The sequence below is a fragment of the Candidatus Polarisedimenticolia bacterium genome (assembly GCA_036001465.1).
Lineage (GTDB): Bacteria > Acidobacteriota > Polarisedimenticolia > Gp22-AA2 > Gp22-AA2 > Gp22-AA3.
This window is the reverse complement of the sequence record DASYUH010000006.1, coordinates 1-57671: the sequence shown is the minus strand read 5'-3', so window position 1 is coordinate 57671 and position 57671 is coordinate 1. Positions and strand designations below refer to the sequence as shown.

Genomic DNA, 57671 nt, shown 5'->3' with positions numbered 1-57671 from the left:
ACCCCCTTCAGGACCTCGTGGACTCCGTAGCTCCGCTGAACACCTTCCAGCCGAATCATGCGCCCAGTCTACAGGCTGGGGGTCGGCCGCAGCAACGCGGCCCGGCCCGGTCCCCCAGCAGGTTCCCAGGCGCGCGGCTCCTTCAGGGCAGGACCGGAGGGACGTAGGGGAGCGTCCGCGCGAACATCCAGCAGAGGAAGAAGACGATCGGGACGTGGAAGAGAAGCTGCAGGATGGAGAACCCCGCCAGGTCGCGGGCCCGCACGTTCAGGATCCCCATGAGCGGCAGCATCCAGAAGGGGTTGATCAGGTTCGGCAGGGCCTCCGCGGCGTTGTAGATCTGCACGGTCCAGCCCAGGTGCACCTGCCAGGTGTTCGCCGCCGCCATGACGTACGGCGCCTCGAGGATCCACTTCCCCCCTCCCGACGGCACGAAGATCCCCAGCACGGCGGAATAGGCTCCGACGACGAGCGGGAACGTGCCCTGGGACGTGAGACGGACGAACAGATCGGCCATCGCCGGCTGGATCGCCGTCTTCGAGATGATTCCGAAAATGCCGCCGTAGAACGGAAACTGGATCAGGACACCGGCGGTCGCCGGCACGGCGCGCGCCACGGCGGAGAGGAACGACGCCGGCCGACGGTGCAGGAGGAGGCCGAGCGCCAGGAAGGCGAAGTTGAAGTTGTTCAGATCGAGCGCCGCGACGAACCCTTTGTCCCGCAGCTGCAGGAGGAGGAAAGCCAGCATCACCAGGGCGATGGCCACACCCCAGACCGGGCTGCGCTCCATCCGCTCGGCCGGCGTGCGAGGGGCCGGGACCTCGATCGGGATCGGATCGAAGCGCACTCCCATCGCCGCGGCGGTCCTGGCGCGGGCCGCGACGGGGCAGGAGAGGTAGGCGATCGCCACGGACACGGCGATCAGGACGGCGGCGACGACCAGGCTCTGCCACAGGAAGACCGTCTCGGACAGGGGGATGACCCCGGTCACCGGCAGGAGCGCGGCCGGGATCGTGGACTTCGTCGCCTGCAGCAGCGCGGCCGACGACGAGAGCCCGAGGGCCCAAACGCTCCCGAGGCCCAGGTAGGCCGCCGCCCCGATGGCGCGGTAATCGATTCCCTCGATCCGGCGCGTCAGCTCGCGCACCAGGAGGCCGGTGAAGATCAGCGACAGGCCCCAGGACAGGAGCGACGATGCCATGGCGAAGAAGGCCACGAAGGCCACGGCCCCCCGCGGCGTTTTCGGCAGGAGGGCCAGGCGGCGGATCAGGCGCTCCAGCGGCGGTGACGAGGCCACGACGAAGCCGCCGATGATGACCAGCGCCATCTGCATGGTGAACGGGACCAGGGTCCAGAATCCGCCGCCGAACTCCTGGACCAGCCGCTGCGGCGTCTCTCCGAGGGCCCATCCGGCGAGAAGCACGAAGCCGACCGCGGCCAGCGCGAACACGAAGGCATCCGGGAAATATCGCTCACAGGCGTCGGCGATCAGCATGCCGGCGCGCGCCAGGGGCGTGTCGGACGGAAGGGTCGTGCGGGCGGAGTCCGTTCGGTTCAGGGGTTCACCTCGAGCCGGCGACCGAGGGGCGTGCCCGAGTATTCGGCCGGCGGATTGTAATACAATCGCGCCCATGGAAAGGCTGCAGGAGAGCCTGCTCGCCCTGGTGGTCGAGACTTCCACCAACCTGCCGCCGGACGTGCGCCGGGCGATGGCCCGGGCGCTCCAGACGGAAGACCCCGGGACCCGATCGTCCCAGGCCCTCCAGGTGATCGCCAGCAACATCGACATGGCGGCCGGCTGCGAGGGGCCGATCTGCCAGGACACCGGCTGGCCCACGTTCCTCGTCAAGACCCCGGTCGGGACCGACCAGATGCGCGTCCAGGACGCGATCAGGCAGGCGATCGCCGAGGCGACGAGGCGCGGCAAGCTCCGCCCGAACTCGGTCGACTCGCTCACCGGCAAGAACAGCGGCGACAATCTCGGCCCGGGGACGCCGACCGTCCATTTCAGCCAGTGGCCGGAATCCGGCGAGATCGAGGTGCGGCTTCTCCTCAAGGGGGGCGGGTGCGAGAACAAGAACATCCAGTACTCGGTGCCGACGGAGCTCCCGAATCTCGGCCGGGCCGATCGCGACCTCGACGGCGTGCGCAAATGCCTCCTGCACGCCGTCTGGCAGGCGCAGGGGCACGGCTGCAGCGTCGGTGCCCTGGGCGTCTGCATCGGCGGCGACCGGACCTCCGGCTACGAGCACGCCAAGATGCAGCTCTTCCGGACGCTGGACGACACCAATCCCGACCCCAGGCTGCGGGAGCTGGAGGACTACGTCCTGAGGACCTCGAACGCCCTCGGCATCGGCACCATGGGCTTCGGGGGGGGTGTGACGCTGATCGGCTGCAAGATCGGCGCGATCAATCGCCTGCCGGCGTCGTTCTTCGTCACCGTCGCCTACGACTGCTGGGCCTTCCGGCGGCTGGGCGTCGTTCTCGACGCCCGGAGCGGGGCCATCAAGCGCTGGCTCTATAGGGACGAGGCTCCGGTCGAGCCCATGACGAGCCGCGAGGGCTTTCCGCTAGGCGGAAAGGAGATTCCGCTGCGCCCGCCCCTCGCCGAGGCCGACGTGCGCCGGCTCAAGGTCGGGGACGTGGTCCTGATCAGCGGCGTGCTCCACACCGGGCGGGACGCCGTGCACCATCACCTGATGCGCCACGCGCCTCCTGTGGATTTGCGCGGCCAGATCCTCTACCACTGCGGCCCGGTCGTCCTCAAGGAAGGGGACGGCTGGCGCATGACCGCCGCCGGTCCCACCACCAGCAGCCGCGAAGAGCCGTACGAGGCCGACGTCATCGGCCGCTACGGTCTGCGCGCGGTGATGGGGAAGGGGGGCATGGGCGCGAAGACCCTCGCGGCGCTGAAGGAGCACGGCGCCGTCTATCTCAACGCGATCGGCGGCGCGGCGCAGTACTACGCCCGCTGCATCGAGGCGGTGGAGGGGGTCGACCTGCTCGAGTTCGGTCTCCCCGAGGCGATGTGGCACGTGCGCGTCAAGGATTTCCCGGCGATCGTCACCATGGATGCCGCCGGCCACTCGCTGCACGCCGACGTCCAGGCCGCCTCGGCCGAGGTCCTCAAGACCTTCGCCGCGCCGGTGTTCGCCTGACGGCAGGGAGCTTCAGGCGGTCCCCGGCGTGACTCGCCGCGACTCGATGAGGCGATCGAGCTCGCTCTTCAGGCGGACCAGCACTTCGTCGTAGCCGAACGTCCCGATGGTCTCCGCCTTGGCTTTCAGATTAACGTGCGTCGGGGCGCACCACAGCCCCAGGTCGGCGTCGTCCGTCTCGCCGGGGCCGTTCACCCGGCATCCCATGATCGCAATCGTGATGGCGTGGTCGCGGGCGTAGGCCGTGAACTCCCGCACTCTCTCGGCCAGGTCGACGAAGGCCTCGTTCTCCACCCGCGAGCAGGAAGGGCAGGAGATGATATTGAGGCTCTTCCCGAGGTTCTCGGGCACCGAGCGGAATCGGCCGTGGGCGATGTCGTCGAGAATCGTCCGGCCCGCGGCGATCTCCTCCCCCTTGCGGTCGTTCGGGACGGTGAGGGAGACGCGCAGCGTGTCGCCGATGCCGCGCGCGATGAGCTGCTCGAAGGCGATGCGCGTCTTGAGGATCCCCTCGGGAGGGAGGCCGGCCTCGGTGACGCCGAGGTGCAGGGGCACGTCCGGACGGGCGGCCGCGAAGCGCCGGTTGGCGTCGATCACCTTCATCGGGTCGGAGTCCTTGAGCGACACGCAGTAGCGCGTGAAGCCGAGCCCGTCGAGAAGCGCCGCGTGCTCGAGAGCCGACTCGACCATCTCCGCGACCGAGTCCTCGCCGAATCGCCCCGCCTTCTCCGGGTCGATCGAGCCGCAGTTCACGCCCACCCGGATGGCGCAGTCGTGCTTCTCGGCCACGCCGGCGAGAAACGCCACTTTGTCGCGCACCGGCCGGCGCTTCTCGTGATGGTACAGGTGCCCGGGGTTGTAGCGGATCTTGTCGACGTGCGGGGCGACCGCTTCGGCCAGGCGGTAGTTCTCCTGCAGGTCGACGGACAGGCTGGCGTTGGTGCGGGCCCGGATGGCGGGGAGAGCGGCGGCGTCCCGGGGGCTGTCGACCGCGATGCGGATGACGTCGGCGCCGGCGCGCTGCAGGTCCCGGATCTGTCCCACGGTCGCCTCGACGTCCCAGGTCTTGGTGGCGCACATGCTCTGGACGGCGATCGGGTGGCCACCGCCGATGGTCGTGCGTCCGATGCGCACGGCCCGCGTGGGATTTCGCGGCAGGACTCTGGTGTCGGACATCACGCGGCAATCATAGCAGGGGGGAGCGCGAGGTCACAACCGGCGGCCGACCCCCTTGGGCACCAGCCCCGCGCGCAGCTCGTCGAGCGCATAGAAGGTGTCGCGCCACACGACCCCGCCGCGGGACAGGATCCGGATCGCCGAGTTCCAGGCCGCGGCCAGGAGGATCAGGATGGCGGCCGGGTAGAGCGCCGAGAGCAGGAGCGGGCTCCCTCCCTGCCGTCGGGTGTGGACGCGCGATCCGCTCCAGACGACCAGGGCCTGCACGACCAGGGGTAGCCAGCCGGCGAGGAGGACCGTCGGCCGGGACGGCGAGGCCGCGGCGAGCAGGCTCCCGGCGATCGCGGTGGCGGCCGGGCCGAACGCCAGGGCCAGCCCCGGCACCGTGTGGGCGACCAGCTCGAGGAGGGAATAGTTGAATCCGGCGAAGAAGTTCTTCTCCAGGCCGCGCGCCACGTTCAGGGTCCCCTTGTGCCAGGGGCAGCGCACCAGCCCGACCGCGTCGAAGAACCGCTGGCGCGCACCGCTCTCCTTCAGGAGCCGGCCGAGCTTGAAATCGTCGGCCGGATCCATCTTCAAGCGCAGGTGCCCGTGGATCCTGTCGTAGGCCGCACGACGCACCAGGTTGAACGCCCCGATGCCCCCGCCGCCGCGCCGCCTGTCCCGATCCATTTCGTGCAGGCGCGAGGCGAGCAGGTACATCTGCGCGAAGACCAGGAGAAGGGCCGCCTGCAACGGGGAGACCGGGCGCTGATCCGGGACGAGCGCGACGTGATCGAGCCGGCGCTCCTGCGCGAGGGCGACGACCCGGGCCAGGAGGTCGTCCCGGGCCAGCTCGACGTCGCCGTCCATGAACAGGATCCAGTCCCCCCGGGCCCGCGCGGCCCCCAGGTGGCAGGCGTGGCACTTCCCGAGCCACCCGGGAGGCAGGTCGCGGTTGTGGATGACCTCCAGGTCCGCGCCGCCAACCGTCGCCTTCAGGGAATCGAGGATGGCGGCCGTCCCGTCGGAGGAGCGGTCGTCCACCACGACGATCTGGAGCCCCGGGTAGCGCTGCGCCAGGAGCCGCCTGACGGTCGACTCGATGCCGGCGGCCTCGTCCCGGGCGGTGACCACGATCGAAAGCGACGGCAGGGGAGACGGCGCGGGCCGGGGCGCCCCCGCATCGAGCGTGTCCAGGAGAGTGGGGAGATTGCGCGCCGCCCGGCGCAGGAGGATGCCGAAGCCGGTCCACGCCATGGAGAGAAGGGCGGATGAGATCGCGAGAGGCGCAACGCCCGGGGTCACGGGCGTAGGATACTTGACTCCGGTCGGGCGTTGGATTTAACTAGGGCCGGGGTGGTCCAGGATCTCACTCTACACAAGGGGGGCTCATGAAACGTCTGGCTCTTGTCATTGCCGTCGTCCTGTCGTCAGCCGTCGTTGCGATCGCGGGGACACCGGCGCAGCCGGCCGCGGCCCCCGCCGCCAACTGGAACATGAACGCCACGATCATCGAGGCGTGCTCCTGCCCGATGTTCTGCCAGTGCTATTTCAACAGTCATCCGGCCGGTCAGCACGGGGAGGCCGGCGGACACTTTTGCAGATTCAACAACGCCTTCAAGGTCAACAGGGGGTCCTACGGCGCCGTGAAGCTCGACGGGGCCAAGTTCTGGGTCGCCGGGGATCTGGGCGGCGATTTCTCCACCGGGATGATGGACTGGGCCGTCGTGACGTTCGACCGTGCGACCAGCAAGGAACAGCGGGACGCGATCGCCACGATCCTCGGAAGCGTCTATCCGGTGAAGTGGAATTCCCTGACCACCGCCGAGGGGGACATGTCCTGGACGGCCACGAAGGACGAGGCCCGCGCCCTGCTCGACGGCGGCAAGACCGCCGAAGTGTCGCTCAAGAGGTACCAGGGGAACACCAGCGACCCGATCGTCATCAAGAACCTGAAGTACTGGGGCGTGCCGCGTAACGACGGCTTCATCCTGATGCCGAACGTCGTGGAGGCCTACCGGGCGGGCGACAAGGCGTTCGAGTTCAAGGGCACCAATGGCTTCATGATCACGATCGACCAGAGCTCGAAGGACTCCGCGTCGGGAGCCAAGGCGGGCCGCTAGAAACTCGGGCCGGAAGGCGCCGGGGGGGGCCGCCCTCCGGCGCCGCCCCTCGCTCGTCAGGACGGTGAGGGCGCGGAATACGCCGCCGAGCGGGCGATGTCCTCCTGGCGGATTCTGTCGACATCGAACGATTCGAGGGCGGCGATCAGCTTGTCCATCGCCTGATCGAACGTCGGGATCGTCTTGCGCGCGCGGGTCAGAGGATTGCAGCGCGCCATGACGAAGTTCTTGACGAACGGGTGGCTGATCCCGCGCCGCTTCAACCGCTCGACGATCTTCTTGAGGTGGCCGTCCGCCTCCTCCACGCGGCCGGCCCGCTCCTGCCGGGTGGCGTAGGCCGGCTTCAGGCTCGACTTCAGGAAGCGGTCGACGCGCCTGAGGATCGGGGAAAAGGCGCCTCCGGCGAAACGGGGGAACTTCTCGTAAAGCAGCCCCAGGGTGATGAAGTAGGGCTCCTCGAACTGGAAGGCGTACTCTTCCTCGTCGCGCTTCACTCCCTGCCCGATCAGCCCCCGGTACATCCGGACCACCTCGAGCGATTTCTCCTTGAGGTTGTGCGCCTTCTCGGTGTTGAGGGCCAGGATCTGGAACGCAACCTCGGGCTCCGGGATGACGATGGCGGGGACGAACGCGGCCTTCAGTTTCTCCAGGACGTGGCGGCGATGGTTGCCGTTCGGCGTCCAGTACACGCCGTCGGTGCGGACGGCCACGACCGGGTCGACGAACCGATCGATCTTCCGGACGACGCGCAGCAGCCGCTCGGCGTGCGCTTTCGACAGGTCGCGCTGGTAGGGGGTCGGCTGCACCAGGGCGGCCGGCAGAAGGGCGAAGATCTGCCAGTGATCGCCGACCGGCTCGCGGTAGGCGGCGAGCGCGCTGCCGCCGTCCTTCTCGATCGACTCGGCGAGCCGCAGCACCTCGGGCGGCGGCTCCTTGTCCTCGGGATGGACGGTGAACCGCAGGGACGCCACGGGGCTAGTCGTCCTCGCCCTCGGCGGGGCAGATCGTCAGGTTGCTCTTGACCGCATGGACCCCCTTGACCCGCCTCGCCAGGTTGCGCGCCCGCTTGATCTGATCCTTCGAATCGACGCAGCCGTTCAGCGTGACCACGCACTCGTCGGTGTCCACGTTGATCTTGAACGCGCCGACGACGTCGTCCGCCATGATGCGCGCCTTGACGCCGGCGGTGATGAGCGCGTCGAGGCACTCGCCCGCCCGCGCCGGGGCCGGCGCGACCGGCACGCCGCACAGGACGATACCGGCGATCAGGAAGATGGACAGCCGGCCCGCCCGACTCGTGGGTTCAAGCATGGAAGGTTCCTCCCTCGCACAGCGTGATGTCCTGCATCCGGACCAGCGACACCTTACCGTGAAGCGACCCTGCAGGCAAGGAGAACGATGCCCTGTCCCCGGGAGGCGGGCCGCAGCGCGCCGCGGCTGCCCGGTCTGGCCCGGCGCCCGACGCGCTACAATCCCCCCCGGGAGGATGCCACGATGAGCCTGAGCGGGAGGCTGCGGGAGCGGGCGGCGGGCGTGTGGGAGCGCGAGTTCTCGCACCCGTTCGTCCAGGGGCTTGGCGACGGCACGCTCGACGAGGCGCGCTTCCGGGCGTGGCTGCGTCAGGACTACCTGTTCTTGATCGAGTACGGACGCGTGATCGCCCTGGCCGTGGCGCGCGCGGAAGATCTCGAGAGCATGGGACGCTTCGCCGACCTGCTGCAGTCGACCCTCAAGACCGAAATGGATCTGCACCGCCGCTATGCGGGGCAGTTCGGCGTCAGCGTCGATGACCTGGAGGCCGCGGTGCCGCTGCCCCAGACCCGCGCCTACACGGATTTTCTCGTGCGCACGGCCTACGAGGGACCCCTGGCGGCGATCGTCGCCGCCCTCCTGCCGTGCGCCTGGGGCTATGCCGAAATCGCCGCCCGCCTGGCGGCCCGCCTGGAGCCGCCGGCCGGCGACCGGTATCGGGAGTGGATCCGGACCTACTCCTCCCCGGAGTTCTCCGCCTACGCCGACTGGCTGCGCGGGCTCCTCGACCTCCTGTCCGAATCCCTCTCGGGGGCGGAGGAGCGGCGGCTGGAGGAGATCTTCATGACCGCCAGCGAACACGAGGTCCGTTTCTGGGACATGGCCTGGGCGGGCGACGAGGGCCAGGCCGGGTGAGCCGGCCACGCTACTGCTGCGCCCCCTGGGGATACTGGTAGAAGGCGTTGTTCGTGTAGATGATGTCGCAATTGAAATCGGTGGTCGCCCCGCCGGGATTGCTGCCCGCGACGCCGTCCGCGCCGTGGCTCGTGATCGTGTAGACCGTTCCCGCGGAGTTCGTGTCGACGTGCCACGGATTGTTCCAGCCGTCGTTGGGCGGGACCGAGCGCAGGTAGCGCGACAGGTAGCTGCTGAGGACGGCGGCGTTGGCGTCGCTCAGGCCCCGCGGGTAGAGATTGTTGTCCACGGCGTAGGTTTCCAGGGCGGAGCCGATCGCCCGCATGTCCGCCAGCGTGCGCCCCTGCTTGGCCTTGTTCATGGCGCTCCGGAGGTTCGGGATGGCGATTGCGGCGATCAGGCCGATGATCGCGACGACGATCAGAAGCTCGATGAGGGTGAAGCCGGCCTGCATCCGCCTGGCATTCCTCGGGTTCGACGTCCGTGATTCCGGCGACCGCATGCCGTGGCTCCCTCCAGAAAACGCGCTAGTCTAGCACGCGGCCCGGTGCCATCAGGGGCCGGTGTCTCGTCCCCAATACGGAACAATCGGTCCGACCGTCTAGGAACCGCTCAGGTCCCGACGCGGCCGAGGAGAGCCGCCGGGTCGGCGTTCCCCCCACTCAGCACCACCGCCGTCGGGACGTCGGAGGTGCGGGCGACGCCCGAGAGCAGCGCCGCAACGCCGACCGCGCCGCTCCACTCCACCAGCAGGTGCTCGGTCTTCAGGAGGAACAGCGCCGCCTCCCGGATCGCGTCGTCCGGCACGGTCACGACATCCGCCACGAGGGACCGGATGATCTCGAAGGTGAGGTCGCCCGGGCGGGACGGGATCAGCCCGTCGGCGATCGATCGGGCCGAGGGCAGGGTCTGAGGCGCACCGGCCTTGAGCGACGACGACATCTTGGCGGCCCCCTCGGGCTCGACGCCGATCACCCGGATGCCGGCCCTGTGATAGGCGCAGGCCAGCGCAACCCCGGAGACCAGACCGCCGCCTCCGACGGGCACCAGGAGCGTGCCGACGTCCGGCATCTGCTCGAGGATCTCGACCCCGCAGGAGGCCTGTCCGGCGATGATCCACGGGTGGTCGAAGGGAGGCACCATGGCGAGCCCGCGCTCCTTCTGCAGCGCCTCGGCGCGCTCCTTCCTCTCCAGCGACGTGGTGCCGGCCAGGTGCACCTCGGCTCCCAGGCCACGCACGCGCTCGAGCTTCAGTGCGGGAGCGGTCTTCGGCATGACGACGACCGCGGCCGTCCCGGATCGGCGTGCGGCATGCGCCACGGCGATGGCGTGGTTGCCCGACGAATAGGTGATCACGCCGCGCCCCCTCTCGTCCGGATGAAGGCGCGCGATGAAGTTGGTCGCTCCCCGCATCTTGAAGGCGCCGCCCACCTGGAGGTTCTCGCACTTGAGCGCCACCCTGCCGCCGGCGCGCTCGGAGAGGCTCTCCGAGACGAGCAGGGGAGTGACCCGCGCATTGCGGGCGACGCGCGGGCGCGCCTCCCGCAGATCGGCGGGGGCCAGCCCTTCCTTCTCGAACCCGGCATCGGTCGTCACGAGCCGCACGCTCCTTGCTTGAGAGGGCCCCTATCTTCTCCCAGTCCCGGCCGGCCGGACAAGGCCCGGGGCGGTTTGCGGGCGGCCCCGCCCCCGATCGCGCGGCCGTGTGCCCGAGCCATGCTATTACCCGGACACACTCCCAGGCGCAGGCCCTATAATGAGGTGCATCACGCCGCGGAATCGCGGGGAGGTGGTCCCGTGTTTGCGAAGGAAGGGCTGGAGGGGGTCGTCGCAGCGCGCACCGGGCTGAGCCTGATCGACGGCGAGAAGGGCCGTCTCAGCTACCGCGGATACTCGATCCACGACCTGGCCGAGCACTCCACCTTCACGGAGGTGGTGCACCTTCTGTGGTATGGCGAGCTGCCGACCAAGGGCCAGCTCGAGCAGACGCGCCAGGACCTTTCCTCCCAGCGGGCCCTGCACCCGGACGCGCAAGATTTGCTGAGGCGTTTCGCGCGCGACGCCTCCCCCATGGACATGATGCGGACCGTCGTGTCCGCCCTGGCGGTGCACGACCCGGACGTGCACGAGTCGACGCGCGAGGCGAACCTGCGCAAGGGAATCCGGCTGACGGCGCAGCTGCCCACGATCGTCACGGCGCACGAGAGGCTGCGCAAGGGCCAGGATCCCATTCCACCGGACCCCGGCCTGGGCCACGCCGCCAACTTCCTCTACATGCTCCACGGCAGGAAGCCGGACGACCTGGGCACGCGGGCGCTGGACGTGGCGATGATCCTGCAGATGGACCACGGGCTCAACGCCTCGACCTTCGCGGCCCGGGTCACGGCGGGGACGCTGGCCGACCTGCACGCCGCGGTCACGTCCGCCATCGGCACCCTGAAGGGGCCCCTGCATGGCGGAGCCAACCACGACGTGATGGTGATGCTCCGGACCATCGGCGAAGTGGACCGGGCGGCCGAGTACGTGCGCACGGAGCTCCTGCAGAAAAAGAAGATCCCCGGTTTCGGGCACCGGGTCTACAAGACCATCGATCCGCGCGCCATCCATCTGCGCTCGTTGTCGGAGAGGCTCGGCAAGGCGCGGGGACAGGAAAAATGGTCGCAGATGTCGGTGGTGATCGAGAAGACCTGCAAGGAGCTCAAGAACCTCAATCCGAACGTCGATTTCTACGCGGCTTCGGTGTACTACCTGCTCGGCTTCGAGATGGATCTGTTCACGCCGATCTTCGCGTGCAGCCGGGCCCCGGGCTGGATCGCACACGTCATCGAGCAGCACACCGACAACCGCCTGATCCGGCCGCTCGAGGAGTACATCGGTCCCCCGGAGCGGCCGTACGTGGCTCTCGACCGGCGGGTCTGATTCCGGTACCGCCGGCCGCGACGGGGACTTGTCCGGCGCCGGAATGATGTGAGAGGATCGATCGTTCCCTGGAGGATCCCAATCCATGCCGGCGCCGACGGACTACAAGAATCAGTTCCTCAAGAAGCCGCCCAAACGTCTGGCCGTCGTCGATCAGAACAGCTGCTCCGGGTGCGCCAACTCGCCGGCCTGCGTCGCGTTCTGCGAGACCGTCACGGTCAAGGACCAGGTGGTGGACGCCATCCGCTACGTCTCGTCCCCGGACGCTCCGAACAACCTGGCGATCATCGAGTACGACAAGTGCATCGGCTGCGCGCTGTGCGCCGAGGTCTGCCCCTGGGAAGCGATCACCATGTACAACTTCGAGGAGGCCTGGGACGCGGCTCCCCAGGTGACCTACGTGCCATACAGCCCCGAGCTGGACGTGAATCCCAAGTCGAAGGAGGCGAACGCAACAGCCGTCCCTGCCGGTTAGCGTCGGTCCCGCCGGGCACGCCCGAGAGACCCTGGGCGCCCCGGCCGTTCCTGGAGGAACGTCCCGATGGATGTCGTCGCACTGCTCCTCGCGGCCGGCGAATCCGAGCGCATGGGCGCCCCCAAGGCGCTCCTCGATTGGCATGGCCAGCCACTCCTGTCGCACCAGCTGCAGCAGATTCAGAAGAGCCGCCTGAGAGAGTGCGTCGTCGTCCTGGGGAAGGACGCGGCGCGCCTCGAGAGGCTGGTGAACTCGCCGATGCGTCCGGGATGGAAGGCGCGCTCGGTGTACAACCCCCGCTACCGCGACGGCAAGTGCGCGTCGATCGAAGCCGGACTGGCGGCGCTTCCGGCCCCTCCGGACGGGATCCTGATCGCGTCGGTCGACCAGCCGCTCGACGCGCGCCTGCTCAACGCGCTCCACCGGGCGGCCGAGGCGGAGTGGGATCGGTGCGAGGCGGCCGGCAGGCGCACGATCATCGTGCCGGCCTTCCACGGGAGGCCCGGGCACCCGGTCCTGTTCTCCGCGAACCTCTTCGGCGAGCTGCTGGGAATCTGCGAAGAGACCTCCGGTCTCAAGGCGGTCGTGCGGAGACATCCGGGCCGCGTCCTGCAGCTCCCCTGGGACGACGCGGGCGTCCTGCTGAACCTGAACTCACCCGTGGACCTCGGGGCGATCGATCCCCGGCGGCAGCTGAACTGAGACAGGCTCCAGGAAGGTACGACGACCGATGGCCCGACCGTCCGGGAAGTCGAACCTGAAAAAGAGAAAAAAAACCGCGGGCTCGTTCACGCGGCGCGCCTTCCTGAAGGGGATCGGCCTCGGCTCCGGGGCCCTCGGCGCCTCACTCCTCGCGGCCGGAGCGGCGCCCGCCGTGGCGCCCCCGGCACCGAGCCCCGGAACGACCCTCGGGCCGGGGGCCTTCCCGCTCACGCTGAATGTCAATGGCCAGTCGAAAACCGTGCGCGTCGAGCCGCGCGTGACGCTCCTCGACGTCCTCCGGGACCGGATCGACCTGACCGGGACGAAGAAAATCTGCGACCGCGGCGAATGCGGCGGCTGCACCGTCCTGCTCGACGGCCGGCCCGCGTTCGCCTGCATGATGCTGGCGGTCGACGCCCGCGGCCGCGCCATCACGACCATCGAGGGGATCGCGCCCCGGGGCGGACTGCACCCGGTGCAGCAGGCGTTCATCGACAAGGATGCGCTGCAGTGCGGCTTCTGCACGCCCGGCTTCGTGGTCGCATCCAAGGCGCTCCTCGACCGGAACCCGCGGCCGAGCCTGGATCAGGTGCGTGAGGCGCTCGGAGGGCACCTCTGTCGCTGTGGCACCTACCCGCGCATCTTCGAGGCGGTGCTTGCGGCCGCGGGGCACGTCCCCGCCTCGAAGAGCTGAGGGGGGAGGCGATGGCGGTCAAACGGACGATCCGCATCGGGCCGCCCGGCAGGCCGCAGGAGGTCGAGGTCCAGCTCCCCGAGACGGAGCCGCCGATCTGGGACGCGGGAACGAGCCTGGGGGTGGTGGGCCGGCCGGTGCCGCGCCTCGACGGCGAGGCCAAGGTCACGGGGCGGGCGCGCTACACCTACGACATCAGCCTCCCCGGCCTTCTGCACGGCAGGATTCTCAGAAGCCCCCACCCGCACGCGCGCATTGTGTCGATCGACGTGTCCAAGGCCGCGAAGGCGCCGGGCGTCAAGGCGGTGGTGACGTTCGAGGCGCCCGACTTCTTCGCGGCCCTGGGCGAGACCGACGAGTCGGGGAAACCGGTCGACTCCGGCGCCGCGAAGGGCGGCGCGCCGAAGACGCGGCAGGTCCTCTTCGCCGGCGAGGAGGTCGCCGCCGTGGCGGCGACCACGCCCGAGATCGCCGAAGATGCCACACGCCTCATCGAGGTCCGCTACGAGCCCCGGCCGTTCGTCGTCCATCTCGAGGAGGCGCGGAAGCCCGGGGCGCCGAAGGTCTATCCCACGGGGAACCTGCCGCCGGCCGCCGTCCGGGAGAAGGGGAACGTCGAGGCAGGCTTCCGGGAGGCCGATGTCGTGGTCGAGGGGACGTACACGACGCCGGTCGCGCTGCACAACGCGCTGGAGACGCACGGGGCCGTGGCCCGCTGGGAGGGGGGCAGGCTCACCGTCTGGGCCTCGACCCAGGGCGTGTTCGGGTTCCGGGACGACCTGGCGAAGTTCTTCAAAATCCCGCCCGCCGACGTGCGCGTCATCAGCGAGTACCTGGGGGGCGGTTTCGGCGCCAAGTTCGGCGCCGGGGTCGTCGGCGTGGTGGCGGCGCTCCTGGCGAAGAAGGCGATGGCGCCGGTGAAGCTCATGCTCGATCGTCAGGAGGAGAACCTGGCGACCGGCAACCGTCCCGACTCGGTGCAATGGATCAAGGTCGGCGCCAGGCGGGACGGGACCCTGACCGCCATCCATCTGAGGTCGTACGGCACCGGGGGGATCGCCGGCGGCGCCGGAGTGTCGGGCCCGGTGCGCATGGCGTACGCCTGCCCGAACGTGAAGACCGAAGAGCAGGACGTCATGACGAACGCCGGCTTCGCCATGCCGTTCCGGGCCCCCGGGTTCCCGCAGGGCTCCTTCGCCCTCGAGTCGGCCCTCGACGAGGTGGCGGACCGGATCGGCGTCGACCCGCTCGAGCTCCGCCGGAAGAACCACCGGGAGCAGCAGGGGAAGGCCCTGCTGCAGGAGTACGAGGTGGCGGCCAGGGAGATCGGCTGGTCGCGCCGCGCGCCGACGCCCGCCGTCCCGGAGAAGAGCGGCGTGCGCCGCGGCTTCGGAATGGGGACTGCCGTCTGGGGGATGTACGGCGGGCCGCCCGCCGACGTGACCGTCCGGATCGGATCGGACGGCAGGGTGGAATGCGTCTGCGGCACGCAGGACATCGGCACCGGAACGCGCACGGCCATGGCGATCGTCACCGCCGAGGTCCTCGGCCTGAAGCCCGCGGAGGTGAAGGTCGTCCTCGGGGACACCGCCACCGGCATGTACTCTCCGGCCTCGGGCGGCAGCGTGACCCTGACCTCGATCCTTCCGGCGGTGCGCTCGGCGGCCGAGGGGGCCAGGGAGAAGCTCCTGCAGGCGGCCGCGCCCGGCCTGGGCGCGAAGCCGGGCGATCTGGAGCTGAAGGACGGCCGGATAGCGACCCGGGACGGGGGAAAATCGGTTGGATTCGCGCAGGCGGCGGCGCGGCTGAAATCGGCGCTGGTGTCGGCTCAGGCGTCGCGCGTGGAGAACTACCCGGGCATGGGGGGAGAATCCTGGGGGGCCCAGTTCGCCGAGGTCGAGGTGGACACCCAGACCGGGCAGGTGCGCGTCCTGAAGATCGTCGCGGCGCACGACGCCGGGCGGACGATCAACCGCCTGACCGCCGAGAGCCAGGTCAACGGCGGGGTGATCATGGGGCTGTCGGGCGCCCTGCTCGAGGCGCGCGTCATGGACCCGAACACCGGCCACGTCATGAACGCCAACCTCGGCGACTACAAGATCGCCGGCACCCGGGAGATGCCGGAGATCGTGCCGATCATGGTGGACGCTTACGACATCGCCAACAACGTGGGCGTCAAGGGGCTGGGAGAGCCGCCGATCGTTCCGACCGCGGGGGCGATCGCCAACGCGGTCAGCAACGCCCTGGGGGTCCGGGTGCGCGACCTGCCGATCACCCCGGCCCGCGTCCTGACGCTCCTGGGAAGAGCCCCGAAGGCCTGAGAGAGGACGGAAAGGAAGCCCATGCGTCCGTTCGCCTACGTCGATCCCGCCTCGCTCGCCGCGGCGTCCGGAATCCTGGCCGACCGGAAGGCGCGCGCCATGCCGATCGCCGGCGGCGTCGACCTGCTCGGCGAGCTGAAGGACCATCTCGTCGAGCCCGAGACGCTCGTCAACCTCAAGGCGATCCGCGAGCTGGATTACGTCCGCTTCGATTCCGACGGCACGCTGCGCCTCGGGGCGCTGGCCACCCTGACGGAGGTCGGCGAGAACGAGCGCGTGCGGCGCGAATTCCCGGGCGTGGCCCAGGCCGCCCTGAGCGTCGGCTCGGTCGAGATCCGAAACGTCGGCACGGTCGGCGGCAACCTGTGCCAGAGGCCGCGCTGCTGGTACTACCGATCCGCCCTCCACACATGCCTGAAGAAGGGGGGGGACGTGTGCTTCACGATCCAGGGGGACAGCCGCTACCACGCGATCCTCGGGGGAGGGCCGTCGTTCATCGTGCACCCCTCCGACTTGGCGCCGGCGCTCATCGCCTGCGACGCGCGCATCATCGTGGTCGGCGTCGCCGGCAGGACCGAGGTGCCGCTCGAGAAGTTCTACGTCCTGCCGAGCGTGCGTCTGGATCACGAGACGATCCTCGCCCCGGGGGAGATCGTGACGGAGGTGGTGGTGCCCCCTCCACTGGCCGCCGCCTCCGGCGCGCGCGGCCTCTTTCTCAAGTTCAGGGAGAAGGAGTCGTTCGATTTCGCCCTGGTGAGCGTCGCGGCCACCCTCAAGATGGACGGCGCGACCTGCACCGCGGCCCGCATCGTCCTGGGGGGCGTGGCGCCGGTGCCGTGGCGATCCGCGGAGGCCGAGAAGGCCGTGACGGGGAAGCCGATCGACCTCCCCACGGCCGCGCAGGCGGCCGAGGCGGCGCTCGCCGGCGCCTCTCCCATGCCGCACAACGGCTACAAGGTGCCGCTGGCGAAGGCCCTCGTTCAGAGGGCGATCCTCGAGCTGTCGGGCCGCGGCCGCGAGCCCGGGCCGGCATGAGCCGGGCCCCGGAAGACAGGCTCCCCGCCGAGGGGCTGCCGGGGCTCTGCCGGCACCTGCGCACCAAGCGCTACTACTACGGCTCGACCGACGAGGTGCTCGAGGTCGCCGAGCTGTCGACGACCGCCCAGTTCTGGTGCCTGCGGACGATGCGCGTCGTCGGCCCCGACGAGGGGTACGTCACGGTCGTATCGTGCCGCGCCGGCCGATCCTGCTGCGAGCCCCCGGAGGCCTGACCCCCGATCACCAATCCGTATCCCGGGTCCGTGGCACGCTGATTTCGCTCGACGGAGCGGCGGCTCGCGGTATATTTCCGGGCTCCATCATATGTATACGCCGCGCCGCGAGCCGTTCCGGTGGTCCCTGTTCGCCCTCGTCCTGTCCCTTGGACTGACCCTCCCCGCGGGCGGCCAGCAGCCGTCCGCCCCCGGCATCCCGACCGGACGGGTCCTGGTGCGCTCCGGAGATCCCGCCCCCGCGTCCGCCCGGTTCGGGAGCGCGTACGACAGCATCGCCGTGGCGCCCGATGGCCTGGCGTTCATCGATCGGGGGCGTACCGCCCTCTTCCTCAAGGGACCACAGGGCGTCCGGACCCTCGCCTTCAGCGGACAGGAGGTGGCCGGAGGGGCGCGGCTGGCCGGTTTGTCGCGAGTGGCCGCCGGCGGCGACGGGACCCTGGCCTTCCTGGCGGGCCTGCCCGACTCCCGCCAGGGAATCTACCGGATCGGTCCGGACCGCTCGGCCCCCGAGGAAGTGGTCGTCACCGGAGCCACCCTCGACCTGGGAGAGGGGGAGCTGACCATCGCGTCCCTCTATGAGCCCGCGGTGGACGGCGAGGGGGCCGTGGTGGCGGGGCTGCAGCTCTTCGACGGATCGATGGCGGTGGTCCGATACGGTCGCTCGTCGGCGCCGGAGATCGTTCTGAAGACGGGGGACCCGATAGGAGAGGAGGTGTTCTGGTCGCTGCTGGCCGCACCGGCGGTCAATGCGACGGGCCGGATCGCGGTTTCCGCGGGCCTCGAATCGGGCGGCACGGCGGTGCTCGCCATCCCGCCGGGCGGGCAGCCGGCCGTCCTGTTCCTCCTTCCGGTTCCCCTCACCTCGCAATCGCCGTTCGTCGCCTTCGCCTCGCCCGCCGTCGGTGACGGCGGGCAGATCGCCTTCTTCTTCGTCGACCGCGGGCAGATGCGGCTCCGTCAATTCGAGAACGGCTTCGGATTCAACGTCGCGGGGCCGGGAACGCCGGCCCCGGGCGGAGGAACGTTTTCGGAAATCACCGACGTCCAGCCTGGCTTCGACGCGCTCGGCCGGGTGTTCTTCGGCGCCCTGCGCTCGAATGGCCGCCGGGGGTTCTACCTGGCGGGCACCTCGCTCACGCGGCTCGCGGAAACCGGCATGGCGGCCGGGGACGCGGGGGTCCTGGATCGGATCGAGGTGCGGCAGCCGCTCGAGGCCGCGGCCCTGGATGCGGCCGGGACGCTCCACTTCGCCGCCGAGGGGACGTCGGCCGGCGGCCTGTTCCGCGCCACGGGGCAGGAGATCGGCCTCGAAGTGCGGTCCGGCGATCCGATCGAGGGGGCGCGCTTCGCCTCCTTCATCGACACCCGCGTCCCGTTCATGGGAGGAGGCCCGGCGCTGGCGCCCGGCGGCCTGATGATCTTCGACGCGCGCCTAACGGGAGGATCGCGCGGCCTGTTCGCGCGCGACCGTGACGGGCGCATCGTCCCCGTCGCCCTGGACGGGGACGACGCCCCGGGCGGCGGCCGTTTCGACGGCGAGCGCTTCGCCTTCCATACGATCAACGCCTCGGGGACCTTCGCATTCCTCGGTTCGATCGTGGGTGGACCGGCGTCGCCGACCTACTCGCTGTTCTACGGCGGTCTCGACGGCGACCCGATCCGGAAGGTGATCGACACGCAGCCGACGATCGCCCCCGGAGGCAGCGCGGGGGACCGGGTCGAGGCGGTGCCGTCCCGGGTCAACGGCCCCGGGCAGATCGCCGTCACGATCCGGGAGCCGGACGGCACCTCGGTTCTCATGGCTTACGACGGAGTGAGCCTCTCCCGCGTCGCGGGGCCGGGGGACACGGCACCCGGGGGCGACGCCTTCACGTCGACGTTCACCGGGTCGCTGTTCACCGGACAGCCGATTGCGCCCGTCCTGGGGGACGACGGAACCGTGCTCTTCGGAGCCCAGACCCAGGGCGGCGATTCCGCGCTCTTCTCGGCGCGCCTCGCGCCGGGGGCCGGCGGACCGCCCGAGCGCGTGCTCGGTCTCGGCGACGAGGTCGAGGGAGGGCGCCTGTCCCCCTTCGAGCTGCAGGCCTTCGACCGGGAGGCCTCCGGCCGGCTCGCCTTCCAGTCGATCTTCAGCGAGGAGTTCGATTTCGCCGACTTCCTGCGCGATCTGGGGCCGGCCGGCAGGTTCGCGGCGCGCTTCGATCCCATCCTCGATCTCGGCTTCGTGCTGCTGGTGTCGCCGCAGCTGGTGTTCACAGGGGACGGCGGCCTGGCATACGGAGTCAGCCTGTTCGACGGAAAAGAGGCGGTCCTCCTCCGTCACCCGGATGCCGGCCCGGATCCGATCGTGCTGGCGGCCACCGACCTGGCGTCCCCTGATGGCGGCGTCTACGTCTCGTTCCAGCCCGGACGGCGAAGCCCTCCGCGTCTCGGGACGGACGGACACGGCGGTCTCGCTTTGGCGGCTTCGACCACCGCAGGGCCCGAGGCGATCATCCAGTTCGGGAATTCCAACTCTCCCCCCGTCGCCGACGCCGGCCCCGGCCAGGTCGTCGAGTGCGCCCGCCCGTCCGGCGCCGACGTCATCCTCGACGGCCGTGCCTCGTCCGATCCGGAAGGGGACACGCTGCGTTATCACTGGTCGGGACCGTTCGGGCAGATCGAGGGGGCCCAGCCGACCGTGCCCCTGCCGCTCGGCGCATCGACCGTGACCCTGGTGGTGGACGACGGGGAGGTCGTCTCCGAGCCGGATGCCGTGCAGATCGTCGTGCGCGACACACGGCCGCCCCAGATCGCCGCCCTCGCCGCCTCCGGATTGCTCTGGCCCCCGGACGGGCGGCTCGTCGACGTGTCGTTCTCCGTCGCCGCCTCGGACCTGTGCGACCCCGCTCCGCAGATTGCGCTTCTGGAGGTCGCGAGCAGCGAGCCTTCCGGGGGCCGGCCCGGGTTGCAGTTCACCGGGGCCGCGATCGGAATCGACGATCGGCAGGTCGGGCTGCGCGCCGATCGATCGGGCACCGGCCCGGGACGCACCTACCTCGTCACGTACGGGGCCCTCGACCATTCCGGCAACCTCGCCACGGCGGCAGCGGCCGTCTTCGTCCCCCACGACCGCGGGCGCTAGTCGGAAGTCCGCTCCGGCAGCCAGTCCGAGCATTGGGCCGGGCTCCTCCCGCCACGATCTGCTAGACTCCCCCGCCAGCGCCGCCGGCCGGGGACGTTCCCGTCCGTTCCCGAAGCCGATCGAGCCTCGGCGGCGCGCCGCGGACGCGCCACAACCATGCAGCGCACCCATCTCCTGGCCCTCTGCCTGGCAGCCGCGGGCACCCTCGTCGCGCCGGGCGGCTCCGTCCTCGGCAGAGAGCCGGAGCGGGACTCGCTGCCTCTGGGCTTCAGCAGCCCCGCCTGGGACGAGGAGCGATCGATCGAGAAGCAGTTCGTGTCGCACCTCGATCGCAGCCGCATCTCCCGCACGCACCAGGAGCTGACCAAAGAGCCGCACCGCGCCGGCACCGAAGGATCGCGGCGCATCGCCCTGTTCATCAGGCAGGAAGCGGAGAAGGCCGGTTTCAAGCCGGAGGTCACCCCCTACCTGTTCTATGGATCTCATCCGGGGACCCGGTCGATTGCCCTGACGGCGCCGATCAGAAAACCCCTGTCGCTGGCGGAGGACGTCGTCCCCGGCGATCCGTTCGCGCAGCGCACCGGGGACCACCTGGCGTTCTGCGCCTACAGCGGATCGGGCACCGCGGAAGGGGAGGTGGTGTACGCCGGCCAGGGAACGGTGGCCGAATTCCGCGCCCTCGAGGAGCGCGGCATCGATCTCAAGGGGCGCATCGTCCTGATGCGCTACTTCGGCGAAGGGGAGGGGCGCAAGGTCCTGCGGGCCCAGGAGAAGGGGGCCGTGGGAGCGATCCTCTACGCCGATCCCCAGGAGGACGGCTTCATCCACGGGCCGGTCTATCCGCAGGGCGGCTGGCGCCCGCCCGGATCGATCATGCGGCGCACGCTCGTCGACACGCCCTACGAGGGGGATCCACTGAGCCCGGGGTGGGCGTCCGTCCCGGGGGCGAAGCGCCTCGATCCGAAGAAGGTCGAGGGGCTGCCGAGGATCCCGGTGCTGCCGATCTCCTATCGCGACGCGGCGCTGATCCTCACGCACCTGGAAGGCCCCGAGGCGCCGGGGCGGATGCAGGGAGGGCTGAGGAAACGGCCGGGAGGGGCCGCTGCGGCCGGCGCGCCGCGTGACGTCACGCTGGTCGAGTCCTATCGCCTCGGCCCTGGTCCGGCGAGAGTCAGGCTGTCGGTCGAGATGCAGCGGCGGACCGATACCATCCGCAACGTCCTGGTGCGCATCCCGGGGAAGGAGGAGCCCGACTCGTGGGTGATCCTGGGGAACCATCATGACGCCTGGATCTACGGCGCCGGGGATCCGTCCAGCGGAACGGCGGCTCTCCTCGAAATCCTGCGCTCGTTCGGCAGGATGCAGGGGCTCGGCTGGCAGCCGCGCCGCACGATCGTCGTCGCGTTCTGGGACGCCGAGGAGATGAACCTGGGGGGATCGACCGAGTGGGCGGAGGCGAATGCCGAGGTCCTGAGGCGCAAGGGGGCGGCGGTGATCAACATGGACTCCGCCGTGTTCAACGGCGAGCGGCCGCTGTACGTCGGGGCCAGCCCCTGCCTGCACCGGCTGTTCCGGGAGACCGCGGCGGACGTTCCCGGGCCCACGGGAAAGGGGAGCCTGTTCGACGAGTGGGTCCGGCTGCAGAACAAGCTCCGCGGGGTCCCCTCGGTGGATGCCTTCGAGATCGGCGGGACGGCGGAGAAGCCGCTCGTGGAGCCGCAGATCGACGACGTGCCGCTGGGGGACGACCAGACGCCGTTCGTGGAGTTCCTGGCGCTGCCGGGCAGCGACATGTACTACGGCGCCGACTACGGCATGTATCACTCGCTGTATGAGAACCGGCACTGGATGACGACGGTCGTCGATCCGCAGTTCCGGCTGCACCGCATGATGGCGGAATTCCAGGGGCGCCTCGGCCTGCGGCTCGCGATGGCCCCGGTCCTGCCGCTCGATCCGGACGGCACGGCGGCGGCCTGGGGCCGGGCGTTCGAGGACCTGGAAGAGCGGGCCGGAGAGCGCCACGCCTCGCCCAAGCTCCTGCGGCCGGTGGAGCGTGCGCTCAGGCGCTTCCGCGACGCGGCCGAATCGTTCGCCCGCGAGCGCGACGAGATCCTGACCGTCCAGGACTGGCCGCTTCGCCCCCTCCCCGAGCGGCTCGCCGCCGTCAACCGCGAGGTGTCCGAGGCGGAGAAGGCCTTTTTTTCCGAGAACGGGCTGCCGGGCCATCCGTGGTACAGGGGCCTCTGGGTGGCGCCGCCGCGCCCCGTCCCCGGGCTCACCGAGGCGCGCCTCCCGGGCCTGCGCTGGCCGTTGGAGCTGGACCAGGAGGGGACCCTCCTGAGGCAGGTGGACCTCTACACCCAGGCTCTCGACGAGGCGACCGCCCACCTGCACCGGGCCGAGGGGCTGCTGTCGATCACCGCCACGCCCGATGCTCGGACAGGCCTCTAGCCCCCCGCCACGGCCGGAATGATGATCACCTCGTCGCCGTCGGTGACCGGGGTGGTGGATCCCTCGAGCAGGCGGACATCGCTGTCGTTGACGTAGATGTTGACGAAACGGCGGATCTCCCCCTTCGGTCCGCGCAGCTTGCCGCGCAGGCCTTCGTAGCGGGTTTCGAGCCCGTCGAGGATGTCGCCGAGCGTGGCGCCGTCGAGCTGGACCGATTCGTCGCCGCCGGTCTGGCGGCGCAGGACCGAAGGAATTCTCACCTGCACTGGCATGAAGGTCTCCCGTTGCGGCCGGACGTCACAACGTCCGGATCGATGAAAGGGGCGCCGCGGGGGCGGAGCGCCCGGATGAAGGGAACGCGCCGGTGGCGACGCTCCCGGAACGATCGGCCGCCGTGGCCGCCAGAACCCCCTCGAAGGCCTCGAGCCTCGGCTCGATGACCGGGTAGGCGGGGGCGGTCGCGGCGAGCGCGTCGGTCGTTTTCAGTCCATTGCCGGTGATCACCAGGACGATCGGCTCGTGTCGCTCTATGCGGCCGCTCGCGATCAGCTTTCGCGCCGCGGCGACGGTCACACCGCCGGCCGTCTCCGCGAAGATCCCCTCGGTCCCGGCCAGCAGGCGGATGCCTTCGACGATCTCGTCGTCGGTGACGTCCTCCGCCCAGCCGCCGCTCTCCCTGATGGCGCGCGCCGCGTAATAGCCGTCCGCCGGATTGCCGATGGCAAGGCTCCGGGCGATGGTGCGCGCCTTCACCGGGCGGATCTCGCCGGTGCCGTCCTGGACGGCCGCGACGATCGGGTTGCAGCCCCGCGCCTGCGCGCCGTACAGCCTGGTCGGGCCGTCGTCGATGATGTCGAGGAGCCGAAGCTCGTCGAACGCCTTGCCGATCTTGGTCAGCAGCGATCCCCCCGCCATGCAGCAGACCAGGCTGGCGGGGAGCTTCCAGCCGAGCTGCTCGGCGATCTCGTACCCGACGGTCTTGGAGCCCTCGCCGTAGAAGGGACGCAGGTTGACGTTGACGATTCCCCAGCCGAAGCGGTCGGCGATCTGGCTGCACAGCCGGTTGACCTGATCGTAGTCCCCCCGCACGCCGACCAGGCGGGCGCCGTAGACCGTGGTGCCGAGGATCTTCGCGGCCTCCAGGTCCTCGGGCACCAGGATGCAGGTCTCGAAGCCGTGGCGCACCCCCTGGGAGGCGACGGCGTTCGCCAGGTTGCCGGTCGAGGCGCAGCCGACGGTGGTCATGCCGAACTCGCGCGCCTTGGTCAAGGCGACCGACACGACCCTGTCCTTGAACGACAGGGTGGGGAAGTTCACCGCGTCGTTCTTGACGTACAGCTCGTCGACCCCCAGGGTCCGCGCCAGCCGATCGGCCCGGACGAGCGGCGTGCAGCCGACTTCAAGGCCGAGTATGTCCCCGCCGTCGACCGGAAGGAGCTCGCGGTAGCGCCACATCGAGCGGGCCCGCCCGGCGATCGCGTCCGGACCGAAGGAGCGGCGCAGGGCCGCGTAGTCGTACGTCACCTCGAGCGGGCCGAAGCACTCCTCACAGATGGCCCGGGGGGCCACCGGAAACTCGGCGCCGCACTCCCTGCACTTCAGGCTCTTGACGTAGCTCATGCGCTGATCTCGTCGAAGGCGGCGGCCGCCCGGCGCATGTCGTCGGCCGTCGTCAGGATCCCGGCGCTCAGGCGCACCGTTCCCTGTGGGAAGGTGCCGAGATGCCTGTGGGCGTACGGGGCGCAGTGCAGGCCGGGGCGCACGGCGATGTCGAACTGCTCGTCCAGGATGGCGCCCACTTCGGCGGGGGCGAAGGCCGGCAGGTTGACGCTCACGAGACCGACCCGGCCGTCGCCGTTGCGATCGGCCAGGACGCGATCGGCGCCGTACCAGGCCAGCTTACCGGGCCGCTGAAGTGCCTCGAGGAAAACCCTGATCAGGCCGCGCTCGTGCGCCAGGACGGTCTCGACGCCGCGCTCCAGGAGGAGCCGCACCCCTTCGCGCAGCCCGGCGATGCCGAAGACGTTCGGCGTCCCCCCTTCGAGGCGGTGCGGGAACTCCTCGGGCTGCACCGGGCGGGTCGAGTCTCCTCCCGTGCCCCCTTCCCGCCAGGTACGGACCTCGGCGCGCTCGCCGACCACGAGCCCGCCGGTCCCGGTCGGCCCGAGCAGCCCCTTGTGTCCCGTGAACGCCAGGAGGTCGATGCCGTCCCGCTCGCAGTCGATCGGCACGACTCCGGCGCTCTGCGCCGCGTCGACCAGGAGCAGCGCGCCGTGCTGGCGGGCGATCCGGCCGATGGCGGCGATCGGCTGGATCGTGCCGGTGACGTTCGAGGCCTGGGTCAGCGCCACCAGCCGGGTGTTCGGCCGGAAGGCCCGGGCGATCTCGTCCGGGTCGATCAGGTGGTCGGAGGTCGCGGGCACGCGCGTGAGGGCGATGACGCCGTCCTGCTCGAGGCGGTTGAGCGGCCGCGACACGGAGTTGTGCTCGAGGACCGAGGTGATGGCGTGGTCGCCCGGACGCACCACCCCCTTGATCGCCATGTTCAGCCCGTCGGTGGCGTTATGGCCGAAGACGATCCGCTCGGGGCGGGGGACGCCGAGGAGGCGGGCCAGGAGCCGCCGCGTGTCGTTGATCATCCCCTCGGCCTCGACGGCGCGCCGGTGGCCGCCCCGTCCCGGGTTGGCCCCGGAGGCGCGCACGAACTCCTCCATGCCCCGGTAGACCGGCTCGGGCTTGGGAAACGACGTGGCGGCGTTGTCGAGATAGATCATGGCGGCTCCGGCTTCAGGTGCCCACGTAGCGGGCATACAGGGACTTGGCCACCGCCGGGTCGGTCGTGCCGCTGATGATGGCGCGGCCGTCGGCAAAGACCGTCAGGCGGCAGGCGTCGATATCGGCGCGCAGCAGGAAGCGATTCTTCTCGACCGTGCCGACGTGGCCGAGACGCTTCGCGACTTCGTCCAGGTCGAGCCGCAGCCCGTCCTTCCTGCGGATCTGCACGGCGTTCCTGCCGCACAGGGTGGCCGTGTCCGATCCGAGCGAGCCCTCGAGATAGGGGAACTCGCGACGGCCGCAGCACGGGCAGTCGGGGTTGCGCGGCGGCAGGTCGATCTGGCTCAGGCGCCCCTCCCAGACGTCGGTGACCGACATCTTCCGGGTCACGCGATCGCGCCGGCCGGCCAGGATCTTGAGCGCCTCCGCCGCCTGGAGCGATGCCACCAGTCCGACGATGGGCCCGAGGACGCCGGCGGTGTCGCAGGTGGGGGAGAGGCCCGGGGGCGGCGCGGTCTCGAACACGCAGCGCAGGCACGCCGTCTCTCCGGGAAGGATCGGGAAGGTCAGGCCGTACGATCCCACGCAGGCGCCGTACACCCAGGGGATCGAGGTCTTGACGCAGTAGTCGTTGAGCAGGAAGCGGGCGTCGAAATTGTCGGTGGCGTCGAGCACCAGGTCGAAGCCGTCGAGCAGGCGGCCGATCGACGCGGCGTTCAGGTCCTCGACCAGGCCCTCGACCTGGACCAGGGAATTGGTCGCCCGGAGCTTCTTCTCGGCTGCCACCGCCTTGGGGAGGAGCGACTTCACGTCCTCTTCGTCGAAGAGGATCTGCCTTTGTAGATTGCTTTCCTCGACGAAGTCGCGGTCGATGACGCGCAGCGTGCCGACGCCGGCGCGGACCAGGAGCGACGCCTGCACCGTCCCCAGGGCGCCGCAGCCGACCAGGACCGCGCGCGACGCCATCAGGCGGGCCTGCCCCTCGCGCCCGATCTCCTCGAACAGCACCTGGCGGGAGTAGCGCGCCGGCACGTCGACCGCCGGCTGCTCCCTCCCGTCCTTCGTTCCGGATGTCACGCTGCGTCTCCTGCCGCTGAAATAGAAAAACCTCTTCGAGACGACGTCGAAGAGGTTCGGGGGAACGACTCCTTCGCCTTCCGTCTCTCATCTGCCGAGGCTGATGAGCCCCGCAGGAGTTGGCACCGGGGTTCCCGTACCGGGATCGGTTGCCGTGGGATCGTCGGGCCTGTCCCTCCCCCACTCTGGATAAGATGGAAGTGCTGGATTGTATTTTTTAGTGCGCGGCCGCCCTCCTCGAAGATGAAGACCCTGGAAAATTACCACGCGTTCCGGAACCTGTCAACCTGCGTCGCGCGGCGCGGAACGCGGGCGGCCCCTGGCGTTGCGCATGGTGAATCAGGGTGGGCGCCGGGCTCCGATCCTTGATCGGCTTTCCGACCGGTCGGTAAGTCTGTTATACTCCGCGTCCGTTCTGGGGTCACGCCCCTGATGACGACTCCGGCGCAGGCGGGAAAGATGACGTTGCACCATATGGCACTCGGGATGCAGAGTGGCCCGAAAGCTGTTGACGCCGTGCAGTTTGCCCCGTATATCAACCGGCACGTATGACGTAGGGGGATCTTCGTGTCACACCGAATCACCATCTTCGACACGACCTTGCGGGACGGCGAGCAGTCGCCCGGCTGCAGCATGAACCTGGAGGAAAAAATCCGGATGGCCCGCCAGCTCGACGCCCTCGGGGTGGACGTCATCGAGGCGGGGTTCCCGATGGCGTCCGAGGACGACTATCGTGCGGTGCACGCCGTGGCCAGGGAGGTCCGGCGCCCGGTGATCGCCGCGCTGGCGCGCACCACGCGGGACGACGTGGAGCGCGCCTGGCGGGCCATCGAGCCTGCGGCGCGCCCGCGCCTTCACACCTTCATCGCCACCTCCGATCTGCACATGCAGCACAAGCTCAGGAAGTCGCGCGCCGAGGTCCTCGACATGGCGGGGGAGGCGGTGCGCCTGGCGAAATCGTTCACGCCCGACGTCGAGTTCTCCGCGGAGGACGCGACACGCAGCGACCCGGGCTTCCTGTGCGAGGTCGTCGAGACGGCAATCGGGGCCGGTGCGACGACGATCAACGTCCCCGACACGGTCGGCTACACCACGCCGACCGAGTTCCAGACGATCATCCGCGCCCTCCGCGAGAAGGTCCGCGGCATCGAGCGGGCGGTCCTGTCGGTGCACTGCCACAACGACCTCGGGCTGGCGGTCGCCAACTCGCTCGCCGCGGTCGAGGCCGGCGCGCGGCAGGTCGAGTGCACGGTCAACGGCATCGGCGAGCGGGCGGGGAACGCCTCCCTGGAAGAGCTCGTGATGGCCCTGTATGTCAGGCGCGACATCCTGCCGTTCACCACCGGGATCGCGACCACCGAGATATACAAGTCGAGCCAGCTGCTGTCGAGCATCACCGGCGTCCACGTGCAGGCCAACAAGGCGGTGGTGGGCAAGAACGCCTTCGCCCACGAGGCGGGGATCCACCAGGACGGGGTCCTGAAGGAGCGGCGGACCTACGAGATCATGACGCCCGAGTCGGTCGGCATCAAGACCAACCGGCTGGTGCTGGGCAAGCATTCCGGCCGCCACGCGCTCGGACGGAAGCTCGCCGATCTGGGCTACCCGCTGTCGCGCCCCGACCTGGATCGCGCCTACGCGCGCTTCATCGAGATCGCCGACCAGAAGAAGGAGATCTTCGACGAGGACCTGATCGCCATCGTGCACGACGGCATGAAGGACGTCCCGGAGGTGTTCCGGCTGAAGATGCTGCAGGCGACGGCCGGCAGCCAGAAGCCGTCCACCGCGACCGTCATCCTGGAGACCGAGGGGCGCGAGAAGGTGGCCTGCGCCGTCGGCGACGGTCCGGTGGCGGCGGCCTACACCGCGATCGATCAGATCATCGGCTGCCGCGGCCGCCTGCTCGACTATTCGATCCGGGCCGTCTCGCGCGGGCGCGACGCCATCGGCGAGGTGTCGGTGCACGTGGACTTCAGCGGCCGCTCGTTCACCGGCAAGGCCGCCTCGACCGACGTGGTCGATGCGAGCGCCCGGGCCTACCTGCACGCGGTCAACAAGGCGCAGCGCCTGGCGCGCGCCCTGGACGCGGCCGAGGTCTCTCCCGTACTGCCGCGCGTGGCCGGGGTGCCGGCCGATCGCGCCCAGGTGGCGGGGGCCCGGGAGGACGAGAAGGAGGAGACGGTGGGCGGCCCCCTGCGGGTCGCCGACTCGGAAGGCCGTATTCGACTGATTCACCTCGTATAGCGCAGGCCGGTCCGGCCTCAGGATCAGTCGGACCGCGACACCTGCGCTTTACTTTTTTGGACTCCGGCCCGCGGTTCTTTCTGCCGCCGGTGGGGGAGGCCACGACGGGCCCGTCCCGTGGTGGCCGCCGGCGGCAGGAACGACCGCGGCGCGGAGGGAGAGAAGGGGCCATGAGAGGCAGGGCGCACGTCCATTCGAGGGCCGGCATCACGAGCGACGAGATCGTCCCGCTCCGCTGCCAGAACACCGATGACCCCGGCGAGCTGGGGAAGCACGCCCTCGTCGGGATCGACGCCGGGTTCCCGCAGCGCGTCTGCCGGGGAGACATCCTGGTGGCAGGCTCGGACTTCGGCTGCGGGTCGGCGCGCGAGCACGCGGTCTGGGCGCTGCGGGGCGCGGGGATCGCGGCGGTCGTGGCGCGCTCGTTCTCCCGCGCCTTCTTCCGCAACGCCCTGAACAACGGCTTTCTCGTCCTGGAGTGCCCGGCGGCCGTCGAGCGCACCGTAACCGGGGATCTCCTCGAGATCGACCTCCAGAACAGCGCGGTGAGGAACCTGACGACGGGGGAGGCGTTCAGGTTCGTGCCGTTCACCCCGTTCGCCATGGAGGTTCTGGAGGCGGGCGGCCTCCTGCCTTACGTCCTGAGACAGACGACGGGGGCGTCGAGTGCCTGAGAAGACGCGCGGACGCGTCGTCCTTCTGCCGGGCGACGGCATCGGCCCGGAGGTCGTGGCCGAGGCGGCGCAGGTGCTGCAGGCTGTGGCGCGGCGCTCCGGGCTGGCCCTGGAGCTCGTGGAGCACCCGGCCGGCGGGGCGGCGATCGATCGGGCGGGGGAGCCGCTGCCCCAGGCGACGCTGAGCGCCGCGCGCGGCGCCGACGCGGTGCTCCTGGGGGCCGTCGGGAGCCCGGCCTACGACGGGCTTCCCCGGGAGAAGCGGCCCGAGCAGGCGCTTCTGGGGCTCAGGAAGGGGCTCGGGGTGTTCGCGAACCTGCGCCCGGTGCGGCTGCATCAGGCCCTGGAGGAGGCGTCGCCGCTTCGGGCCGAGATCGTGCGCGGCACGGACATCCTGATCGTGCGCGAGCTGACCGGCGGGCTCTACTTCGGCTCGCCGCGCGGCATCGAGGGTCAGGGAGACGCCCGGCGGGCGCGGAACACGATGGCCTACTCGGCCGGGGAGATCCGGCGCATCGCCAGGGTGGCGTTTCTGGCGGCCCGCGCGCGACGGAAGAAGGTGACCTCGGTGGACAAGGCGAACATCCTGGAGGTCTCGCAGCTCTGGCGCGAGGTGGTGGTGGAGACGTCGCGGGAATTCCCCGACGTGCGGCTCGAGCACCTGTTCGTGGACAACGCCGCCATGCAGCTCGTCGCCCGGCCGCGGGACTTCGACGTGATCCTGACCGAAAACCTGTTCGGGGACATCCTGAGCGACGAGGCCGCCATGCTGGCCGGAAGCATCGGGATGCTGCCGTCGGCGAGCCTGGGCGACGGGCCCGGCCTGTACGAGCCGGTCCACGGGTCGGCCCCCGACATCGCCGGGCGCGGCGTGGCGAACCCGCTCGCCGCGATCCTGTCCGTGGCGATGCTCCTGCGCCACTCGTTCGGTCGCGAGGCGGACGCCGGGCGGATCGAGACGGAGGTCGCCCGCGTCCTTCAGGAGGGGGCGCGCACCGCCGACCTGGCACGCCCTGGCGAGACCGTGCTGTCGACGAGCGCCATGGGGGAGAGGGTCCGGCGAGCCCTCGAGACCGCGCCCGCCGCCGGAGGGACACGATGAGGCCGGACGGCTCGAAGACGGCCGGAGGGACGGTGGTGCCGATGAAAGACCGGATCGAGGCGCGCGTGTCGGCCGAGGCGGCACCGCGCGCGGTCGGGACGCCGGCGCCGCAGCGCGCCGCGGAGGCCCCGGCGGCCGACCTCGAGATGCGGGGGGCGAAGATCCTGATCGAGAGCCTCCTGCGCGAGGGTGTCGACACCATCTTCGGGTACCCGGGCGGCGCCATCCTGCACGTCTACGACGAGCTGGCGCACGCGCGCGACCGGATCGGCCACGTCCTGGTGCGCCACGAGCAGGGAGCCGTGCATGCCGCCGAGGGGTACGCGCGATCGACGGGCAAGGTGGGGGTCGTCATGGTGACGTCGGGGCCCGGCGCCACCAACTGCGTCACCGGGCTGGCCAACGCGCTGATGGACTCGACGCCGATCGTCTGCATCACCGGCCAGGTGCCGACGCACCTGATCGGCAACGACGCCTTCCAGGAGGCGGACGTGGTCGGCATCACGCGCCCCTGCACCAAGTACAACTATCTGGTCAAGGACGTCCGCGACCTGGCGCGGGTGGTCAAGGAGGCGTTCCACATCGCCCGCACCGGGCGCCCCGGCCCGGTGGTCATCGACCTGCCCAAGGACGTCACGGCGGCGAAGACGACGTTCGTCTGGCCGGAGGCGGTCGACCTGCCTTCCTACCGGCCCGCGGGCAAGGGGGATCCCGAGAAGGTCCGGCAGGCGGTCGCCATGATGGTGGCCGCGGAGCGGCCGATCCTGTACGTCGGCGGCGGTGTGGTGAACGCCGACGGCGCCGCGGCGCTGGCGGCCCTGGCCGAGGCCCTCAACCTTCCCGTCACGCCGACCCTGATGGGGCTCGGCGCCTTCCCCAGCGCCCACCCCAACTGCCTCGGCATGCTCGGCATGCACGGCACCTACGCCGCCAACATGGGGGTGTCGAACGCCGATCTCCTGGTCGCCGTCGGAGCGCGCTTCGACGATCGCGTCACCGGGCGGCTGAAGGACTTCGCGCCGCACGCCAGGGTCGTGCACGTCGACGTGGACGCCTCGTCGATCAACAAGAACCGGGTGGTCGAGGTCGGCATCGTCGGCGACGCCAGGAGCGTCCTCGAGCAGATGCTCCTGTGCCTGGATCGCGACATGCGGCTCGAAGGCCCGCCGCCGCGCGAGGCGTGGTGGGCGACGCTGCGCGGCTGGTCGTCGCAGCACCCGTTCCGCTACCGGAGGCGCAGGGACGTCATCATGCCGCAGGCGGTGATCGAGGAGCTGCACCGGCTGACCAAGGGGGACGCCATCGTGACCTCCGACGTCGGGCAGCACCAGATGTGGGTGGCGCAGTACTACGGCTTCAAGCGCCCGCGACAGTGGCTGAACTCGGGCGGGCTGGGGACGATGGGATACGGCTTTCCGGCGGCGATCGGGGCGGCGAAGGCCCATCCAGGCCGGCCGGTCGTCTGCGTCACCGGCGACGGCTCGTTCCAGATGTGCATCCAGGAGATGGCCACCGCCGTCCAGGAGAAGGTGAACGTCAAGGTGGTCGTGATCAACAACAACTACCTCGGCATGGTGCGCCAGTGGCAGGAGCTGTTCTACTCCCGCACCTACAGCGAGGTCGGCATGGAGTGGCTTCCCGACTTCGTCAAGCTGGCGGAGGCGTACCACGCCCGGGGGTTGCGCGCCACGGTGCCCGGGGAGCTGCGGCCGGTCCTCGAGCAGGGGCTTGCGACCCCCGGGCTCGTGGTGCTCGACATGATCGTCTCCCAGGAGGAGAGCGTCTACCCGATGGTCCCGGCCGGGGCGTCGCTGCAGGAGATGGTGCTGGAGCCGCCCGACGACGGCTCCGAGGACCCGGAGCCGAGGGATCTGGCATGAACGGCGAAGGCGGCGCGCGGCACATCCTGTCGATCCTGGTCGAGAACCGCTTCGGCGAGCTCTGCCGCATCGTCGGGCTGTTCTCGGGGCGGGGCTACAACATCGACTCGCTGTGCGTGGCGCCGACCCCCGACCCCGCCTTCTCGCGCATCATCCTGACCACCAACGGGAACGATGCGATCATGGAGCAGATTATCAAGCAGGTCGGCAAGCTCGTGCGCGTCCTCGAAGTTGCCGACCTCAACGAGGTCGATCACGTCGAGCGCGAGATGGCTCTCCTGATCGTCAAGACCAGGAACCCGGCCGAGCGCCAGGAGGTGCTGAACCTGGTCGGCGTGTTCCGCGCCAAGGTGATCGACATCGCCCCCGACGCCATCACCGTCGAGACCACCGGGAGTCAGGACAAGGTGGACGCGCTCCTGGGGCTGCTGAAGCCGCTCGGCATCCAGGACATCGTGCGGACCGGGGCGGTGGCGATCCCGCGGATCAGCGCGGCGCGGGGACGTGACGAGACGAGGGGGCCGGAGCTCGTGGTGCCGGAGGCGGACAGCGCGGTTTGATGCAAAGGAGCACTCGTGGCTGAAGGAAAGCTGAACATCTATTACGACCGGGACGCCGAGCAGGAGCGTCTCGAGGGGAAAAAGATCGCCATCCTGGGATACGGCAGCCAGGGGCACGCGCACGCCCTCAACCTGAAGGACGGGGGTCACCGCGTCGCCGTCGGGCTGCGGCCGGACAGCGCCTCGCGCCAGAAGGCGCAGGCGGCGGGCCTCGAGGTGATGGACACGGCGGAGGCGGCTCGCTGGGGGGACATCGTCATGATGCTGGTCCCCGACGAGCTGGCGCCGGAGACGTACGAGAGGGAGGTCGCGCCGGGGCTCACCAGAGGCAAGAGCTTCGCCGTCGCCCACGGCTTCTCGATCCATTTCAGGAAGATCGTCCCGCCGAAGGACGTGAGCGTGTTCATGGTGGCGCCCAAGGCCCCCGGGCACCAGGTGCGGAACGAGTTCACCAAGGGGACCGGCGTGCCGATGCTCCTGGCGGTGCACCAGGACCCGTCAGGCGACACGAAGGCCGTGGCCCTGGCGTACGCCTGCGCCATCGGCGGCGGCCGCGCGGGCGTCATCGAGACCACGTTCAAGGACGAGACCGAGACCGATCTCTTCGGCGAGCAGGCGGTCCTGTGCGGCGGGTTGACGGCCCTCATCACGGCGGGCTTCGAGACGCTGGTCGAGGCCGGCTACCCGCCGGAGATGGCCTACTTCGAGTGCCTGCACGAGATGAAGCTCATCGTCGATCTGGTCTACGAGGGGGGGATCCAGAACATGCGCTACTCGGTCAGCAACACCGCCGAGTACGGCGACCTGACGCGCGGCCCCCGGATCGTCACCGACGAGACGCGCAAGGTGATGCGTGCGATGCTCGCCGACATCCAGTCGGGGAAGTTCGCCGACGAGTGGATGGCCGAGCACAAGGCCGGCAAGCCGAACTTCAAGAGACTGGAGGGGGCGGGGAAGGAGCACCTCATCGAGCGCGTCGGCGAGAGGCTGCGCGGCATGATGCCGTGGCTCGGCAAGAACCGCCTGGTCGACAGGAGCAGGAACTGATGGGCCAGGATCTGATGGCGGCGGGGCTTCTGGCGTCCCGCCTGCACGCGGGGCGGGAGACCCACTCCCATTGGGTCTGGGTCAACGGCGGGTTCGTGCGCTCGGAGGACTTGCGAGCGCACTACTTCTCCCACGCCCTGCATTACGGCAGCGGCGTGTTCGAGGGGATCCGCTGCTACGAGACCCCGTCCGGCCCGGCGGTCTTCCGCCTGCGCGATCACATGGAGCGCCTGCTGGCCTCGGCGAAGGTCTACGGGCTGGCCCTGGGCTTCGGGGCCGCGGACCTGTGCGCCGCGGCGCTCGAGACGGTGAGGCGGAACGGCGTGACGAACGGGTACATCCGGCCGCTGGCGTTTTTCGGCGAGGGACCGATCCACCTGACACCCGAGAGCCGCTGCCCGACCGAGGTGCTCATCGCCGTGCGCCCGCTCGGCGCCTACCTGGGGGACGACGGCCTGGCGCGCGGCGTCCGGGTCATCCTGTCGTCGTGGAAGAAATTCGATCGCACCATGCTGCCGTCCCACGTGAAAGGGTGCGGCCATTACACGAACTCGATCCTGGCGGCCCAGGAAGCGGCCGGGAAGGGGGCCGTCGAGGCGATCCTGCTGAACGCCGACGGCACGGTGGCCGAGGCGACGGGGGAGAACGTCTTCTTCGTCAAGGACGGCGCGCTGGTCACCAACGACCAGGCCTCCAACATCCTGCCCGGAATCACCCGCGACACGGTCCTGACTCTGGCGGCGGACGGCGGCATCCCCACGACCATCCGGGCCTTCCGGCCCGAGGATCTGTTCGCGGCCGACGAGGTCTTCATGACCGGAACGGCGGCCGAGGTCACGCCGGTCGCGGCGCTCGACGACCGCCCGCTCCCGCATCCCGAGGTCGGCGTCACGGCCCGCCTGCAGCGGGCCTACTTCGACAGCGTGCGCGGGCGGAACCCGCGGCGCGCCACGTGGCTGTCCCATGCCTGAGATCCTGAAGCCGATCCCGGCCCCGGTGCCGGAGTATGACGGCAAGGGGCGCGGCGAGTCGCTCCCCGCGACGGTCGAGATCTACGACACGACGCTGCGCGACGGGGCGCAGTCGGAGGAGATCTCCTACTCGGTCGAGGACAAGCTGAAGATCCTCCGGGCGCTCGACCGCCTCGGCGTGCATTTCGTCGAGGGGGGCTGGCCCGGCGCGAACCCGAAGGACCTGGAATTCTTCGCGCGGGCGGCGGGGGAGCCGCTGGCGCGCGCCCGACTGGTCGCCTTCGGCAGCACGCGCCGGGTGCGCGGGCGCGTCGACAGGGACCAAGGGCTCCTGGCCCTGCTGTCCGCCGGCACGCCGTGGGTGGCCCTGTTCGGCAAGGCATGGGACTATCACGTGCGCGAGGCGCTGCGCACGACGCTCGAAGAGAACCTGGCCATGATCTCCGAGAGCATCCGCTTCCTGAAGGAGGCGGGACGCCAGGTCATCTACGATGCGGAGCACTTCTTCGACGGCTGCCGATCGAACCCCGAATACGCGATCCTGACGATCCTGGCGGCGGCCGAGGCGGGGGCCGACCGGATCGTCCTGTGCGACACGAACGGCGGCGCCTTCCCCGAGCAGGTGCGCTCCGCGACCCTGGTGGCGCGCCACCGGCTGGGGGCGCCCGTGCCGCTCGGCATCCACGCGCACAACGACGGCGAGCTGGCGGTGGCCAACAGCCTGGCGGCCGTGACCGGCGGCGCCCGCCACGTTCAGGGGACGATCAACGGCTACGGAGAGCGCTGCGGCAACGCCAATCTGTGCTCCGTCATCCCGAACCTTGAGCTGAAGAAGGGGCTGTCCTGCCTGCCGCCGGATGGGCTTCAGCGGATCACCGCCACCTCGCGCTACGTCGCCGAGATCGCCAACCGCTCCCCCCAAAGCCACCAGCCATTCGTCGGCCGGAGCGCCTTCGCGCACAAGGCGGGGATCCACGTCAGCGCCATCGAGAGGTCCAGCCGCGCCTACGAGCACATCGACCCGGCCGTCGTCGGCAACACGACGCGCGTCCTGGTCTCCGACCAGATGGGATCGAGCAACGTCCTGAACCGGGCGCGCGCCATCGGCATCGATCTTTCGGGGCGGCCCGAAACCATGCGCGCCCTGGTCGAGCGCGTCAAGGCGCTGGAGTACAGGGGCTTCCAGTTCGAGAGCGCCGAGGGGTCGTTCACCCTCCTGGTCCTCGAGGCCCTGGGGAAGAGGCCGCGCTACTTCGAGCTGGTCGACTACCGGGTCCTCCTGACGGCTTCGGGGGCGCCCGAGGCGACCGTGCGCGTGCGCGTCGGCCAGGAGGAGATCCACGCGGTCAGCCTGGGCGTCGGCCCCGCCCACGCCCTCGACCAGGCGCTGCGCAACGCCCTGGCCGGCGCCTACCCGGAGATCCGCGATCTGCGCCTCATCGATTTCAAGGTGCGCATCCTCGACGGGCACGACGGCACCGCCGCCCGCACCCGCGTGCACGTCGAGATGGGAGACGGCGAGCGGATCTGGGCCACGACCGGCGTCGATCCGAACATCATCGCCGCGACGCTCCACGCCATCGTCGAGAGCTACGAATACGGCCTTCTGCTGCGACGGTCGGCGGGCCTCCTGCCGGCCGGCTCGCTGCAGGCCGGTCCGCCCGGAGCGGAGGCCGGGAGCGAGGCGCAGGTCGGAGGGGCCAGCGCCGGTTCGGGCGAAAACGTCAGCCTCCAGCCGCGCGGCGAAGGGCGCCTGCCGATCGTCATCCTGCACGAGGTCGATCCAGGACGTTCCGAGATCGGAGCCTGAGATCCATGGAACCCAGCCGTGGCCCACGACGTTTAGCCTTACGCCGACCGGGGACCCTCAAGCGTCAGCATGCAGTACGGCGAACGCTCGAGACCTGACCCTCACCCCGCACTTCCCCCCACACAAACTGACGCGCCCGGTCGGCGCCTGTCCGCCCGGGCTACTGGGTCCATCGCGACGACGCTATAGTGCCGTGTGCTTGTCGCCGTCAGCCGCATCGGCGTATATTGACCGACAAGAGGCTTCATCTGAGCCGTGGTAGGAAGATGGCCCGAGTGCACGTACTCATCCTCGTGATGGCCTTAATCGCAGGTCTGTCATGCGAACAGTTTTCGGCCCGCAGGGAAGGTCCGGCCGATTTTCAGACGTATGTCGCTCAGGTGCAAAAGCTCGGCATGACAGAGAGCGCCCAAGGTGACCTGTCCATGGTTGCCAATATCAGGACCGGCGGCACGCTCTTGACCTTCGTCAAGGACGACCTCACCGGCACCTACGAACGAAGTTATATGGGCACAGCCTGCCCGGTTCCTGGTGCCAACCTGGAGCGAGTCAAAGAGTGGCAGACTGAACTACAGAAGCGAGTAGAACGCGACATGCCCATTCTCCGCCAATTAGCCGATCGTGACGCGTCGGGTTTCGTTTCGACCGCTGAAGGTCGGGAATTCAGAGAGCTGTTCGAGTTCGGCTACTTGGCGGCGCAGATTGTGAAGTCCGAGGCTGCGCCAACTTCAGTATTGGCCCGATCCGGGCGCGTGGCCGAGCATGAGGTAGCGGCTCGGGTGGCGGAATACAACAGGCTAGCCAATCGGTTGAACCAATCTTCAGAGTTCACGGTTCCCGTGGTAGAACTGACTGGGTTAGAGGCGCGAGCGGCAGGATCAGGCTAGGCATCTAAGTAGGGACGGCGTCGGCTAACCACCCACTGCAGGCCGACGGCGGGCGGCAGGTACGGGGTTGAAGTCACGAAGGCGTACGCCCGCCGCGGCTGAGCGGGAGCGTTAGATGTTCTGGTCCAATTGATGTGAATGGTCGAATGAGTACACTTCGCACCTGTATCTTCGGCATTCTATTGGGCGCGGTGTCGAGCTTCCTTTGCTTGCCAGACGACGTCTGGGCGTCCGAGGACCCGAATGAACTACTCGCTCAAGGTGCGCAGCCTTCCGAAACACCTTCTGATCGTCGCCACTACTGGCAATCGATGCCGGGCGGCGGGTTTCTCTCGGTCGCCTTTGCCGAACAGGGCAGTCCGGAGAGTCACGACCGGTTGGACGGGTTCAGACTGAGCTGGGGAGGCTGGGAAGAAGATCCCTACAAACGCGGCTTCTCGAGACCCTTCCCGAGCGCTTTCGGCCCATATTTCTGGTTGAGTGAGAGTGATAGCAGCGAGCAAGAGATCTGGACCGCTGGGTTGGGAGGTGACCTCTCATTCTTAACTCTGGGTCCGGTCCGTATATTTAGCAGATTCAGCCTGGGGTCGGCGTACCGCACTAAAGAGCCGGACCACGGCATCGGTGGAGTAGCAGGCCTAGGGCTTGGTTCTGGGCTATGGCTTGGTCCCAAATGGCAAGTAGTTGTTGCGGCAGATAGAGAATTCTATTTTCCAGCACCAGACAGCACGAGGGTTGTCATTGAGCTCCGCTGGTTTAGTGGACGGTTGCCATTTCCGTTGGCAGAATGAAACGATCGATACGACATCTAACTACCGGTTGAAGCCGCCGGATCCGCGCGTCACGCCGCTTGCAGTAAGACGCCAGCGTCGCGCCACGCGCGCCGCAGCTTAGCCGCGGCGTTGGGCAGACCTCGTAGTGGGCAGTCCAAGTAACCGCGGGAGGAAGTGCTTGATTCAAGGGTTGACGCGTCCCGGTCGAATCATTCATGCACTCGTCAGTATGCTCGTCATCGCTGGATGTCGCGGCGAACTCAAGGGGTCCCAGCTTGTTACACCATCTGGCCGGACGTACGAAGTCTTCTCGAAGCAGACCACGGTTGTCAGCGATGGAAGCATCCTCATACTGAAATATCGTGCTTCTGCTGCAAATGACCCGATCGAGTTCAACCGTGCGGCTGATGAGCTCGTAGAGCTACTCAAGCCCGAGGCCGAGCAAGGTGGACAGAGCATGATTGCGATTTTGGCTGTCGTGAGCGGGACTCAGGTCGGTCCGGTGACTCGCATGAAGCACTTTGGAGTCACGTACCGCAAGCAGGCAGACGGTACCTGGCGGAAGTCTGCACCGACGCCGAAATGAGCGCGCTGCCCAACTACCCGCTGCAGCCGCCGGCGGGCGGCATGTGCGCGGTGGTTTCATCGGCGACATGCACCCGCCGCGGCTGAGCGGGAGCGTTGGGCGGACTCAGAGGAGGCATGACATACAGTGGCGATTACCAGGGCGGCCGCGTTCTCAGCTGGGATCGGCTCCATTCTCCTTACAGCATGTGGAGCGCTTACGGGCCCGGATGACCTGATCGTCAGGCAGTGCAAACCGCGCGCATGATGATCGAGGAGAAGAGGGCCGATGCTTCAAGGTACGCGGGAATGCTGTTCGTGAAGGATCTTCCCTCCAGTCTTAGGTTCCAGGGTTGCTCTACGCCTATGTTCACCCGGATCATCTGGACCTCATCTTGGCGCGCAACCCGGACTGGAATGTGGGAGGCCGTATCTGGGCGAAGGACCACCGGCCGCATGAGGACAAGGCAACGCGCTATCCGGAGATCTGCTTTTTCGACTACAACAATGACACCCCAGAGGGTCCAGGCAACATCAACTGAGACCGATCAAGGCGCCCGACAACCCGCTCCAACCGCTGGCGGGCGGCAGGTTGGGTGGCCGCATCACACGGGGTATCCGCCAGCCGCGGCTGACCGGGAGTGTTGGGCGGCGACGAAGAGGACAAGATGACAGGTCGTGGCGTCGAGCTATCGCCGCAAACCTATGCACGGATAGGCGGGGCGCTTTATTTGATCATCATTGCTGCCGGCCTGATGGGTGAGCTGCTCGTCAGGGATAAGCTCGTCGTGCCCGGCGACGCAACGGCCACCCTCGACAACATCAGGTCCTTTGAGTTTCTCTGGCGCCTTGGTATCGCGGCCAACCTGTTTCATCTGGCGTGCTCGGTTGCACTCGCGCTCGTCTTCTATGTGCTGCTGAGGCCCGTCAGTCGGGATCTTGCGCTACTGGCCGTGCTGTTCAATGTGGTCGCAATTACTCTCGAGTCCGCCAGCAAGCTGTTCCTCCTTCCATCCTTGTTCGTATTGGGTAAAGCGTCCTATCTGCAAGCCTTCACGCCAGAACAGCTTCACGTTCTTGCGTATCTCTCTAACAGGTCGCACACGTACGGGTTCAATATCAGCCTCATCTTTTTCGGATTCGAGTGCCTTCTACTTGGGTATCTAATTTTCAAGTCCCAATTTCTGCCCAAGATTCTTGGCATCCTGATGCAAATTGCGGGCGTGAGCTATTTGACGAACAGCTTTGCGCTGCTGCTGGCGCCCACACTCGTGAACATCGCCGTTCTGGTTCCGGCCTTTATCGCGGAACTGTCGCTTGCCCTGTGGCTCCTGGTGAGGGGTGTCAACGTGCAGAAATGGCAGCCGGACTAGGGGGCGTGGTTCGAGCGTGAACGAGTCGCCGCCCAACCAGCTGACCGGAGCTTAGCCGGAGCGTTGGGCGGGCCACCTGCCACGGTGGCAAGATTGGACCATCAAACATCTACGCGGAGCATACGAAATGGCCTCGATCAGATATTTCGTCACGGACGTCGACGCTGCGATAGCTTTTTATACGGAGAAATGTGGGTTTAAGCTCCAACAGAAGATGGGTCCGGCTTTTGCTTACGTTTCAAAGGACGACCTGACGCTGTGGCTCAGTGGGCCGCAGAGTTCAGCTGCTCGCCCTATGCCTGACGGACGACGGCCAGAGCCCGGCGGATGGAACCGGCTCGTTATCGAAGTCAAAGACCTGCCCGCGCGCGTCGCTCAAATGAAACAGGCTGGTGTCCACTTTCGCAATGACATCGTTGTCGGACCCGGGGGTAGGCAGATACTGGCCGAAGACCCGGATGGGAATCCTGTGGAATTGTTTGAGCCTGCTGCCGTGGCTCGCTGAGCGCTACCAAAGCGAGAAAGGGAGTGGCCGCTCGGACACGCGAGGTGTTGGCTGCCCGCCTGGAGCCGCGGTCGTCCAGCGACTTCCGGGCGCAGGGTGACGGTCCCGGCGGTCGCGACGGGAGACCGTTCCGGTGCTGGCTGCACACGTCCGCACGCTCTACCCGGCAGAATCCGCAGAAGACTTCTTGACCTGGGCCACCCGCCAGTCGTATGAGAAGGGACGATGTCGCCGCGCTTCCGGGCCCTCTCGTGGACGGCGGCCGCCTTTCTCGTGGCGGCGGCCGCTGGCGGAGCGCTGCCACGCGGCAGGCGATCCCCCCTGGTGGCCCCCGGACTGATCGGCTACATCTACATCAACGAAGGGACATCGGACCGCAACGTGGCGGCGGCGGGGAACGTCGTCTCGGGGCTGGCGGCGTTCGCCAACGGCTCGCTCGAAGTCCTGCCCGGGTCTCCCTGGAGCACGGGAGGGACGGGGCCGTCCGGGGCGGTGTTCGTGGCGTCGCCGCGCATCGGGATCAGCGCCGCCGGTGGACGGCTGGTCGTCGCGAACTGGGGGAGCGACGACATCGGGGTCTTCACGATCGCCGGGGACGGGGCGCTGCAGGCGGTGCCGGGTTCTCCCTTTGCCTCCGGAGGATCGCGACCCGAGGGGGTCGCCCTCACGCCCGACGGCCGGTTCCTCTTCGTCGGGCATTCCGAGAGCCGCACGATCGTGCCGTTCGCGGTGGACGGCAGCGGGGGCCTTGCCAGGCTCGATCCCGTCGACGTCGAGTCGGCGCCCAACGGCATGACGGTCACGCCGGATGGGCGCTTCCTTCTCGCCACGCTGCCCGCGCTGGGGCGGATCGCCGTCCTGGGAATCGCCCACGACGGCGGGCTGGCGCCGGTTCCGGCCTCCCCCTTCGCGACCGATGCCGGGACCGCGGATGGGATCGCGCTCGGCCGGGGGGGGGCCTCGGCCTACGTCGCCGACGCCGACCCCGCCGGGTTCAAGCTCAGCCTCTATTCCCTGGGTGAGGACGGGGCGCTCCGTTCAACGCCGGGCTCGCCATTCGGCGCCCCTGGCGGGAGCGCCAACATCCTGCACCTCTTCCCCGATGGTGGCCTGCTCGCCGCCACGCTCGTGAACCAGAACCGGATCGCCAGCCTCGTCATCGGGGCCGACGGCAGGCCGGTCCCCGCTCCCGGCTCGCCGTTCCAGAACGCGCCTCTCGGCCTGGCGCCGACCGGCATGGCGTCCGATCCGCTCGGGCGCCTGTTGTACGTCGCGAACGCGCTCTCGGGGACGGTCTCGGTCTTCCGTCCCAATCCGGATGGCCGCCTCGAGGTGGCGGCCGACAGCGTGCGCACGACGGTCAACGGGCTCCCCCTGGCCGGCGTGGCGTTCGCGCCGGCCGGGGATCAAGACCTGGACGGCGTCGAGGCCCCTTCGGACAATTGTCTCGCCGTCGCGAATCCATCCCAGGCGGACGGCGACGGCGACGGACGGGGGGACGCCTGCGACAACTGTCCCGCCGTCGCCAACCCGGGGCAGCGCGATCAGGACGGCGACCGATTGGGGGACGCCTGCGACGACGACCGGGACGGCGACGGGATCGCCGACCTCGCGGACGTCTGCCCCGCCGCCGCCGACCCGGAACAGACCGATGCAGACGGCGACGGCCAGGGCGATCCCTGCGACAACTGCCCCGCGGCACCGAACCCGGGGCAGGAGGACGAAGACGGCGATCGCGAAGGGGACGCCTGCGCCCGGCCGTTCGTCCGCATCGGCCGGCTGTACGTCCTGACCAACGCTCTCCAGAACTCGCTCGCCGCGTGGGAGGTCGACACCCTCGGGAGACTCAGGCGCCTCAAGGGCTCGCCGTTCCCGACCGGTGGCAGCGGGCCGGCCGGCTCGACCTTTTTCGCTCCGCCGCGCCTGGCGCTCGCGCGTCTCGCGCCGCCCACCCTGTTCGCGACCAACGAGGGGAGCCACGACGTCAGCGCCTTCCGCCTGGAGCCCGATGGGACGCCGGTCCTCGCCTCCGGGTTCCCCCGCGAGGTGGGCGGGTTCTCCCCGACGGCGGTGGCGGTGCATCCGAGCGCTCTCTACCTCGCCGTCGGGCTGCAGGGGCGGATTTCCTTCCTGCAGATCCAGTCGTTCAACCTCAACCTGATTCAGATTCCCCGCTCTCCCGCTCCGGTCCCCGGAAGGGTGAGCGGCATGGCGTTCCCGGCGCACGGGGGGTTCATCGAGGTCTCCCTGCCGGACTTCGGCGGGGCGCGGGCTCTGGATTTTCACGAGCCGTTTCCCATCCTCCCCGATTCGCTGGTCGGGAATCCCGGTGGCACGGCGGCCGGCCTGGCGTGGAACGCCTCGGGGAACCGGATGTATCTGGCCAGCTCCTCGAACGGCCCCGCAATCGTCGGGGCGTTCGCCGTCGATCCGAACGGGCGCTCGCGTCCCTTGCTGCGTTCTCCCCTGAGCGGCGGGGGATTGGACTCCAACGGCGTGATCGTGTCGCCCCGGGACCGGTTCCTGTACGTCTCGAACCAGGGGAACAACTCCGTCTCCGGCTTCCGTCTGGACGCGTCCGGCGCCATGGCCGAGATGCGGGGGACGCCGTTCTCCAACGCCCCGCTCGCCCGCGTCCCCGTCGGCATGGCGATCGATTCCCTGGGACGCTTCCTGTTCGCGGCGAACGACGGGTCGAACGGCGTCTCCGTCTTCCGCATCGGGACGGATGGTGCGCTCGAGCCGACCGGCCCCGCCGAGAAGACCGGGGCGACCGGCGGGCGGCCGCTCGGCGGCATCGTGTTCGTCCCCTCGGGGGACGAGGACGGCGACGGCATCGACGCCTACGTCGACAACTGCCAGGGCGTCGCGAACCCGAACCAGGCGGACACCGACGTGGACGGGGCGGGGGACGCCTGCGACACGTGTCCCGCGCTTTCGAACCCCGGGCAGGCGGACTCCGACGGCGACGGAGCCGGCAACGCCTGCGACCCCGATCCCGACGGCGACGGCCTCCTGGCCCCCCTGGACACCTGCCCGCTCGATTTCGATCCGCTGGAAACGGACGCCGATCTCGACCAGGTCGCGGACGTCTGCGATGCGTGCCCGGGGGACCCGATCAACGACGTCGATCGGGACGGGAGCTGCGCCACGATCGACAACTGTCCGAGAATGGCCAACCCGCTGCAGGAGGACATCGACCTGGACCATGTCGGCAACGCCTGCGACAACTGTGTGGCGGTGTACAACCCGGACCAGGCGGACGTGGATCATGCCGACGGCGGGGACGCCTGCCAGAAGGGATTCCAGCAGGAGGGTTTCCTCTACCTCAACGGTCTGTCGCCCCTGAACCAGGCGGCCGGTTTCGAGACCAAGGCGACCGGGACGCTCCTGCCGTTGCCCGGATCCCCCTACCTGACACTCGGATCGGGGAGACAGGACAACCCGCCCCCTTCGTCCGCCCCCGGGCTGGCCTTCGCCCGTCGAGGCGCGCATCTCGTGGCGCTCAATCCGCTCTCACGCTCGGTGACGGTCTTCGATCTCGCCGGCTCCGGGGTTCTCTCACCGGGGATCGGATCCCCCTACGCCGTGCCGCTCGACGAGGCGCTGGGGCTCTCGATCGACCCGGCGGGGGAGACGCTCTACGTCGCCGGCCGCGAGCCGGGGGTTCCCGAGGGGGGGGCCGGCGTCCTGGTGCCGTTCGCCGTGGCGCGATCGGGGAGGCTGACCCCGCTGTCTGTGGCGCCGACCCCGATCGGCGGGGTCCCCGATGGCATGGACCTGGCGCCCGACGGGGCCCTTCTCGCCGTGGCCCTGCCGGACGAAGGGAAGGTGGCGCTCTTCGCCGTCAGGGAGCCGGGGGGGCTCGAGGCGGTCCCCGGATGGCCGGCGGCCGTCGCCGGGATCGAGCGACCGGGGCCGGTCGCTTTCCTGCCGCACGCCGTGCAGCCGGCAGCGCCGCCCGGAGCCCCCGACGCGGGTTGGCTCCTTGCCGTGGGGCAGGCGCCTCCCGGGACGGCGGTGGTGACCCTGGTGGTCGCGGCCCCGGGCGGGCCGCTGGGTGTCTCGTCGCTCGACCTGGGACGGGTGGGGGGGACGCTGGGCATCGCCCCGGACGAGGAGAAGGACCGCCTGTTCGTTTCGCTCCCCGGGATCGACGCGGTGGCGGCGATCGAGGGGGCGGCCGCCGGATCCCCGCGGCTCGCGCCGGGATCTCCGTTCCTTCTCGGCGCTGGCGCCGACTCGCCTGCGGGGCTCGCCCTTGGACCGTCCGGCCGGAGGCTCCACGTGGTCTTCCGCGGCTCGAACACCATCACGACGCTCGGCGTCGCGGACGATGGCCGGCTGATTCCGCCCCAGGTCCCGCCCGTCACAACCGGCATCCTCGCCGCCAATCCGTCCGCCGGGGTCCTGGTCCTCTCCTCCCTCGACGAGGACGGCGACGGGGTGGGCCCGTTCCAGGACAACTGTCCGGCGGATCCGAACCCGGGGCAGGAGGACGGAAACTCCGACGGCGCGGGCGATGCCTGCCAGGTGACGGTGGCGCTCGACCCGATCGTCCCGGCGAGGTTCGCCGCCGCGATCGAGGGGGATCCGGTTCCGGTCCTGGCGGCCGGCGCGCGGGTGGCCGATCCGGACGGCCAGCCTCTGCGGGGGAGGGCGATCCTGGCGACGCGCGAAGAGCGTCTCCTGGTCCTTCTGGAAGCGGCCAGCTCGGAGGCATCGAGCGACGCCGTCGACTGCGGCCGCGGCCTCCCCCTGGAGGAACGTCCGGGAGAGGGGCTGGCGTACCTGAACGCCTCCGTGGGAGAGCCGACGCTCGTCGACCAGGACCTGATCCTGGCGTGCAACGACGGCATCCAGGACTACGAGATCGCGGCCGGCGCCTGCGGCAGCGAAGGGCAGTTCTTCGGGCCGACGCTCCCCCTTCACGGTCTCGGGCAGCCCGCCACGGCCTGCGCCCGCACCATCGTCGATCCGTTCCGTCGATTCAACCTGCGCATCGACTCGATCGAGCCCGCACGCGCCATTCTCGCCGCCGAGCAGGACGTCACCCGGATCAAGGTGGACTACTCGGAGTCGGCGCTGCCGGGTCCGGTCCCTCTGGCGGCGCTCGGAACGGCCCCCGATCCGGGACTCGAGGTGACGCTGTCCCTTTCCGCCACGAACGGCGGGACGCCCGAGGTGTTCGGCCGGCGCGATGTCCTCTGGCGGGGCGAGACGCTCCTGGTATTCGGCCATTCGCCCGTGGCGGCCCGGCCGGACGCCGCCGTCGTCGAGTGCAGCTCCCCCCTGGGTACGGAGGTGGCCCTCGACGGATCCGGGTCGTTCGATCCCGACGGCGGGCCGCTCGAGCACCTGTGGCTCCTGGAGCAAGACCATGGAGACGTGCGCCCGGTTGCCTCCGGGGAGCGCGCCATCGTCCTGCTGTCCCTGGGCCAGCACGGCCTGGTTCACCGCGTGCGCGGGACGGGCGGGCTCATCGACGAGGCCCGCTTCACCGTGACCGTCGCCGACACCCGGCCCCCGGTGGCCGCGGCCGTCGCGCGGCCGCCCGTCCTGTGGCCGCCCGATCATCGGCTCGTTCCGGTGCACATCGACCTCCAGGCGTCCGACACGTGCTCCCCGTCGATCGCCGTACGCCTGGAGAGCGCCACGAGCAGCGAGCCGGACGATGCCCCGGGAGGGGGCGACGGCCGCACGTCCGGGGACGTCCAGGAGGTCGATCCGGGGGACGACCGTGACGTGCTGCTGCGGGCCGAGCGCTCCGCCGCCGGACCGGGACGGGCGTACCGGCTCGGCTACGTGATCACCGACGCGGCGGGGCTCGAAAGCCGGCTTCAGGTTGAAATCACCGTTCCGCGCACCCTCAGGTAGCCCGCGGCCGCGCCACCGGCGAGAGCAGGGTAGAATGGCGTCTCTCTGTCACAGGAGGCCGTGTCATGGTGAAGACCTTGTCGACCATGCTGGAGCTGGGCACCGGGGCGCCGGATTTCAGCCTGCCCGATGTCGTCTCCGGCCGGACGATCTCCCTCAAGACGTTCGAGGACGCCAAGGCGCTCCTCGTGATGTTCATCTGCCGCCACTGTCCCTACGTCAAGCACGTCCAGGAGGAGCTGGCGCGCCTCGGGGCCGACTACCAGGCCCGGGACGTGGCGATCGTGGCCATCAGCTCGAACGACGCGTCGGAGTTCCCCGACGACCGTCCCGTGAGCCTGCGGGAGATGGCCGTCGCACTCGGCTTCACGTTCCCGTTCTGCCACGACGCGACCCAGGATGTCGCGAAGGCGTACACCGCCGCCTGCACGCCGGACTTCTTCCTCTTCGATGCCGCGAGACGGCTGGTCTACCGCGGGCAGCTGGACGACAGCCGCCCGGACAGCGGCCGCCCGGTGACCGGTCGCGATCTGCGGGCGGCGCTCGACGCTGTCCTCTCCGGTCGGCCGGTCGACGCCGACCAGAAGCCGAGCCTGGGGTGCAACATCAAGTGGAGATCGGGCAACGAGCCGGGTTATTTCCCGGTGCGGACGTAGACACTTGTCCGGGCCGGGGGGACAGCCCGCGGGGCCGTTGAGCGGCAGGAGGGCCCTGGTCTGCGGCGGCACGCAGGGGATCGGCAGGGCCTGCGCCTTCGAGCTGGCCCGTCTCGGCGCGCGGGTCACTCTCCTGGCGCGCGACGAGGCGCGCCTGCGCGCGGTGAGCGACGAGATCGCCCGCCTGGGCGCGCAGCGGCCGGACTTCCTGCGCGCCGACTTCGCCCAGCCGGAGTCGGTGCGCGCCGTGGTCGCCGACCATGTCGATCGGACCGGGGCGATCGAGGTGCTGCTGAACAACACCGGCGGACCGCCGGGTGGGCCGATTACCGCCGCTCCGCCCGAGTCGTTCCTGGCGGCGTTCACGGCCCACCTGGTCTGCAACCAGCTCCTGGCCCAGACGCTCATCCCCGGAATGCGGCAGCAAGGATTCGGCCGGATCATCAACATCGTCTCGACCTCGGTGAGGCAGCCGATCGAGGGGCTGGGGGTCAGCAACACGATCCGGGCGGCGGTCGCGGGCTGGGCCAAGACTCTGGCGGGGGAGGTGGGGCCCCACGGGATCACCGTGAACAATGTCCTGCCGGGGGCGACGGCGACCGAGCGGCTGCGCTCGCTCATCCAGGCGAAGGCGCGGGCGGCGGGGCTCGCCGAAGAGGAGGTGGAGCGCCGGATGAAGGCGGAGATCCCGCTCGGGCGGTTCGCCTCGCCGGGCGAGATCGCCGCCGCGGCCGGGTTCCTCGCCACGCCCGCCGCCGCCTACATCACCGGGATCAGCCTGCCCGTCGACGGCGGCCGGATCGCATGCCTGTGATCGCGAACTACATCGACGGCGCCCTGGTGGAGCCGGCCTCCGGCCGGTACCTCGACAATCTCGAGCCGGCCACCGGGGCCGCGTACTCGTCGGTCGGGGACGGCGACGAGCGCGACGTCGAGCGGGCGGTCGAGGCGGCCCGCCGGGCGTTCCCGGCCTGGTCCGGCCTGCCTGCCGAGGAGCGCGCCAGGCTGCTGCTCGCCATCGCCGCTCGGATCGAGTCCCGTCTCGAGGACCTGGCGCGCGCCGAGAGCATCGACACCGGAAAGCCTCTCGCGCTGGCGCGCGCTCTCGACATTCCGCGGGCGGCCAGGAACTTCCGGTTCTTCGCCACGGCGGCGCTGCACGATCATTCCGAGTCGCACGCCACCGACCGGAAGGCGATCAACTACACGCTGCGCCGGCCGCGCGGTGTCGCCGGCCTGATCTCCCCCTGGAACCTGCCTCTCTATCTCCTGACCTGGAAGGTCGCCCCCGCCCTGGCGGTCGGGAACACCGCGGTGGCGAAGCCTTCCGAGCTGACGCCCATGACCGCCCACATGCTGGCGGAGATCGCCCGGGACGCGGGGCTCCCTCCGGGCGTCCTCAACATCGTCCACGGGCGCGGCGCGAGCGTCGGAGCGGCGATCGCGCGCCACCCGGAGATCCTGACCCTGTCGTTCACCGGGAGCACCGCGACCGGGGCGGACATCGCCAGGAACGCCGCCCCGCTGTTCAAGAAGGTGGCGCTCGAGATGGGGGGGAAGAACCCGAACATCATCTTCGCGGATGCCGACCACGACGAGGCGGTCGCGGCCGCTCTCAAGGCGGCGTTCACCAACCAGGGGGAGATCTGTCTGAGCGGCTCCCGCCTGTTCGTCGAGCAGGAGGCCTACAGGAGCTTCGTCGAGGACTTCACGGGCCGGGCGTCGCGGCTGCGCCTCGGCGATCCTCTCGATCCGGACACCGAGCAGGGGGCCCTGATCTCGGCCGCCCACCGCGACAAGGTCCTGGGGTACATCGAGCAGGCCCGACGGGACGGCGGCCGGATCCTGTGCGGCGGCGGCCCGCCGAGGACGGCCGTCAGCGAGCGCTGCCGCGGGGGCTTCTTCGTCGAGCCGACGGTGATCACGGACCTCCCGGTCGCGTCGAGCGTGAACCGGGAGGAGATCTTCGGGCCGGTCGTCACGATCACGCCGTTCCGGAGCGAGGACGAGGTCGTCGCCTGGGCGAACGGCACCGACTACGGTCTCGCCGCTTCGGTCTGGACCGAGAGCCTGCCGCGGGCCCACCGCCTGGCCGAACGCATCGCCTCGGGGACCGTCTGGATCAACTGCTGGATGCTGCGCGATCTGCGCGTGCCGTTCGGCGGCATGAAGCGCAGCGGGCTCGGGCGCGAGGGGGGAGAGGAGGCGCTTCGCTTCTTCACCGAGCCGAAAAACGTCTGCATCCAGTTCCCGCACGATGCGTCGGGAGATTGAGTGCCTCCGGGAGGGTTCACGATGAAGGGTGAGAAGGACGGCTCGATCCAGAGCCCGAGGGCGCCGGAGCCGGTCGGGCCGTACCCGCACGCCCGCCGGGCCGGCGGCTTCCTGTTCCTGTCCGGCATCGGGCCGCGGACGCGCGGATCGAAGGAGATCCCGGGCGTGACGCGCGACGCCGCCGGGCGGGTCGTGGCGCACGACATCGTCGCGCAGTGCCGCTCCGTTTTCCAGAACGTCCGCACGGTCCTCGAGGATGCCGGCTCGTCGTGGGACCGAATCGTCGACGTGACGGTCTTCCTGACCAGCATGGACGATTTCGCGGAGTACAACCGGATCTACGCCGAGCACTTCAAGGACGACCGCCCGTCGCGCACCACCGTCGAGGTCACGCGCCTGCCGACCGACATCGCCATCGAGCTGAAGGTGATCGCCACGATCGATTGAGCCTGGGAGCCTGTCCGAGGACTCGGTCAGGCTCCTGGCTCAGACCCGGCTCCTGATCGCCCAGAGGTCGGGGAAGACCGGGTGGAAGAGGGATCCCTTCAGGAACTCGACGCCGGGAGAGTCGCCGGTGCCGCGCTGGTTGCCGATGGTCCGCTCGACCATCTTGACGTGGCGGTAGCGCCACTCCTGCAGCCCCTCGTCGAAGTCGGTCATCAGCTCGAGGAGGATCGCGGCGTCCGGCTGCGTCCGGTACAGGCGCAGGAGCCCCTCCTGGATCTCCGGGTCCGGCCCGTTCGGCTGGCGCACGTCCCGCGCCCGCAGGGCGGCCGGGATCGCCACCCCGCGCGTCATCAGGAATTGATAGAAGCGATCGACGAGAGAGCGATCGGCCAGCCGCTTCTCCAGCCGCTCGCGCGATGCGTCGCCGGGCGGCTGGTAACGCAGCATGTCCGGACGTTTCACCCCCAGCAGGAACTCCAGCTCCCGGAACTGCGCCGACTGGAACCCGGAGGCGGTCTCGAGCCGGTCGCGGAAGGCCAGGAACGACATCGGGGTCATGGTCTCGAGGATGTCGATCTGCGCCACCAGGGTCTTGAGGATCATCCGGACCCGCTTGAAGGTGGCGATGGCGCCGAACAGGTCGCCGGCCTCGAAGTCCCTGCCGATCTTGTCGAACTCGTGCAGGAGCAGCTTGAACCAGAGCTCGTAGACCTGGTGGATGACGATGAACAGCGTCTCGTCGTGCTCCGGAGGACTGGAGCGCGGCTCCTGGAGGTCCAGGAGCTCTTGAAGCCTCAGGTATTTCGCGTAGGTCAGTTCCATCGCATCACCCCCGGGAGAGCCAGAGAACGAACGCCACGGCGGCGAACAGGGCCGAGGCCGCGGCCAGCGCGATGGCGCGCGCCTGGCGGCGGGCGCGGCGGCGGGCCTCGGCGTACGGAGTCAGGGTAAAGGAGATCATCATGTAGAGGGGCACGAACCACGCGGGAAACAGGCGGTGCAGCCCCTTCTCGAGCGACTTCTTCAGCAGGAACAGGCGCGATCCGGTGTGGTGCTTCATCTCCTCGAAGTTGGCGATCGACAGGTCGGCCAGGGCGTCGGTGTTCTCGCGGCGCAGCCGCTCGAAGGCGCCGAAGGCCGCCTCCGGGTCGTCCGCATGGCGCCTCAAACAATCGCGAAGGACGACGCAGTCCTCGAAGGCGGCGTTGGCCCCCTGTCCGTGGAACGGGACGACGGCGTGGCAGGCGTCGCCCAGGAGGACGACCCGGCCGGCGTGGCGCCACGGGCTGCAGCGGATCGTCACCATCGAGCCGGTCGGATTCGTGACGTACTGCGCGGCGATTTCGGGCAGGAGCCCCACGGCATCCGGGAAGACGCGCGCGAAGAAGCGCTCGACGTCCGCCCCGGCCGCGAGCGACGCGAAGCTGTTCTCCCCTTCGAACGGCAGGAAGAGCGTGCAGGTGAACGATCCGTCGCGATTGGGAAGGGCGATCATCATGAATCCGCCGCGCGGCCAGATGTGCAGGGCCTCCCGCTCCAGAAGGAAGCGCCCGCCGGGCCCCGCCGGGATCGTCAGCTCCTTGTAGCCATGCGACAGGAACGACTGGCTGTACTCGAACCGGTCCTGCCTCATGAGCGCCCGGCGGACGACCGAGAAGGCGCCGTCCGCCCCGACGATGAAGCCGCCCGCCTCCGTCCTCGGCCCGGCCTCGGCGCCGCCTGCCAGGACCACCTCGCCGCGATCGGGATCGATCGACTCGCACCGGCGCCCGAACGCGAAGCGGACGTCGGCCGACTTCTCCGCGGCGTTCACCAGGGCGAGATTCAGCTCCCCCCGGGAGACCGAGTGGTTCACCTGGTCGGCGCGCGTCCCGTACGGCTGGAAATCGGTCCGGCCGCCCGTCCCGTGGATCATCCGTCCGCGCATCGGGACGGCCATCGCCAGGACCTCCCGGTCGATGCCGGCCTGCTTCAACGCGTGGATGCCCCGGGCGGACAGGGCGAGGTTGATCGACCGACCCGCCTGGATCGTCGCCGAGCGCGGATCGGCGCGCCGCTCGAACACCCGGACGGCGTACCCCGCCTGGCCGAGCAGGATCGCCATGAGCGACCCGCCCAGGCCGGCGCCGACCAGGACGGCCGTCCCGCGGTCTGTCGCCCCCGCTCCGGCCGAAGGCGCGTTCATGCCGCATGTCTCCCGAGGACCTGGGCGAACCGCCAGACGTCGTGGAAGCGGTTGTAGAGCGGCGCCGCCGAGACGCGCAGGACGTCCGGCTCGCGGAAATCGCACACGACACCCGATGCGGCGAGCGCCTCGACCAGGTCGCGCGCCCCGCGGCGCACCCGCAGCGAGACCTGGCAGCCGCGCCGCGCCGGCTCGCGCGGGGTCAGCACGTCGAAGCGAGCGGCCCCCACGTGATCGATGAGGGACAGCAGATAGCCGGTCAGCCGCACCGATCGGGCTCTCAACGACTCGAGCCCCGCCTCCTCGAAGAGGGTCAGCGACGCGAGAAGGGGGGCCATCGACAGGATCGGCGGGTTGCTCACCTGCCAGCCGTCGGCCCCGGCGCGCGGCACGAACTCGTCGGGCATGGCGAAGCGGGTCTCCGGGTCGTTCCCCCACCAGCCGGCGAGTCGCGGCAGGGTCGGCTCGGCGCCGTGCCGTGCATGAACGAAACAGCCACCCACGGCGCCCGGCCCGGCGTTCAGGTACTTGTAGGAGCACCAGACCGCGAAATCAACTCCCCACTCGTCGAGGCGCAGCGGGACGTTCCCCACCGCGTGCGCCAGGTCGAGGCCGACGCGGCACCCCTGCCGCCGCGCCGCCGCGGACAGGCGCCCGGTGTCGAGGACTTCTCCGGTCCGGTACTGCACACCGGGCAGGAGGACCAGCGCGATCTCCGCGCCGCGCTCCTCGATCAGCCGTTCCAGATCCTCGGTCCGGAGGACCGATTCCTCCGGCCGGGGGCGGGCCAGGATCAGGGAAGCCTCGGGATCGAAGCCATGGTGGCGGACCTGCGAGGCCACGGCGTAGCGATCGGAGGGAAAGGCCCCCGCCTCGATCAGGATGGCGTGTCGTCCGCCGGCGGGCCGGTAGAAGGTCGCCATCATGAGATGCAGATTGACGGTGAGGGAGTTCATCATCACGACATCCCCGGGCCGGCCGCCGACGAGGCGGGCGCCGCTCTCCCGGAACCGCTCGTGGTACGAATACCAGGGGTTCCCCGCGGCGAAGTGTCCCGCGACACCCAGGCGGGCCCAGTCCTCCATCTCCGAGTCGACGAGCGGGCGGGCCCCCTTCGGCATCAGGCCCAGAGAGTGTCCGCAGAGGTAGGCGGCCGGCTTCCCGTCGGCGCCCGCGGGGATCTCGAAACCATCGCGGAACCGCCCCAGAGGATCGGCGGCGTCGAGCTCCCGGGCGAACGCCTCGTCCGGTCGGAAGGCTTCCGCCGTCACGGCAGGAAGTCCTCGCGCCGCCTCCCGAGGAATTGCAGCGCCGTGCCGGCGAGCAGGCGGTCCTTCACGTCGGGGGTGAGATCGGTCATCGTCTCGATCATCCTGCCGGGGACCTCCTCGCCAAGCGGAAACGGGTAGTCGGATCCGAGCGCCACCCGGTCGGGGCCGACGAGGCGCAGGAGAAAGCGGAGCGTATCGGGATCGTGGACCAGCGAGTCGACGAAGAACTTGCCCAGGTGGGCGCGCGGGCTGACCGGGTTGTCCACCGCGCACAGGTCGGGGCGGGCGTGGAAGCCGCGCTCGATCCTCCCGAGGGTCCCCGGGAAGGCGCCGCCGCCGTGGGCGAAGGCGATTCGCAGGCGCGGCAGCCGCTCCAGGACTCCGCCGAAGATCAGGGAGCACAGGGCGAGCGCCAGCTCGGCCGGCATGCCCACGAGCCATGGCAGCCAGTACCTGGGCATGCGCTCGGAGCCCAGCATCTCCCAGGGATGGACGAACACCGCGGCGCCGAGATCGCTGGCGCTCTGGAAGACGGGGAAGATCTCCGCCCGATCGAGGTTCCAGGCGTTGACGTGCGTGCCGATCTGCACCCCGACCAGCCCCAGCTCGCGGACGCACCGCTCCAGCTCGCGGACGGCGGCACCGGGGTCCTGCATCGGCAGGGTACCGAGCCCGACGAATCGCCGCGGATGCTCGCTGACGGTCGCCGCGATGTGGTCGTTGAGCAGGCGGGCCAGGTCGAGCGCGTGCTCCGGGCGGGCCCGGTAGGAGAACATCACCGGCACGGTCGACAGGACCTGCACGCCGACCCCGTGACGGTCGCACTCCTCCAGGCGTCGCGCCGGGTCGTAGCAGGTCTCGGGCACGTCCCGGAAGAACGCCCCGTCGATCGTCAGGCGCGCCGAGCCCGGACGCAGATGCTCCATGCGGACGAACCCGCCGGAGCCGTATCGCGCGCCCAGATCGGGAAGCGCGGATGGCAGGATGTGGGTATGGACGTCAATCTTCAGGACGAGACCTTGCCGCACGACTTGCAGGTGCGGAGCGACTCACTGTTCCTGAATCCCTCGAGGATCGGTTTCAGCTGCGTTCCGAGGTCGGTGACGTAGAGCGCCGCCTCGTGCAGGACGGCGCCGCACCCCTCGCAGTACCAGCGGAAGCGGTCCTCTTCATCGGGGAGGCGCTGCCGCTCGACCACCATGCCGACGGTGCCGGCCGGCCGCTGCGGGGAATGCGGCACGAACGGGGGCAGGAGGAGCATGTCCCCCTCGCGAATCGGGATGTCCCGCGGCTTGCCGTTTTCGATGACCCTGAGGACGATGTCCCCTTCGAGCTGGTAGAACAGCTCCTCCCCCGCGTCGATGTGGTAGTCGTTCCGCCGGTTCGGCCCGCCGACGATCATCACCTGGAAGTTCGCGTCCTTGAAGACCAGGACGTTCCCGACCGGCGGTTTCAGGAGATGCCGGTGCTCGTCGATCCAGGCCTTGAGGTTGAATGCGGCCAGCGGCTGCATGGAAGCCTCCTTATGCCTGCGCGGCCGCCTCCGCCGAGGCGTCCTTGCCGGGTCGGACGGCGGGAGCGGCGGCCCATTCCCCCACGCGGAGGACCAGGAGGGTCGCGTCGTCGGCCGCCTCACGCGCTCCGCGGTGCTCGGCATAGGCCCGCTCGACCCTCTCCAGGAGGGCCTGAGGCCCGGCTCCTTCCCCCGCAATGACGCGCCCCAGCAAGGTCTCGAGGCGCCCGGCGCCGAAGTCGGCCCCCGACTCGTTCTCGGCGTCCACCAGGCCGTCGGTATACAGGAAGAGCCGGTCGCCGGCCCCGATGGCGACCCGGCGCTCGGTGTAGCCGCCTCCGGGCATCAGGCCGATCGGCCGGCCGGTGGAGTCGAGCCGCTCGACGCGGCCGTCCCGGCGCAGGAGGAACGGGCTCTCGTGCCCGGCGTTGACGTAGCGCAGCTCGCGGCGCTCGGGATCGAGGATGCTCAGGAACAGGGTCAGGTACACCTCGGCGGGAGTGCTCGCATCCACCTCGCGGTCGAGCCGGTCCGCGAACGCGGCGAGGTCGGTCTCGAGCGGGAGCCGCGCCCGGAGGGTCGCCTGCAGGTTCGCCATCAGGAGAGCGGCCGGCACCCCCTTGCCGGAGACGTCCCCCATCAGCAGGGCGACCTCCCCCGCCGGCAGGCCGAAGTAGTTGAAGAAGTCCCCTCCCAGCTCGTGGGCCGGGATGGAGAGCCCCTCGACCTCCGCGAACGGGTAGTGGAGCGCCTTCTTGGGCAGGAGCTCGGCCTGGATCCTGCGGCACAGCTCGAGCTCCTTGCGCAGGCGCTCCTGCACGACCAGCCGTTCCTGGTTGGCGCTCAGCTCCTTCGCCATCCGGTTGAACGCCTGCGCCAGCTGGCCCAGCTCGTCGCTCGAGCGCACCGGCACCTGGGTGTCGAGGCGACCGGCGGCCAGCCGCTCGGCGCCGCGCGTCAGGTCGGACAGGTTCTGGGTCATTCGCCGCGACAGGGGGAGGAAGCCGAACAGGGCGAACGCCGCGAGACCGAGGCCGGCCCCCAGGTTGCGCGCCGAGGCGCGCCGGATCTCCCCGAGCGACTCCCCGACGGGGCGGGCGAGTCCGAACGTCAGGCCGGTGGCCTCGTCGGCGTGGGTCACGACCACCCAATTCTCATCCGGTTTCGGGCCCTCCGCCCCGGGCTCGGCCGCGAGGTGGAGATCGTTCAGCCTGGCCAGGTCGGCGGCGTCGAGCGTGAACAGGTTGCCGGCTCCGTCCCGGGCGAACGGGATTTCTCCCTGGTCCCGCCGCGTCTGCGACAGGACCTGCCGCAGCAGCCGGTCGGTGCTCACCCTCGCCTTGAGGCTGCCGACCCGTTCCCCGTGCCGCTTCAGCTCGCAGGCGAACTCCTGTTTCAGCCGCAGCCCTCTCTCCTGGACCGGTTCGTTCCTTTCGATCTCGGCTTTCTCTGCATCGGCCTGCCTGGCGGCGCGCGACGCCTCGATCTTCTCCTTCACGATGCGCGCGATCATCTGTCCCTGCTCGCCGAGGCGCGACATCATGTCCTTCTGGATCTTCTCTGCTTCACCCGGCGGGATCAGCGCCATCGCCGCCTGGATGAGCGGCGCCACTTCTGGATCCTTTGTGAGCTCGCCGGCGATCTTCGGGAGATGGACGATGATCGGCTGCCTCTTCCCCGGCGGGGTGGGCGCCTCGGGATGCCCGGGGCTCTTCGGCGCCCGCGCCGCGCGCCGTCCCGGCTGCCGCGGCGCCGCCGGCGCCCCGGAGCCCGGCTCCGGGTGGAATTCGAACGCCTCGATGAACGAGGCCGCATCGCCGAGAGTCGACAGCAATCGGCCAATCATCTGAGGGTCGGCGTCCTCCGGGGGGGTCGACGGGTCCTTGGCCGCGAGTGGGAAGGGGATCTCTTCCAGCCCTCCGATGCGCCGGCTGAGGCTGGAGGTGACGGCCGCCACCCGGCGCTCCATCTCCTCTGCGGCGCGGACCGACTCCGCCTCCACGGTACGGCGGAGCGCGCGCGTGGACGAGTGGTAGGCGTACAGCGTGATGGCGCCCAGAGGCACGACGGCCAGGAGGACGAACGCCAGGATGAGCTGATTTCGGAGCCTCATGACCGGGAAGGATACCACCGGGCCGTTCCTGTGGCACATCGCGTAGAATGCCGCCGGTCCGGAGCACGCCGCTCCGGGCCGGAGGCTCCCAGGCATGACGAACACCGGGGGATGGGCCGGTCATCCGCGCGGGCTGTCGACGCTCTTCTTCACCGAGATGTGGGAGCGCTTCAGCTACTACGGGATGCGCGCCTTTCTGATCCTGTACATGACGACCCCCCCGGCCGCCGGCGGGCTGGGCTTCGACGTGAAGCACGCGGGCTCGATCTACGGCACGTACACCGGCAGCATCTGGCTCGTGACGATCGGCGGCGGCCTCGTGGCCGACCGGCTCCTGGGGGCCTACCGCAGCGTCCTGATCGGCGGCATCATCATCGCGCTCGGTCATTTCACCCTGGCGTTCAAGAGCCTGCCGTTCTTCTACGCGGGCCTGGCCCTCATCGTGCTCGGCACCGGCCTCCTGAAGCCGAACGCCACGACCATGCTCGGGTCGTTGTACGACGCGGAGGACGCGCGGCGCGACGCCGG

49 protein-coding genes and 1 riboswitch (1 of these 50 running past the window's edge) are annotated in these 57671 nt (G+C 69.7%); of the genes, 31 read left to right on the top strand and 18 right to left on the bottom strand.

Features of this window, described 5'->3' with window-relative positions; translation table 11 throughout:
• Both VGV60_01050 and VGV60_01045 read right to left on the bottom strand, forming a co-directional pair.
• Nucleotides 1-59: the start of an ABC-F family ATP-binding cassette domain-containing protein gene (locus VGV60_01050; protein ID HEV8699840.1), read on the bottom strand. It extends 1981 nt beyond the left edge of the window; the window shows 59 of its 2040 coding nt (coding positions 1-59); its start codon is at nucleotides 57-59; the stop codon falls past the left edge of the window.
• Between the two features lie 83 nt (nucleotides 60-142).
• Nucleotides 143-1495 (bottom strand): TIGR00366 family protein, encoded by a 1353-nt coding sequence (locus VGV60_01045; protein ID HEV8699839.1) that lies wholly within the window; start codon nucleotides 1493-1495, stop codon nucleotides 143-145.
• Between the two features lie 136 nt (nucleotides 1496-1631).
• Between VGV60_01045 and VGV60_01040 the strand changes: the two genes are divergently transcribed.
• Nucleotides 1632-3158 (top strand): FumA C-terminus/TtdB family hydratase beta subunit, encoded by a 1527-nt coding sequence (locus VGV60_01040; protein ID HEV8699838.1) that lies wholly within the window; start codon nucleotides 1632-1634, stop codon nucleotides 3156-3158.
• Nucleotides 3159-3170: 12 nt separating this feature from the next.
• On the opposite strand, the gene ispG is transcribed toward VGV60_01040, so the two are convergent.
• Together ispG and VGV60_01030 are read right to left on the bottom strand one after the other, a co-directional pair.
• Complete coding sequence (gene ispG / locus VGV60_01035; protein HEV8699837.1) at nucleotides 3171-4334, bottom strand: (E)-4-hydroxy-3-methylbut-2-enyl-diphosphate synthase; 1164 nt, start codon at nucleotides 4332-4334, stop codon at nucleotides 3171-3173.
• A gap of 33 nt (nucleotides 4335-4367) precedes the next feature.
• A complete protein-coding gene (locus tag VGV60_01030) occupies nucleotides 4368-5621 on the bottom strand; it encodes a glycosyltransferase family 2 protein (protein HEV8699836.1) in 1254 nt (417 codons plus the stop codon).
• Between the two features lie 86 nt (nucleotides 5622-5707).
• Between VGV60_01030 and VGV60_01025 the strand changes: the two genes are divergently transcribed.
• Nucleotides 5708-6439: a DUF1326 domain-containing protein gene (locus tag VGV60_01025; GenBank protein HEV8699835.1), complete on the top strand. Its 732-nt coding sequence runs from the start codon at nucleotides 5708-5710 to the stop codon at nucleotides 6437-6439.
• A 56-nt stretch (nucleotides 6440-6495) separates the two neighbouring features.
• On the opposite strand, the gene VGV60_01020 is transcribed toward VGV60_01025, so the two are convergent.
• Both VGV60_01020 and VGV60_01015 read right to left on the bottom strand, forming a co-directional pair.
• Nucleotides 6496-7410 (bottom strand): chromosome partitioning protein ParB, encoded by a 915-nt coding sequence (locus VGV60_01020; GenBank protein HEV8699834.1) that lies wholly within the window; start codon nucleotides 7408-7410, stop codon nucleotides 6496-6498.
• 4 nt (nucleotides 7411-7414) lie between these two features.
• Nucleotides 7415-7750: a BON domain-containing protein gene (locus tag VGV60_01015; GenBank protein ID HEV8699833.1), complete on the bottom strand. Its 336-nt coding sequence runs from the start codon at nucleotides 7748-7750 to the stop codon at nucleotides 7415-7417.
• Nucleotides 7751-7933: 183 nt separating this feature from the next.
• Between VGV60_01015 and tenA the strand changes: the two genes are divergently transcribed.
• Entirely contained in the window at nucleotides 7934-8605 is a 672-nt protein-coding gene (gene tenA / locus VGV60_01010; protein ID HEV8699832.1) for a thiaminase II, read from the top strand.
• Nucleotides 8606-8615: 10 nt separating this feature from the next.
• On the opposite strand, the gene VGV60_01005 is transcribed toward tenA, so the two are convergent.
• Together VGV60_01005 and VGV60_01000 are read right to left on the bottom strand one after the other, a co-directional pair.
• A complete protein-coding gene (locus tag VGV60_01005; GenBank protein HEV8699831.1) occupies nucleotides 8616-9107 on the bottom strand; it encodes a type II secretion system protein GspG in 492 nt (163 codons plus the stop codon).
• Between the two features lie 110 nt (nucleotides 9108-9217).
• The gene (locus VGV60_01000; GenBank protein HEV8699830.1) at nucleotides 9218-10201 is read right to left on the bottom strand and encodes a threonine/serine dehydratase; all 984 of its coding nucleotides are present in this window, start codon (nucleotides 10199-10201) and stop codon (nucleotides 9218-9220) included.
• 201 nt (nucleotides 10202-10402) lie between these two features.
• On the opposite strand from VGV60_01000, the gene VGV60_00995 reads away from it, so the two are divergent.
• The 9 genes from VGV60_00995 to VGV60_00955 all read left to right on the top strand — a co-directional run bounded on the left by VGV60_00995 (nucleotide 10403) and on the right by VGV60_00955 (nucleotide 22565).
• Nucleotides 10403-11524, top strand: a complete 1122-nt coding sequence (locus VGV60_00995) for a citrate synthase (GenBank protein ID HEV8699829.1) — start codon at nucleotides 10403-10405, stop codon at nucleotides 11522-11524.
• Between the two features lie 85 nt (nucleotides 11525-11609).
• Nucleotides 11610-11999, top strand: a complete 390-nt coding sequence (locus VGV60_00990) for a 4Fe-4S dicluster-binding protein (protein HEV8699828.1) — start codon at nucleotides 11610-11612, stop codon at nucleotides 11997-11999.
• Nucleotides 12000-12065: 66 nt separating this feature from the next.
• Nucleotides 12066-12701, top strand: coding sequence for a nucleotidyltransferase family protein (locus tag VGV60_00985; protein ID HEV8699827.1), 636 nt, complete (start codon nucleotides 12066-12068; stop codon nucleotides 12699-12701).
• A 28-nt stretch (nucleotides 12702-12729) separates the two neighbouring features.
• A complete protein-coding gene (locus VGV60_00980; GenBank protein HEV8699826.1) occupies nucleotides 12730-13395 on the top strand; it encodes a (2Fe-2S)-binding protein in 666 nt (221 codons plus the stop codon).
• A gap of 11 nt (nucleotides 13396-13406) precedes the next feature.
• The gene (locus tag VGV60_00975; GenBank protein ID HEV8699825.1) at nucleotides 13407-15716 is read left to right on the top strand and encodes a xanthine dehydrogenase family protein molybdopterin-binding subunit; all 2310 of its coding nucleotides are present in this window, start codon (nucleotides 13407-13409) and stop codon (nucleotides 15714-15716) included.
• A gap of 21 nt (nucleotides 15717-15737) precedes the next feature.
• On the top strand, nucleotides 15738-16751 hold the full coding sequence (locus tag VGV60_00970; protein ID HEV8699824.1) for a xanthine dehydrogenase family protein subunit M: 1014 nt from the start codon (nucleotides 15738-15740) through the stop codon (nucleotides 16749-16751).
• Nucleotides 16748-16987 (top strand): hypothetical protein, encoded by a 240-nt coding sequence (locus VGV60_00965; GenBank protein ID HEV8699823.1) that lies wholly within the window; start codon nucleotides 16748-16750, stop codon nucleotides 16985-16987. Before VGV60_00970 ends, VGV60_00965 begins: the two co-directional genes overlap by 4 nt.
• A gap of 91 nt (nucleotides 16988-17078) precedes the next feature.
• Nucleotides 17079-20114: a hypothetical protein gene (locus tag VGV60_00960; protein HEV8699822.1), complete on the top strand. Its 3036-nt coding sequence runs from the start codon at nucleotides 17079-17081 to the stop codon at nucleotides 20112-20114.
• 156 nt (nucleotides 20115-20270) lie between these two features.
• Nucleotides 20271-22565: a M28 family peptidase gene (locus VGV60_00955; GenBank protein ID HEV8699821.1), complete on the top strand. Its 2295-nt coding sequence runs from the start codon at nucleotides 20271-20273 to the stop codon at nucleotides 22563-22565.
• Here the strand turns inward: VGV60_00955 and VGV60_00950 are convergent.
• From VGV60_00950 to VGV60_00935, 4 genes are read right to left on the bottom strand one after another with little or no spacing between them, the layout of a single operon-like run.
• Complete coding sequence (locus VGV60_00950; GenBank protein ID HEV8699820.1) at nucleotides 22562-22837, bottom strand: MoaD/ThiS family protein; 276 nt, start codon at nucleotides 22835-22837, stop codon at nucleotides 22562-22564. The two genes, VGV60_00955 and VGV60_00950, sit on opposite strands and share 4 nt — an antisense overlap.
• 25 nt (nucleotides 22838-22862) lie before the next feature.
• Nucleotides 22863-24185, bottom strand: a complete 1323-nt coding sequence (gene thrC / locus VGV60_00945; GenBank protein HEV8699819.1) for a threonine synthase — start codon at nucleotides 24183-24185, stop codon at nucleotides 22863-22865.
• The gene (locus VGV60_00940; GenBank protein HEV8699818.1) at nucleotides 24182-25339 is read right to left on the bottom strand and encodes an aminotransferase class V-fold PLP-dependent enzyme; all 1158 of its coding nucleotides are present in this window, start codon (nucleotides 25337-25339) and stop codon (nucleotides 24182-24184) included. The genes thrC and VGV60_00940 overlap by 4 nt, the downstream gene beginning before the upstream one ends.
• Nucleotides 25340-25352: 13 nt before the next feature.
• Nucleotides 25353-26417: a ThiF family adenylyltransferase gene (locus VGV60_00935; protein ID HEV8699817.1), complete on the bottom strand. Its 1065-nt coding sequence runs from the start codon at nucleotides 26415-26417 to the stop codon at nucleotides 25353-25355.
• A gap of 84 nt (nucleotides 26418-26501) precedes the next feature.
• Nucleotides 26502-26613, bottom strand: a riboswitch (SAM riboswitch).
• A gap of 371 nt (nucleotides 26614-26984) precedes the next feature.
• Between VGV60_00935 and VGV60_00930 the strand changes: the two genes are divergently transcribed.
• From VGV60_00930 to VGV60_00845, 18 genes are all read left to right on the top strand, one after another.
• The gene (locus VGV60_00930; protein ID HEV8699816.1) at nucleotides 26985-28661 is read left to right on the top strand and encodes a 2-isopropylmalate synthase; all 1677 of its coding nucleotides are present in this window, start codon (nucleotides 26985-26987) and stop codon (nucleotides 28659-28661) included.
• Nucleotides 28662-28831: 170 nt separating this feature from the next.
• The gene (locus VGV60_00925; GenBank protein HEV8699815.1) at nucleotides 28832-29335 is read left to right on the top strand and encodes a 3-isopropylmalate dehydratase; all 504 of its coding nucleotides are present in this window, start codon (nucleotides 28832-28834) and stop codon (nucleotides 29333-29335) included.
• Nucleotides 29328-30437, top strand: coding sequence for a 3-isopropylmalate dehydrogenase (gene leuB, locus VGV60_00920; protein ID HEV8699814.1), 1110 nt, complete (start codon nucleotides 29328-29330; stop codon nucleotides 30435-30437). The genes VGV60_00925 and leuB overlap by 8 nt, the downstream gene beginning before the upstream one ends.
• A gap of 146 nt (nucleotides 30438-30583) precedes the next feature.
• Nucleotides 30584-32317, top strand: coding sequence for a biosynthetic-type acetolactate synthase large subunit (ilvB, locus tag VGV60_00915; GenBank protein ID HEV8699813.1), 1734 nt, complete (start codon nucleotides 30584-30586; stop codon nucleotides 32315-32317).
• Entirely contained in the window at nucleotides 32314-32877 is a 564-nt protein-coding gene (gene ilvN, locus VGV60_00910; protein HEV8699812.1) for an acetolactate synthase small subunit, read from the top strand. Before ilvB ends, ilvN begins: the two co-directional genes overlap by 4 nt.
• 30 nt (nucleotides 32878-32907) lie before the next feature.
• A complete protein-coding gene (gene ilvC / locus VGV60_00905; GenBank protein ID HEV8699811.1) occupies nucleotides 32908-33924 on the top strand; it encodes a ketol-acid reductoisomerase in 1017 nt (338 codons plus the stop codon).
• On the top strand, nucleotides 33924-34895 hold the full coding sequence (locus VGV60_00900; GenBank protein ID HEV8699810.1) for a branched-chain amino acid transaminase: 972 nt from the start codon (nucleotides 33924-33926) through the stop codon (nucleotides 34893-34895). Before ilvC ends, VGV60_00900 begins: the two co-directional genes overlap by 1 nt.
• The gene (gene cimA / locus VGV60_00895) at nucleotides 34888-36705 is read left to right on the top strand and encodes a citramalate synthase (protein ID HEV8699809.1); all 1818 of its coding nucleotides are present in this window, start codon (nucleotides 34888-34890) and stop codon (nucleotides 36703-36705) included. Before VGV60_00900 ends, cimA begins: the two co-directional genes overlap by 8 nt.
• A 275-nt stretch (nucleotides 36706-36980) precedes the next feature.
• Nucleotides 36981-37592 (top strand): hypothetical protein, encoded by a 612-nt coding sequence (locus tag VGV60_00890; protein HEV8699808.1) that lies wholly within the window; start codon nucleotides 36981-36983, stop codon nucleotides 37590-37592.
• Nucleotides 37593-38543: 951 nt separating this feature from the next.
• Nucleotides 38544-38951, top strand: a complete 408-nt coding sequence (locus VGV60_00885) for a hypothetical protein (protein ID HEV8699807.1) — start codon at nucleotides 38544-38546, stop codon at nucleotides 38949-38951.
• 331 nt (nucleotides 38952-39282) lie between these two features.
• The gene (locus VGV60_00880; GenBank protein HEV8699806.1) at nucleotides 39283-39471 is read left to right on the top strand and encodes a hypothetical protein; all 189 of its coding nucleotides are present in this window, start codon (nucleotides 39283-39285) and stop codon (nucleotides 39469-39471) included.
• Between the two features lie 102 nt (nucleotides 39472-39573).
• On the top strand, nucleotides 39574-40302 hold the full coding sequence (locus VGV60_00875; GenBank protein ID HEV8699805.1) for a DUF4386 domain-containing protein: 729 nt from the start codon (nucleotides 39574-39576) through the stop codon (nucleotides 40300-40302).
• A gap of 127 nt (nucleotides 40303-40429) precedes the next feature.
• Complete coding sequence (locus VGV60_00870; protein ID HEV8699804.1) at nucleotides 40430-40807, top strand: VOC family protein; 378 nt, start codon at nucleotides 40430-40432, stop codon at nucleotides 40805-40807.
• 225 nt (nucleotides 40808-41032) lie between these two features.
• Complete coding sequence (locus VGV60_00865) at nucleotides 41033-46684, top strand: thrombospondin type 3 repeat-containing protein (GenBank protein ID HEV8699803.1); 5652 nt, start codon at nucleotides 41033-41035, stop codon at nucleotides 46682-46684.
• A 65-nt stretch (nucleotides 46685-46749) separates the two neighbouring features.
• Nucleotides 46750-47340, top strand: a complete 591-nt coding sequence (locus VGV60_00860) for a thioredoxin family protein (GenBank protein HEV8699802.1) — start codon at nucleotides 46750-46752, stop codon at nucleotides 47338-47340.
• A gap of 37 nt (nucleotides 47341-47377) precedes the next feature.
• Entirely contained in the window at nucleotides 47378-48154 is a 777-nt protein-coding gene (locus tag VGV60_00855) for an SDR family oxidoreductase (GenBank protein ID HEV8699801.1), read from the top strand.
• Nucleotides 48145-49614 carry an aldehyde dehydrogenase gene (locus VGV60_00850; protein ID HEV8699800.1) on the top strand — a complete coding sequence of 490 codons (1470 nt, stop codon included), beginning with the start codon at nucleotides 48145-48147 and terminating at the stop codon, nucleotides 49612-49614. The genes VGV60_00855 and VGV60_00850 overlap by 10 nt, the downstream gene beginning before the upstream one ends.
• A gap of 21 nt (nucleotides 49615-49635) precedes the next feature.
• On the top strand, nucleotides 49636-50061 hold the full coding sequence (locus tag VGV60_00845; protein HEV8699799.1) for a Rid family detoxifying hydrolase: 426 nt from the start codon (nucleotides 49636-49638) through the stop codon (nucleotides 50059-50061).
• Between the two features lie 39 nt (nucleotides 50062-50100).
• Here VGV60_00845 and VGV60_00840 read toward each other — a convergent pair whose 3' ends face one another.
• From VGV60_00840 to VGV60_00815, 6 genes are read right to left on the bottom strand one after another with little or no spacing between them, the layout of a single operon-like run.
• Entirely contained in the window at nucleotides 50101-50883 is a 783-nt protein-coding gene (locus VGV60_00840; GenBank protein ID HEV8699798.1) for a tryptophan 2,3-dioxygenase family protein, read from the bottom strand.
• 4 nt (nucleotides 50884-50887) lie between these two features.
• On the bottom strand, nucleotides 50888-52246 hold the full coding sequence (locus VGV60_00835; protein HEV8699797.1) for an NAD(P)/FAD-dependent oxidoreductase: 1359 nt from the start codon (nucleotides 52244-52246) through the stop codon (nucleotides 50888-50890).
• On the bottom strand, nucleotides 52243-53517 hold the full coding sequence (gene kynU, locus VGV60_00830) for a kynureninase (protein HEV8699796.1): 1275 nt from the start codon (nucleotides 53515-53517) through the stop codon (nucleotides 52243-52245). The genes VGV60_00835 and kynU overlap by 4 nt, the downstream gene beginning before the upstream one ends.
• Nucleotides 53514-54527, bottom strand: a complete 1014-nt coding sequence (locus tag VGV60_00825) for an amidohydrolase family protein (GenBank protein ID HEV8699795.1) — start codon at nucleotides 54525-54527, stop codon at nucleotides 53514-53516. Before VGV60_00825 ends, kynU begins: the two co-directional genes overlap by 4 nt.
• Complete coding sequence (locus VGV60_00820; protein HEV8699794.1) at nucleotides 54524-55030, bottom strand: 3-hydroxyanthranilate 3,4-dioxygenase; 507 nt, start codon at nucleotides 55028-55030, stop codon at nucleotides 54524-54526. The genes VGV60_00825 and VGV60_00820 overlap by 4 nt, the downstream gene beginning before the upstream one ends.
• Before the next feature lie 10 nt (nucleotides 55031-55040).
• The gene (locus VGV60_00815) at nucleotides 55041-57143 is read right to left on the bottom strand and encodes a SpoIIE family protein phosphatase (GenBank protein HEV8699793.1); all 2103 of its coding nucleotides are present in this window, start codon (nucleotides 57141-57143) and stop codon (nucleotides 55041-55043) included.
• Between the two features lie 94 nt (nucleotides 57144-57237).
• On the opposite strand from VGV60_00815, the gene VGV60_00810 reads away from it, so the two are divergent.
• On the top strand, nucleotides 57238-57671 hold a 434-nt coding region (locus VGV60_00810; protein ID HEV8699792.1), incomplete at its 3' end, for an oligopeptide:H+ symporter.

Excerpts from the sequence above, each read along its gene's own strand:
- VGV60_01045 (HEV8699839.1), bottom strand. The coding sequence starts at position 1,495 with ATGCTGATCGCCGACGCCTGTGAGCGATATTTCCCGGATGCCTTCGTG.
- VGV60_01040 (HEV8699838.1), top strand. The coding sequence starts at position 1,632 with ATGGAAAGGCTGCAGGAGAGCCTGCTCGCCCTGGTGGTCGAGACTTCC.
- ispG (HEV8699837.1), bottom strand. The coding sequence starts at position 4,334 with ATGTCCGACACCAGAGTCCTGCCGCGAAATCCCACGCGGGCCGTGCGC.
- VGV60_01025 (HEV8699835.1), top strand. The coding sequence starts at position 5,708 with ATGAAACGTCTGGCTCTTGTCATTGCCGTCGTCCTGTCGTCAGCCGTC.
- VGV60_01015 (HEV8699833.1), bottom strand. The coding sequence starts at position 7,750 with ATGCTTGAACCCACGAGTCGGGCGGGCCGGCTGTCCATCTTCCTGATC.
- tenA (HEV8699832.1), top strand. The coding sequence starts at position 7,934 with ATGAGCCTGAGCGGGAGGCTGCGGGAGCGGGCGGCGGGCGTGTGGGAG.
- VGV60_01005 (HEV8699831.1), bottom strand. The coding sequence starts at position 9,107 with ATGCGGTCGCCGGAATCACGGACGTCGAACCCGAGGAATGCCAGGCGG.
- VGV60_00990 (HEV8699828.1), top strand. The coding sequence starts at position 11,610 with ATGCCGGCGCCGACGGACTACAAGAATCAGTTCCTCAAGAAGCCGCCC.
- VGV60_00985 (HEV8699827.1), top strand. The coding sequence starts at position 12,066 with ATGGATGTCGTCGCACTGCTCCTCGCGGCCGGCGAATCCGAGCGCATG.
- VGV60_00980 (HEV8699826.1), top strand. The coding sequence starts at position 12,730 with ATGGCCCGACCGTCCGGGAAGTCGAACCTGAAAAAGAGAAAAAAAACC.
- VGV60_00975 (HEV8699825.1), top strand. The coding sequence starts at position 13,407 with ATGGCGGTCAAACGGACGATCCGCATCGGGCCGCCCGGCAGGCCGCAG.
- VGV60_00970 (HEV8699824.1), top strand. The coding sequence starts at position 15,738 with ATGCGTCCGTTCGCCTACGTCGATCCCGCCTCGCTCGCCGCGGCGTCC.
- VGV60_00965 (HEV8699823.1), top strand. The coding sequence starts at position 16,748 with ATGAGCCGGGCCCCGGAAGACAGGCTCCCCGCCGAGGGGCTGCCGGGG.
- VGV60_00960 (HEV8699822.1), top strand. The coding sequence starts at position 17,079 with ATGTATACGCCGCGCCGCGAGCCGTTCCGGTGGTCCCTGTTCGCCCTC.
- VGV60_00955 (HEV8699821.1), top strand. The coding sequence starts at position 20,271 with ATGCAGCGCACCCATCTCCTGGCCCTCTGCCTGGCAGCCGCGGGCACC.
- VGV60_00950 (HEV8699820.1), bottom strand. The coding sequence starts at position 22,837 with ATGCCAGTGCAGGTGAGAATTCCTTCGGTCCTGCGCCGCCAGACCGGC.
- thrC (HEV8699819.1), bottom strand. The coding sequence starts at position 24,185 with ATGAGCTACGTCAAGAGCCTGAAGTGCAGGGAGTGCGGCGCCGAGTTT.
- VGV60_00940 (HEV8699818.1), bottom strand. The coding sequence starts at position 25,339 with ATGATCTATCTCGACAACGCCGCCACGTCGTTTCCCAAGCCCGAGCCG.
- VGV60_00925 (HEV8699815.1), top strand. The coding sequence starts at position 28,832 with ATGAGAGGCAGGGCGCACGTCCATTCGAGGGCCGGCATCACGAGCGAC.
- ilvB (HEV8699813.1), top strand. The coding sequence starts at position 30,584 with ATGCGGGGGGCGAAGATCCTGATCGAGAGCCTCCTGCGCGAGGGTGTC.
- ilvN (HEV8699812.1), top strand. The coding sequence starts at position 32,314 with ATGAACGGCGAAGGCGGCGCGCGGCACATCCTGTCGATCCTGGTCGAG.
- VGV60_00900 (HEV8699810.1), top strand. The coding sequence starts at position 33,924 with ATGGGCCAGGATCTGATGGCGGCGGGGCTTCTGGCGTCCCGCCTGCAC.
- cimA (HEV8699809.1), top strand. The coding sequence starts at position 34,888 with ATGCCTGAGATCCTGAAGCCGATCCCGGCCCCGGTGCCGGAGTATGAC.
- VGV60_00870 (HEV8699804.1), top strand. The coding sequence starts at position 40,430 with ATGGCCTCGATCAGATATTTCGTCACGGACGTCGACGCTGCGATAGCT.
- VGV60_00865 (HEV8699803.1), top strand. The coding sequence starts at position 41,033 with ATGTCGCCGCGCTTCCGGGCCCTCTCGTGGACGGCGGCCGCCTTTCTC.
- VGV60_00860 (HEV8699802.1), top strand. The coding sequence starts at position 46,750 with ATGGTGAAGACCTTGTCGACCATGCTGGAGCTGGGCACCGGGGCGCCG.
- VGV60_00850 (HEV8699800.1), top strand. The coding sequence starts at position 48,145 with ATGCCTGTGATCGCGAACTACATCGACGGCGCCCTGGTGGAGCCGGCC.
- VGV60_00845 (HEV8699799.1), top strand. The coding sequence starts at position 49,636 with ATGAAGGGTGAGAAGGACGGCTCGATCCAGAGCCCGAGGGCGCCGGAG.
- VGV60_00840 (HEV8699798.1), bottom strand. The coding sequence starts at position 50,883 with ATGGAACTGACCTACGCGAAATACCTGAGGCTTCAAGAGCTCCTGGAC.
- VGV60_00835 (HEV8699797.1), bottom strand. The coding sequence starts at position 52,246 with ATGAACGCGCCTTCGGCCGGAGCGGGGGCGACAGACCGCGGGACGGCC.
- VGV60_00820 (HEV8699794.1), bottom strand. The coding sequence starts at position 55,030 with ATGCAGCCGCTGGCCGCATTCAACCTCAAGGCCTGGATCGACGAGCAC.
- VGV60_00815 (HEV8699793.1), bottom strand. The coding sequence starts at position 57,143 with ATGAGGCTCCGAAATCAGCTCATCCTGGCGTTCGTCCTCCTGGCCGTC.